The 52122-nt window shown below is 66.8% G+C and carries 45 protein-coding genes (1 of these 45 running past the window's edge); 24 read left to right on the top strand and 21 right to left on the bottom strand.

Annotated elements, in window-relative coordinates:
* Positions 1-117: 117 nt before the first annotated feature.
* Positions 118-1665 carry a methyl-accepting chemotaxis protein gene (locus DSX2_RS03110; RefSeq protein WP_020879581.1) on the bottom strand — a complete coding sequence of 516 codons (1548 nt, stop codon included), beginning with the start codon at positions 1663-1665 and terminating at the stop codon, positions 118-120.
* Positions 1666-1980: 315 nt separating this feature from the next.
* Positions 1981-4020 (bottom strand): ATP-binding protein, encoded by a 2040-nt coding sequence (locus DSX2_RS03105; RefSeq protein WP_020879580.1) that lies wholly within the window; start codon positions 4018-4020, stop codon positions 1981-1983.
* Positions 4021-4148: 128 nt separating this feature from the next.
* On the opposite strand from DSX2_RS03105, the gene DSX2_RS03100 reads away from it, so the two are divergent.
* Positions 4149-4382, top strand: a complete 234-nt coding sequence (locus tag DSX2_RS03100) for an AbrB/MazE/SpoVT family DNA-binding domain-containing protein (protein WP_020879579.1) — start codon at positions 4149-4151, stop codon at positions 4380-4382.
* A 9-nt stretch (positions 4383-4391) separates the two neighbouring features.
* On the opposite strand, the gene DSX2_RS03095 is transcribed toward DSX2_RS03100, so the two are convergent.
* The 3 genes from DSX2_RS03095 to DSX2_RS03085 are packed head-to-tail and all read right to left on the bottom strand — an operon-like array spanning position 4392 to position 6543.
* Positions 4392-4862 (bottom strand): TadE/TadG family type IV pilus assembly protein, encoded by a 471-nt coding sequence (locus DSX2_RS03095; RefSeq protein ID WP_236615067.1) that lies wholly within the window; start codon positions 4860-4862, stop codon positions 4392-4394.
* 18 nt (positions 4863-4880) lie between these two features.
* Positions 4881-6227: a pilus assembly protein TadG-related protein gene (locus tag DSX2_RS03090; protein WP_084486394.1), complete on the bottom strand. Its 1347-nt coding sequence runs from the start codon at positions 6225-6227 to the stop codon at positions 4881-4883.
* Positions 6130-6543, bottom strand: a complete 414-nt coding sequence (locus DSX2_RS03085) for a TadE/TadG family type IV pilus assembly protein (protein ID WP_020879576.1) — start codon at positions 6541-6543, stop codon at positions 6130-6132. The genes DSX2_RS03090 and DSX2_RS03085 overlap by 98 nt, the downstream gene beginning before the upstream one ends.
* Positions 6544-6780: 237 nt before the next feature.
* Between DSX2_RS03085 and DSX2_RS03080 the strand changes: the two genes are divergently transcribed.
* The 12 genes from DSX2_RS03080 (at position 6781) to DSX2_RS03025 (ending at position 20419) form a co-directional block, all read left to right on the top strand.
* Positions 6781-8187 carry a sigma-54 dependent transcriptional regulator gene (locus DSX2_RS03080; protein ID WP_020879575.1) on the top strand — a complete coding sequence of 469 codons (1407 nt, stop codon included), beginning with the start codon at positions 6781-6783 and terminating at the stop codon, positions 8185-8187.
* A gap of 375 nt (positions 8188-8562) precedes the next feature.
* Positions 8563-8739: a Flp family type IVb pilin gene (locus tag DSX2_RS03075; protein ID WP_020879574.1), complete on the top strand. Its 177-nt coding sequence runs from the start codon at positions 8563-8565 to the stop codon at positions 8737-8739.
* 113 nt (positions 8740-8852) lie between these two features.
* Positions 8853-9398: a prepilin peptidase gene (locus DSX2_RS03070; protein ID WP_020879573.1), complete on the top strand. Its 546-nt coding sequence runs from the start codon at positions 8853-8855 to the stop codon at positions 9396-9398.
* A gap of 5 nt (positions 9399-9403) precedes the next feature.
* Positions 9404-10231 carry a Flp pilus assembly protein CpaB gene (cpaB, locus tag DSX2_RS03065; RefSeq protein WP_020879572.1) on the top strand — a complete coding sequence of 276 codons (828 nt, stop codon included), beginning with the start codon at positions 9404-9406 and terminating at the stop codon, positions 10229-10231.
* A gap of 10 nt (positions 10232-10241) precedes the next feature.
* Positions 10242-11654, top strand: a complete 1413-nt coding sequence (locus tag DSX2_RS03060) for a type II and III secretion system protein family protein (RefSeq protein WP_020879571.1) — start codon at positions 10242-10244, stop codon at positions 11652-11654.
* Positions 11655-11673: 19 nt separating this feature from the next.
* Entirely contained in the window at positions 11674-11958 is a 285-nt protein-coding gene (locus DSX2_RS03055) for a hypothetical protein (protein ID WP_020879570.1), read from the top strand.
* Between the two features lie 12 nt (positions 11959-11970).
* Entirely contained in the window at positions 11971-13212 is a 1242-nt protein-coding gene (locus tag DSX2_RS03050) for a P-loop NTPase (RefSeq protein WP_020879569.1), read from the top strand.
* A gap of 11 nt (positions 13213-13223) precedes the next feature.
* Positions 13224-14651 carry a CpaF family protein gene (locus DSX2_RS03045; RefSeq protein WP_020879568.1) on the top strand — a complete coding sequence of 476 codons (1428 nt, stop codon included), beginning with the start codon at positions 13224-13226 and terminating at the stop codon, positions 14649-14651.
* Between the two features lie 9 nt (positions 14652-14660).
* Positions 14661-15611: a type II secretion system F family protein gene (locus tag DSX2_RS03040; RefSeq protein ID WP_020879567.1), complete on the top strand. Its 951-nt coding sequence runs from the start codon at positions 14661-14663 to the stop codon at positions 15609-15611.
* Between the two features lie 10 nt (positions 15612-15621).
* Complete coding sequence (locus DSX2_RS03035) at positions 15622-16587, top strand: type II secretion system F family protein (RefSeq protein ID WP_020879566.1); 966 nt, start codon at positions 15622-15624, stop codon at positions 16585-16587.
* Between the two features lie 9 nt (positions 16588-16596).
* The gene (locus DSX2_RS17400) at positions 16597-18162 is read left to right on the top strand and encodes a tetratricopeptide repeat protein (RefSeq protein WP_020879565.1); all 1566 of its coding nucleotides are present in this window, start codon (positions 16597-16599) and stop codon (positions 18160-18162) included.
* 136 nt (positions 18163-18298) lie between these two features.
* Positions 18299-20419, top strand: a complete 2121-nt coding sequence (locus DSX2_RS03025) for a response regulator (protein WP_020879564.1) — start codon at positions 18299-18301, stop codon at positions 20417-20419.
* 29 nt (positions 20420-20448) lie between these two features.
* Here the strand turns inward: DSX2_RS03025 and DSX2_RS03020 are convergent, their stop codons facing one another.
* Entirely contained in the window at positions 20449-21726 is a 1278-nt protein-coding gene (locus DSX2_RS03020) for an HD-GYP domain-containing protein (RefSeq protein ID WP_020879563.1), read from the bottom strand.
* A gap of 155 nt (positions 21727-21881) precedes the next feature.
* Here DSX2_RS03020 and DSX2_RS03015 point away from each other — a divergent pair, with 155 nt between their 5' ends.
* From DSX2_RS03015 to DSX2_RS03005, 3 genes are all read left to right on the top strand, one after another.
* Positions 21882-22316 carry a PleD family two-component system response regulator gene (locus DSX2_RS03015; RefSeq protein ID WP_020879562.1) on the top strand — a complete coding sequence of 145 codons (435 nt, stop codon included), beginning with the start codon at positions 21882-21884 and terminating at the stop codon, positions 22314-22316.
* Positions 22316-22864, top strand: coding sequence for a chemotaxis protein CheD (locus DSX2_RS03010; RefSeq protein ID WP_020879561.1), 549 nt, complete (start codon positions 22316-22318; stop codon positions 22862-22864). Before DSX2_RS03015 ends, DSX2_RS03010 begins: the two co-directional genes overlap by 1 nt.
* A gap of 114 nt (positions 22865-22978) precedes the next feature.
* Positions 22979-23560 carry a TetR/AcrR family transcriptional regulator gene (locus tag DSX2_RS03005; protein ID WP_052014666.1) on the top strand — a complete coding sequence of 194 codons (582 nt, stop codon included), beginning with the start codon at positions 22979-22981 and terminating at the stop codon, positions 23558-23560.
* A gap of 8 nt (positions 23561-23568) precedes the next feature.
* Here the strand turns inward: DSX2_RS03005 and DSX2_RS03000 are convergent, their stop codons facing one another.
* On the bottom strand, positions 23569-25074 hold the full coding sequence (locus tag DSX2_RS03000) for a hypothetical protein (RefSeq protein ID WP_020879559.1): 1506 nt from the start codon (positions 25072-25074) through the stop codon (positions 23569-23571).
* Positions 25075-25296: 222 nt separating this feature from the next.
* On the opposite strand from DSX2_RS03000, the gene hldE reads away from it, so the two are divergent.
* Together hldE and DSX2_RS02990 are read left to right on the top strand one after the other, a co-directional pair.
* Positions 25297-26760, top strand: a complete 1464-nt coding sequence (gene hldE / locus DSX2_RS02995; protein ID WP_020879558.1) for a bifunctional D-glycero-beta-D-manno-heptose-7-phosphate kinase/D-glycero-beta-D-manno-heptose 1-phosphate adenylyltransferase HldE — start codon at positions 25297-25299, stop codon at positions 26758-26760.
* A gap of 237 nt (positions 26761-26997) precedes the next feature.
* On the top strand, positions 26998-27420 hold the full coding sequence (locus DSX2_RS02990; RefSeq protein WP_020879557.1) for a hypothetical protein: 423 nt from the start codon (positions 26998-27000) through the stop codon (positions 27418-27420).
* Here DSX2_RS02990 and DSX2_RS02985 read toward each other — a convergent pair.
* From DSX2_RS02985 to DSX2_RS02925, 13 genes are all read right to left on the bottom strand, one after another.
* Positions 27405-27809, bottom strand: a complete 405-nt coding sequence (locus tag DSX2_RS02985) for a PqqD family protein (RefSeq protein ID WP_236615066.1) — start codon at positions 27807-27809, stop codon at positions 27405-27407. The genes DSX2_RS02990 and DSX2_RS02985 overlap by 16 nt on opposite strands.
* Positions 27802-28749 (bottom strand): hypothetical protein, encoded by a 948-nt coding sequence (locus DSX2_RS02980; protein WP_020879555.1) that lies wholly within the window; start codon positions 28747-28749, stop codon positions 27802-27804. The genes DSX2_RS02985 and DSX2_RS02980 overlap by 8 nt, the downstream gene beginning before the upstream one ends.
* A 26-nt stretch (positions 28750-28775) precedes the next feature.
* Complete coding sequence (locus tag DSX2_RS02975; protein ID WP_020879554.1) at positions 28776-30737, bottom strand: hypothetical protein; 1962 nt, start codon at positions 30735-30737, stop codon at positions 28776-28778.
* A gap of 27 nt (positions 30738-30764) precedes the next feature.
* Complete coding sequence (locus DSX2_RS02970) at positions 30765-32744, bottom strand: DUF6785 family protein (RefSeq protein WP_020879553.1); 1980 nt, start codon at positions 32742-32744, stop codon at positions 30765-30767.
* Positions 32745-32750: 6 nt separating this feature from the next.
* Complete coding sequence (locus DSX2_RS02965; RefSeq protein ID WP_020879552.1) at positions 32751-37535, bottom strand: FtsX-like permease family protein; 4785 nt, start codon at positions 37533-37535, stop codon at positions 32751-32753.
* The gene (locus tag DSX2_RS02960) at positions 37532-38278 is read right to left on the bottom strand and encodes an ABC transporter ATP-binding protein (RefSeq protein WP_020879551.1); all 747 of its coding nucleotides are present in this window, start codon (positions 38276-38278) and stop codon (positions 37532-37534) included. The genes DSX2_RS02965 and DSX2_RS02960 overlap by 4 nt, the downstream gene beginning before the upstream one ends.
* Before the next feature lie 9 nt (positions 38279-38287).
* The gene (locus tag DSX2_RS02955; RefSeq protein WP_020879550.1) at positions 38288-38989 is read right to left on the bottom strand and encodes an ABC transporter permease; all 702 of its coding nucleotides are present in this window, start codon (positions 38987-38989) and stop codon (positions 38288-38290) included.
* A gap of 109 nt (positions 38990-39098) precedes the next feature.
* Positions 39099-39881: a polysaccharide deacetylase family protein gene (locus DSX2_RS02950; RefSeq protein ID WP_020879549.1), complete on the bottom strand. Its 783-nt coding sequence runs from the start codon at positions 39879-39881 to the stop codon at positions 39099-39101.
* Positions 39878-41077, bottom strand: a complete 1200-nt coding sequence (locus DSX2_RS02945; RefSeq protein WP_020879548.1) for a glycosyltransferase family protein — start codon at positions 41075-41077, stop codon at positions 39878-39880. Before DSX2_RS02945 ends, DSX2_RS02950 begins: the two co-directional genes overlap by 4 nt.
* Positions 41078-41105: 28 nt before the next feature.
* Positions 41106-41723: a histidine phosphatase family protein gene (locus tag DSX2_RS02940; RefSeq protein ID WP_020879547.1), complete on the bottom strand. Its 618-nt coding sequence runs from the start codon at positions 41721-41723 to the stop codon at positions 41106-41108.
* Positions 41720-42865 (bottom strand): glycosyltransferase family 4 protein, encoded by a 1146-nt coding sequence (locus DSX2_RS02935; protein ID WP_020879546.1) that lies wholly within the window; start codon positions 42863-42865, stop codon positions 41720-41722. The genes DSX2_RS02940 and DSX2_RS02935 overlap by 4 nt, the downstream gene beginning before the upstream one ends.
* A gap of 296 nt (positions 42866-43161) precedes the next feature.
* Entirely contained in the window at positions 43162-44403 is a 1242-nt protein-coding gene (locus DSX2_RS02930) for a glycosyltransferase (RefSeq protein ID WP_020879545.1), read from the bottom strand.
* Positions 44400-45590 carry a glycosyltransferase family protein gene (locus DSX2_RS02925; protein ID WP_020879544.1) on the bottom strand — a complete coding sequence of 397 codons (1191 nt, stop codon included), beginning with the start codon at positions 45588-45590 and terminating at the stop codon, positions 44400-44402. The genes DSX2_RS02930 and DSX2_RS02925 overlap by 4 nt, the downstream gene beginning before the upstream one ends.
* A gap of 187 nt (positions 45591-45777) precedes the next feature.
* On the opposite strand from DSX2_RS02925, the gene DSX2_RS02920 reads away from it, so the two are divergent.
* Positions 45778-46980: a hypothetical protein gene (locus tag DSX2_RS02920; protein ID WP_020879543.1), complete on the top strand. Its 1203-nt coding sequence runs from the start codon at positions 45778-45780 to the stop codon at positions 46978-46980.
* Positions 46977-47690 carry a methyltransferase domain-containing protein gene (locus tag DSX2_RS02915; protein WP_020879542.1) on the top strand — a complete coding sequence of 238 codons (714 nt, stop codon included), beginning with the start codon at positions 46977-46979 and terminating at the stop codon, positions 47688-47690. Before DSX2_RS02920 ends, DSX2_RS02915 begins: the two co-directional genes overlap by 4 nt.
* A gap of 34 nt (positions 47691-47724) precedes the next feature.
* On the opposite strand, the gene DSX2_RS02910 is transcribed toward DSX2_RS02915, so the two are convergent.
* Positions 47725-48429 carry a methyltransferase domain-containing protein gene (locus DSX2_RS02910; RefSeq protein ID WP_035040411.1) on the bottom strand — a complete coding sequence of 235 codons (705 nt, stop codon included), beginning with the start codon at positions 48427-48429 and terminating at the stop codon, positions 47725-47727.
* A gap of 214 nt (positions 48430-48643) precedes the next feature.
* Between DSX2_RS02910 and DSX2_RS02905 the strand changes: the two genes are divergently transcribed.
* The 4 genes in view from DSX2_RS02905 to DSX2_RS02890 are tightly spaced (at most 31 nt apart) and all read left to right on the top strand, a layout consistent with a single transcriptional unit that may run on beyond the window.
* Positions 48644-50428: a methyl-accepting chemotaxis protein gene (locus DSX2_RS02905; protein ID WP_020879540.1), complete on the top strand. Its 1785-nt coding sequence runs from the start codon at positions 48644-48646 to the stop codon at positions 50426-50428.
* 21 nt (positions 50429-50449) lie between these two features.
* Complete coding sequence (locus DSX2_RS02900; RefSeq protein ID WP_020879539.1) at positions 50450-50773, top strand: STAS domain-containing protein; 324 nt, start codon at positions 50450-50452, stop codon at positions 50771-50773.
* 18 nt (positions 50774-50791) lie between these two features.
* Positions 50792-51154: a response regulator gene (locus tag DSX2_RS02895; protein WP_020879538.1), complete on the top strand. Its 363-nt coding sequence runs from the start codon at positions 50792-50794 to the stop codon at positions 51152-51154.
* Between the two features lie 31 nt (positions 51155-51185).
* Positions 51186-52122, top strand: the start of a protein-coding gene (locus DSX2_RS02890; RefSeq protein ID WP_020879537.1) for a chemotaxis protein CheA. Its footprint extends 1157 nt past the window's final position; 937 of the gene's 2094 nt are visible here — the first part of the coding sequence; its start codon is at positions 51186-51188; its stop codon lies beyond the right edge, outside the window.

Below are 52122 nucleotides of genomic sequence, written 5' to 3'. Positions count from 1 at the left end.
TTTTTACAAGCAGAAGACGGCATACGAGATTAGCTCCCGGTCTCGGCATTCCTGCTGAACCGCTCTTCCGATCTTGTTTCGGATCGTATCATGTCCCGTGCGCGGCTTTGGCCCGAATCAGGACAGGGTCTCCTGCACCACGCCGCGCAGGGTCTGGGCCAGGCTGTTGATCTCGGTCACGGCCGTGGTGGCGCGGCCCATTTCCTGCGAGGTCTCGTCGCAGGACCGGCGCACGGCCTCGACCGAGACGTTTATCTGCTCGCTCGAGGCGGACTGCTGCTCCGAGGCCGCGGCGATTGCGCGGATGCGGTCCGTGGTCTGCAGGACCAGGGAGACGATCTCCTTGAGCGCGGAGCCCGACTCACCGGCCAGCTGCGAGGAGAGCTCCACGGCCTGGGCGGCCTTGTCCATGCCCTCCACGTTGGCCCTGGTGTCCTGCTGGATGGCGAGGATGGAGTCGCCCACTTCCTTGGTGGCGTTCATGGTCTTTTCCGCCAGCTTCCTGACCTCGTCGGCCACGACCGCGAAGCCCCGGCCCGCATCTCCGGCGCGCGCCGCCTCGATGGCGGCGTTCAGGGCAAGCAGGTTGGTCTGGTCGGCGATGTCCGAGATGACGTCCATGATCCGGCCGATGGCCTCGGCCCGTCTGCCCAGGCCGTCCAGGTTCTGCTTGAGCTCGGCCGAGAGCCTGGAGACCTCGGCGATGGCGTGCACCGCCTTCTCCACCACCTCGGCTCCCTCGTAGGCCTTGGTCTTGGCCATGTCGGCCTCGGACGCGGCGTCGCTCGCGCTGCGCGCGATCTCGAGCACGGCGGAGTTCATTTCGCCCATGGCGCGCGCCGTCTCCATGGCCCGTTCCGCCTGGCGACAGGAGTTCTGGTTGACCTCGTGCACCTGTGCGGTGAGTTCGGAGGCCGTGCCGAAGAGCTTCTGCGAGACCGTGTCGATCTGGCGCACCGCCTCGGCGATCTTCTCGCCCTGGCGGGTCAGCTTGGCCTCGGACATGCGCACGTCGGAGAGGTCGGTGTACACGCACAGGGCCGCGATCATCCTGCCCTCGAGATCGTAGAGCGGCGAGGCGTCGATGTTGATGTGGAGCTTGCGCCCCTTGCGGCCCGTGAAGACCACTTCCTTGCTGATGGAGCGCTTCTCGCGCATGGCCACGCCGAGCACCGTGTCGCGCTTCTCGCCGTAGAAGAAGACGGCCACGTTCTGACCGTAGTAGTCCTCGGGCTTTCCCGTGTGCTGAAGCATCTCGATCAGCCGCTGGTTGCCGAAGATGAAGTTTTCCTCGAGATCCGTGACCACGAACGGCGTGACCATGAAGTCCATGACGCCCTTGGCCAGGCCGAGCCGCTGCTTGAGGTCGTCGAGCATCGTCGCGCTTGCCGTGCGGGCCTCGCCGAGCACGCCGGAACCGGACGGCTCGATCCGCGCCGCGTAGTCACCGGCGTGGATGCGTCTTGCCGTCTCGGCATCGGCGCGCAGGGTGGCGATGAGCCGGGAACTGAAGACGAGGATCACCCCCCCGAGCAGCACGGCGCAAAGGACGGCGGCACCGCCGGCCACGGCGGCGCTCGTGGTCAGGGTCGGCAGGATCGCGAGCAGGGCGGCGAACAGCAGGGTGAGCACGAGGGCGAGTGCGCGGAACGATTCAATGGACATGGCGGCTTTCCTGGTTGCAGGTTGGCAGAGGCTTTTCGTTTCGGATGGAATTGATGCGGGGCACGGCCGGGATTCGGCGTGCGGGGCACGGGCAGGGCGAGCCAGCCGGAAGTCGTCCTGGATGGGGATGAAGCGTCATGCTGAGGAATCGTCGGGCAAAGCCATGCGGGTGCACCTCATCTCCCCGGTGAGTGCTCGTACAGGTAAGCAAATATGTCCTCCAGCGCGCCCAAAACATGCTGCTATCCTTCATACAATTGTAACACAAGTCCTTTTTCCCGGCTGGAACTGCCGGAGCATAGGGAGCGGGCTTCTTCAGGAAGGCCTGGAGAGAGGAGGCGCGGGCTCGTCTGCAGGGCTTCTTGCGGCCTCTCCGTCCTCCGGGAGGGGGAGGGAGGCCAGGACGCGCACGAGGTCCTCGGTCTGGAAGGGTTTCATGAGATAGAGATCCATGCCCGCCTCCAGGAATCGCTCCCTGTCTCCGCGCAGGGCATGCGCGGTCAGGGCCACGATGGGGATACGCGCCTTGGGGCCGAGGTGGGATGCGGCCCGGATGCGCCGCGTGGCCTCGATGCCGTTGACCACCGGCATCTGGATGTCCATGAGCACGGCGTCGAAGGTTCCCTGCTCCAGGGCGGGCAGGACCTCGGCGCCGTTGCCCGCACAGGTCACGTGGTGTCCCATCTTCTCGAGCTGGCGCCGTATGACGAGCTGATTGATGCGCTCGTCCTCGGCCACGAGCAGGCGCAAGGGCCGGACGGCGCGCGGGGTGCCGGGCGCTTCGTCGGATCGGGCCGCCCGGTGTTGCTCGGGATCCGCCGCGGGCAGGAGGAGCGAGAAGGCGACCGTGGTGCCTTCGCCCGGCAGGCTCTCCATGCATACCTCGCCGCCCATGAGTTCCACCATCTGGCGCACGATGGGCAGTCCGAGCCCGGAACCCTGCTGGCGCCGGGCAAGGGAGGCGTCCACCTGGGTGAAGGAGTCGAAGACCTCGGACAGCTTGTCCGCGGCGATGCCGATCCCGGAATCCTCGATGCCGAAATAGACGCGGACGTGCGCCTCGCATCGGCTGGGCAGGGGCATGACCCGCACCCGGACGAAGCCTTCTTCCGTGAACTTGAGCGCGTTGCCCACGAGATTGAACAGGACCTGACGGATACGGGCGTCGTCTCCGAGGAGGGTGGGCGGCAGGTGCGGATCGAGGTCCCACTGCAGGCGGATGTCTTTCTCCTTGGCCGTGGCCGCGAACGAGCTGACCACCATGCCGATGAGCCCGCTGAGCGAGAAGGCTTCGGAGCGCAGCGACATCTTGCCCGCCTGCAGTCGGGTGAGATCGAGAATGTCGTTGAGCACGGCCAGGAGATGGCGGCCGGATTCCCGGGCGATGTCGGCGTAGCCCGTCTGCTCCTCGTCGAGCGTGGTGGAGGAGAGAAGCTGGAGCATGCCGAGCACGCCGTGCAGGGGGGTCCTGATCTCGTGGCTCATGTTGGCCAGGAACTCGGACTTGGCCCTGTTCGCGGCCTCGGCGGACTCCTTGGCCCTGCGCAGCCCGTCCTCGGCCCTGGTCCGTTCCGTGACGTCGCTTACGAGCAGGGCGAATTTGTCCTGCTCGGGGCGGTAGGCGGAGAATTCGAAATGCCTGTCCAGGCGCGGGCTGTAGAGTTCGGCCGTGGAGGGAGCGGGGTCATCGGCCATGCGCTTGTAGTCCTCGATCCAGCCCGGCTCCACCTCCGGAAGTATCTCGCCGGACGTCCGGCCGAGGATGTCGGTGCGCGCCAGTCCGGTCAGCCGCTCGAAGGCCGGATTGACCTCGATGAAGCGGACGTCCTTTGCGCCGTCCGGCCCAGGGATGATCTCGTGCAGGGCGAAGCCGCTGCGCAGGTTCTCGAACAGGGCATGGTAGCGCCTCTCGCTCGTGCGCAGCGCGGCCTCGGCAGCGCGGCGCTCCCCGATGTCGCGCGAAACGCCGAGGAATCCCTCGATATCCCCGTCCGCGCCGAGCAGGGGGCGGAAGACGACTTCCACCCACACCGGGGAGCCGTCGGCATGGAGCAGCTCGAGTTCGAAACGGCTGACATGCCCGTGCTCCCCACGCCCGACGTCGACGAACAGCTTTCTGCTCGCGCGTTGCAGCGTCGCCCACGAGCGCGGCGTCATCGTCGCCGCGAGATCCTCGTCGAGGGCCTGGCGGACGCCGATGCCCCTGAGTGTCTGGATGGAAGGAGAGACGTAGGTCAGGGACAGTTCGGGAGACACGGTCCAGATGACGTCCTCGACCGTCTCCTCGATGAGGCGGCGGACCAGGCTGCTTTTGCGCGGGGGCTTCCCCCGCCTGCCGCGTGTCGTTTTACGCATGGCTTTTTTCCTCACTGTGCACGATACGTGAGGCGAACCAGGCGATAAAGCGTAAAATCGCGCCCGCCTCCCGTCACGCGTTGCCCTGGCCGCGGTGGGGGCGTAGAAAGGATCAGGAGGGAAGGTCCATGCGGGTGAAAGTGGTCGGAGCAGGGCTTGTCCAGCTGCCGAACGACGTGGTGGCCCATTTCGGCCTTTCTGCCGGAGACGAGGTCGAGGTCTTCCTGGACGGTGACCGTGCTGTCCTCTACCCGGTGCGCCGCGGTGGCGACGAGGACGGGAATCGGGACGGCGGCGCCATCCTCGAGGCGGAATCCGTCAGGAAATCCCTCGAACGCCGTCTGCGCGAGGAGTTCGACTAGCCGTCCGTGTCAGGGGCAGACCTTCCACGGTTCGTTGATTCCGCGCTCTGTGGCCTCCATGGTCAGGTCGCTGGGCAGAAGGTCGGCCGCGAACGGGGTCAGGGGCTGGTAGCTGTAGCGCACCTCCACCTGGACCATCTCGCAGGGGCCGCCCGGGTCCGCTCCGGTGCAGGGCAGGCTCATGTCTGGCTTGGTCCGGCTGCACACGTCCACGTCCATGACCGGCGAATTGCCGGGCAGGTCTTCCTGCATGAGCCTGGCCTGGGCCACGATCTGCGAGAGGCGGCTGCCGTCCTCGTCCCCCTGGCCCGTGGTCGCGAATCGCACCGCGGTCTGGGCGGACTTGTGCAGCGTGAGCCAGGCGCGGAACATGTTCCCGCCCTCGATGAGCAGCATGGAGAGCGCGATCATCGCGGGAAAAAACAGCGCGAATTCGACCACGCTCGACCCGCGTTCCCCGTCCCGCCTTCTTCCGAACATGGCGTGCATCACCGCCTCCTATTTGATGAGCCGCAGTCCGAGCTGGCGGCCGATCTGCTTGAAGATGTCGTCGAGGTCGTTGGTCGAAGGGGCGTTGAAGTAGTGGTCGGTCGTTCCCGCGCGGCTCGAGGCCACGGCCTTCATCAGCGTGATGTCGGTGGAGTCCGAGTCGCCGTAGCGGATGGAGAATATCTCGATGCCCGCGTCCTTGGCCTTCTGGGCCTCGTCGAGCATGGCCTGGTTCAGCGCGCCGCCGTTCTCGCAATGGCTGTGGGTGTCGCCCATGCCGTAGTAGGCGTTGGTCCAGTAGTTGTTGGGGTCGTAGGTGGCCGCGTAGTTGCCGCCGCACTTTCCGTCCTCGGTGTCGCCGTCCGTGAGCAGGATCATGATCTTCCTGTACTTGGGGTCCGAGCTGGCCTGGGTGTAGGGCGCCGTCGGCGTGAGCACGTTGCGGCCCCACTTGATGCCTTCTGAGATGACCGTGCCCGAGGCCGGGCCGTCCGCTGTGTGCGTGGCCAACGAGGCGAAGATGTCGCTGCGGTTCGAGGTCAGGGGGAGGATTTCGGGGATGTTGCTGCAGGTGTCCAGGTCGATGGAATTGCGCCTGTAGGAGGGCAGCGCCCAGTACATGGACATGAAGGCGGAGTTGATGCCCGTGTTCACGGAGCCGTCCGCGTTGCGGCAACCGGCGGGCAGACCGTCCACGTTCGAGCCGACGCGCACCTTGCCGCGGAAGCCGACCAGGCCGATCTTGGTGTCGGCGGCGCCCCCGGCGGGCAGGATGAGGTCGATGAGGTTCGCTGTGGCGCTCTTGACCATGGTGATCGGCGTGCCCCTCATGCTGCCCGTGTTGTCGAGCACGAAGACCACCTCGAGATTGTTGTAGCCTGCCGTGGCGCTGGCCGTGACCCACTTGTCGCCGACGCCCAGGACCTGCATGAGGAGCATGGGCACCTTGGCCTTGGTGGTGACCGTGACGCTGCGGTAGATGGTGCCGGGGGTGAGGGATTCCACCACGGCGTCGGGCAGGTTCGTGGTCAGGAGCTGGTTGACCGCCTGGGAGACCTTGCCCTTGCTGAGGTCCGGATCGTCGGGCAGCTTGAGGCTTCCGGCCAGCACTGCGGCGTCCGTGGCCGCCTGCAGGCGTGTCTGGGCCAGGTATAGGTTGCCCAGATCCACGGCCATGCCGACCGCACCCACGAGCACCGGCAGGAGAACGGCGAGGAGGACGGGCGACGCGCCCAGATCCCCCGCGAGCCTGGCGAGCCTACGAAAGAGGCATTGTAGTGCGGGCCTTGAAGACCGGGGCGCTCGCGATGAGCGAGTTGAGCAGTCCGTCGGCTCCGTAGAAAGACTGGTAGGCATACTGTACCTCGACGGTCACGGTATTGGTGGCGGAATCGGTGGTCACGGAGGTTGTCGGCGAATTCCCGCTGAGGTCGGCGGTGAGCGCCTTGACCACGGCCGGAGCCTCCGTGGAGTTGCCGTCGCGAAGGATGGTGCGCGCCGCCTCGCGGCTGGCGTCGACGAGGGTGGCGTACACGCGCACGGCGTTGGCTCCCTCGACCATCAGGCCGAAGAGCAGGACGAGCATCGGCAGGACAAGGGCGAATTCCACGGCCATGACGCCGCGCTCGGATTCCCGGCCCCTGATCAATCTTCTGATGAGTTCGTAGTTCATGGCATACGCTCCGCTGCACACCTTAAAGCAATGGTTATGCCAAGTTCATCATAGCCTTCGTTTTGCAAAAATTATTTATTATTTCAGTGGCTTGTTTTGCAAGTGGCCTAATCCATCATTTGGGGAAAAAAGCTTGACTCAACCAAAATATGTGGTCATCGTTCCATGAAAAATGGATGAAGGCATACCTGCCGCATCCCGGAACAGCACAGCCCGTACGCCAGAGGTCTATATACTATGGATAGGACAGACAGCGCTCCGCGCATCCTCATCGTCGACGACGACATCGCCTTCCAGGGAATGCTGCGCGAGGCGGTCGGCGAGAAGGGATTCGCCGTGGACTGCGCCGCCTCCGCGGAGGAGGGCATCCGCACCGCCGCCTCGGGCGTCTACAATCTCATCCTGCTGGATGTCCGCCTGCCGGGCATGAGCGGCATAGAGGCCATACCCCACTTCCGTGAGGCCAGCCCGAGCACGGAGATCATCATCATGACCGCCTACGCGGAAAAGGACTCGGCCGTGCAGGCCATCCGCCGCGGGGCCTACGACTATTTCACCAAGCCTTTCTCCCTGGCCGAGATGGAGATCGTCATCCGCCGCGCCCTGGAGAAACAGCGCCTGCAGCGGCAGGTGCGCTCGTTGCGCCGCACCCTGGACAAGGAGGGGCCGCTCGGCCGGATCATCGGCCAGGGCGAGGCCATGTGGCGGGTGAAGGATCTGATCGAGCGCGTCGCGCCGCTGGACTCCACGGTCCTGGTCATCGGCGAGACCGGCACGGGCAAGGAGCTCGTGGCCGACACGGTCCACGCGCTGTCCGCCCGGGCGGAGGGCCCCTTCGTCAAGGTCAACTGCGCGGCCATCCCCGAGAACCTGCTGGAGAGCGAGCTCTTCGGCCACGAGAAGGGCGCCTTCACGGGAGCCCTGGCCACGCGGCGCGGGAAGTTCGAGCTGGCCTCGGGCGGAACCATCCTGCTCGACGAGATCGGCGACATGCCTCTGCATCTCCAGCCCAAACTCCTGCGCGCCGTGGAGCTCAAGCAGATCGAGCGCGTGGGCGGCTCGCGCCCCATCGCCTGCGACGTGCGCATCGTGGCCGCCACCAACGTGGATCTGGCCGCGCAGGTCAAGGAGCGCAAGTTCCGCGAGGACCTCTTCTACCGCCTCAACGTGGCGTCCATACACCTACCTCCCCTGCGCGAGCGCAAGGACGACCTGCCCCAGCTCGCGGAGTTCTTCCTCACGCGGCTCGCGGCCAAGCTCAAGACCGGGCTGCCCCGCCTCTCCTCGCAGGCCATGCGCGCCCTGTTCGACTACGACTGGCCCGGCAACGTGCGCCAACTGGCCAACGTGCTCGAGCGCGCGGCCATCTTCCGCCACGGCGAGGAGATCAGCGCCGAAGACATCGATTTCGGATACGGCGGCGCGCGCAGCAGGGACACGGCCCCGGCCGCCGTCCCCATGCAGGTGGATCCCTCCCTGCCCCTGCGCGAGGCCGTGACCCTCTACGAGAAGAACCTCATCCTTTCCGCCCTGCGCCAGGCGGGCGGCGTGCAGACCGAGGCGGCTAAGCTGCTCGGCATCTCCGCCAAGAACCTCTGGAACAAGCTTCAGAAGCACTCCATCGACCCGACTTCAATGGAGTGATGCGCCTCACGACAGCCTTTCTATTTATAATGGATGACTCCCTGTTTCTTGTACTGCCATATTTATCCTGAAATTTCAAAATCTTATATATCTGAACAGCCGTTTAAAAAGCTTCTTTCCTTTCTTTCTTCTCCCTGAATAATGGATCGATTTCCGCTATCGGTAGCGCCCAGAAGAGGGGTGCACGTATTTCTGTGCGTTGCGCTCAGTCATATATCATACCGTAATTAAACAATTTTTAAATATTCTGCGGGATTTTCTTCCGTCTCGGACGGGGTTGGCACGCAGGTTGCCTTTAAGAGGGCATCGGCACGGGGAAATGGCCCCCCCACCTGGAAAATTTCAGAACACCATTCATTCAAGGAGAGGAACACAATGAAGACCATCATGAAGCTGATCCGCAACGACGAAGGCGCCACCGCTCTTGAGTACGGCCTGATCGCCGCCCTGATCGCCGCCGCCATCGTGACCGCCGTCACCACCCTGGGCACCAACGTGTCCAACACCTTCAACCAGATCGCGAGCAAGATGAGCGTCACGCCCGCCAGCTAGGCAGGCCAGGACATTCGCCTCGTCGCGAAAGGGGTGGCGCCCGGGCGATCAACCGCCAGGTGCCACCCCTTTCACATCGCTTCTGAGGCTCACGCGCGAACCTAGGGGGAGACATGGACATCGCGCTCAACGGTTTTCTTTCGATCGTTCTCGCCATCGCCTGCGTCACGGACGTCCGCGAGCAGCGCATTCCCAACTGGCTGACCTATCCCGCCATGGTCGTCGCCCTTGCGGCGCACGGCATCCTCGGCGGCTCCGGTGGATTCCTCTTTTCTCTTTCCGGGCTCGGCGTGGGCTTCGGCCTCATGCTCCTGCCGTTCCTCATGGGCGTCATGGGCGCGGGCGACGTGAAACTCCTCGCCGCGGCCGGGGCGGTCATGGGAACGTGGTGGATCGTCGAGGCCTTCATCCTGACGAGCCTCTTCGGCGGCGTGTACGCGCTGGCCGTGATCTGCTGCCGCCGCACCGCGTTCCGCGCCCGCCTGCTGGCGCTCAAGGACTCGCTCCTTCTGACCGCGGCCACGGGCAGCCTGACCTGGACCGCTCCGACGGACGACACCCGCCTGCCCCGTCTGTGCTACGGCCTGGCCATCGCCGCCGGCTGCTGGGCCCGCATGGCCATGGCCGTCTGGACCCCTGACCTGCTGCACCTGGGATAGCCGTCATGAGCAAGGGGAAGACTTTTCTGCAGATCGGCGTCGCCGCCTTCATGGCCCTCATGGCCGGCGGCATCGCGTTGTACTGGATGGCCTCTGTGAGGACGGCCGAAAAGCCTGCCGTGGCCCCCGAGACCTCGCCTGTGGTCGTGGCGTCGCGCATCCTGTCCCCGGGCACCAAGATCGCCCCGGGGATGCTCAAGACAGTGCCCTATCTGAAGGAGAGCGTCCCGGACCAGTCCTTCTCCGACCTCAAGGAGCTCGACGGCAGGGTCCTGGTCGCTCCCCTCAGCCAGGGCGAGCCCGTGACCCGCGCCAAGCTGGCCGATAACGCCATCGCCATGGGCGGCGTGAGCGCGCTCATCGATCCCGGCCACCGCGCCGTGTCCGTGATGGGCAACAAGGTCATGGGGCTCGCGGGCTTCGTCCGTCCCGGCAACCGCGTGGACGTGCTCGTGACCATGGACAACGACGGCAAGAAGGGCCATGGGGCCGAACATCCCCATCCCTTCAGCAAGATCGTGCTCGAGAACATCCTGGTGCTGGCCACGGGCGAGAAGCTCGATGCCGGCGAAGACGGCAAGGCGGCTCCCGTGGACGTCTACACCCTGGAGGTCACTCCCGAGGAGTCGGAGCGCCTGGCTCTTGCCGCTTCCAAGGGCATGCTCAACTTCGCCCTGCGCAGCACGCTGGACGATAGCAAGGTGCTGACGAGCGGCGCGGACGTGCCCCAGACCCTCTCGGCGCTCTCACCTGCGCGCAAGGTCGTGCACGGCAGGAAGCTGATGCAGGTCGAGATCATCACCGGCAGCGCGCGCAAGAAGCTGTCTTTCTAGGAGACGTGCCATGTCCACCGGACGCATCATCCTCATAGCCCTGATTCTTGTTTTCCTGGCCGGCACCGAGGCCCACGCCGTTCCGGCCGACGCCACCGGCATCACGCCGACACGGGTGGACCTCACCACCGGGCATTCCCTGGTCCTGAACGTGCCCGAGAACGTCTCGCGCGTGGCCCTGGCCTCGCCGGACATCGCCGACGTGATGCTGCTCTCGCCGCGCCAGATCTACCTGAACGCCAAGAAGACCGGCTCCACCAGCCTGACCGTGTGGGTCGCGAGCGGCCGCGTGTCCGCGGTCTACGACCTGATCGTGACCCCGGACGTGACGCCGCTCAAAGAGATGCTGCACAAGATCCTGCCCGAGGAGCGCGGCATCCACGTCATGGTGGCGGGCGACTCCGTGACCCTTTCCGGCACGGCCAGCAGCGCCGCCTCCCTTTCCTCGGCCGTGACCCTGGCCGAGGCCTACGCCCCCAAGAAGGTGGTCAATCTCATGCGGGTGGGCGGCGTGCAGCAGGTCATGCTCGAGGTCCGCGTGGCCGAGATGAGCCGCACCCTGGCCAGGCGCCTGGGCATCAACCTCGCCTACGCCTTCGAGGGACAGCTCCTGCACGGGCAGGTCTTCCACACCTTCCTCAACCAGCTCACTGCCTTCGACAAGGAAGGCAAGTTCATCCTCTCCAACGACGTGGACATGGCCTTCACCTTCAAGCAGGGCGGGGCCTACTGGAGCGCCTTCATCGACGCCTTGAAGGAGAACGGGGTGGTCAAGGTCCTGGCCGAGCCGAACCTCGTCTGCCTGTCCGGCGAGAAGGCCGACTTCCTGGCCGGCGGCGAGATCCCCATCCCCATCCCTCAGGGACTCGGCACCGTGGCCGTGCAGTTCAAGTCCTTCGGCGTGGGCCTCTCCTTCAGGCCCACGGTCCTCGGCGGCAAGCGCATCAGCCTCGAGGTCAACCCCGAGGTCTCCGAACTCGACTTCAGCAACGCCATCTCCATCTCGGGCGTGACCATCCCGGCCATCACCACGCGCCGCGCTTCCACGGTGGTGGAGCTGGACAGCGGACAGAGCTTCGCCATCGCCGGGCTCATCAAGGACTCCATGCGCGAGGACGTGCAGCGCTTCCCCGTGCTCGGCGACGTGCCCATCCTGGGCAGCCTGTTTCGCGATTCGGCCTTTCAGAAGAACGAGAGCGAGCTCGTGATCATCGTCACCCCGCATCTGGTCAAGCCGCTGGACATGGCCGCGCAGACCCTGCCCACGGACGGTTTCAAGGAGCCGAACGACGTGGAGTTCTACCTCTTCGGCGACACCCAGGGCGGCAGATTCGACCTGGGGCTCAACTCGGCCCCGGCCGTCAAGGGCTCCGGACCCGAGTCGGGCTTCGACGGCGAGTTCGGCCACACCCTTCCCCAGTAGGCAGGCAGGAGAAAACGTCATGAGAATCATCTTGCTGATCCCCGTCCTTCTCCTGGCCCTGAGCGCGGCCTCGTGCTCGACCCTGTACCCTCAGGAGCCCGTCCCGGCCCCGATGGGCGGTTCGGTGCGCGCGGCCGTGGCCTCGCAGACGCTTGACCCCAGCCCGGCCGAGCCGACTCCCGTGACCGGGCTGGACGGCCAGAAGGCCGACGCAGTGATGAAGAACTTCCGCATGGTCAACAAGACTCCCCTGGTGCAGTCGAACAATTCGCAGGGGAGTTTCTCCGTCAAGGTGAGCCGATAGCAGGAGGAGCCCGTGAGCAACGCCATTCCCCTTACCCTTGCCGTCCGCACGCCCGGCCTGCGCGAGCGTCTCGCCGAAATCCTGGCCGCGAATGCGAACTATGCGCTGCTGGAGCAGGACGCCCCGGCTGAAGGCTCCCTGCTCGTCTTCGAGCCCGGCGACGAGCCCGGCGAGGATCTCGCCCGCCTCGGACGAGCCCTCGCGCGCGGCGTGGTGCGCGACATCTTCATGGTCACGCTGGAAAAGGATCCCGCGTTCCTGGTCGAGGCCGTGCGCGCCGGTGTGCGCGAGATCCTGCTGCTCCCCCTGCGTGAGGGCGAGTTCGAGCAGGCGCTGCAGCGGTACACCGCCGGCCAGCGCCAGATGGCGGGCACGGTAGGCGACGGCCGCCTCTCCGACGGCCGCGGCCGCGTGGTGGCGGTCATGGGCGTCAAGCACGGCATGGGCGCGACCACCCTGGCCGTGAACCTCGCGGTGGCCATGTCCGGCCACGGCGGCACAGCCCTCCTGGACATGGTCAGGCCCGGCCCGGAGATCCCTTTCTTCCTGGACGTCGAGTACGCCTGGTCCTGGGCCGAGGCGGCACGCGATCCCGCTCGCTGCGACACGGCCTTCTTCCAGGGGCTTTTGGCCGAACATTCCTCCGGCGTTCGCCTGCTGCCCGGACCGAACGAGGCTTCCGAGCAGGACCTGCTGACGGCCGAGACGGCCGAGATGCTCCTGGACCGGGCCTGCGAGGTCGCCGACAGCGTGGTCGTGGACCTGCCGCCCGTGCTCGACGATGCCGCGCTCGCCGTGCTGCGCAAGGCGGACGAGATCGTTCTGGTCATGAACCTGACCCTGCCGTGTCTGGCCGCGGCGCGCAGCATGCTCGAAGGCATCCGCGCCGAGGACGAGGCCCTGGGGGAGCGGGTGAGGCTGGTCGGCAACCGCTGGCTCAAGGACCAGGAGATCGGCCCGGCCGACGTGCAGGGGCTTTTGCAAAAGCCCGTCACCCGCCTCGTGCCGGACGACGCGGCGGCCTGCATGCAGGCCGTGAACCGCGGCAAGCCCCTAGTGGACGTGGCGCCCAAGAGCGGCGTGGCCAAGGCCATGCGGCATCTGGCCGCGGAGCTCGGCCCTGTGCCCGTGGCCGCTCCCAAGTCCGCGCGCAAGGGACTTCTTCCGCGCGTGCTCGGCGTCATCCGCCGGAGTGGCGGGCAGACCGGCGGGCAGACCGTGGACCGTAAGAACAGCGCCCCGCAGCCCGTCTAGAGGAGCACCTCATGGATCTCGCAGCCAGACTGACCCGCGCTTCCGCCCCGGCCCGCACTGCCGCGCAGCAGCCCCGGCGCCCGGCCGCCCCCGCGGCCCCGGCTCCCGCCGCCGCGACGGTTGCCGCGCCCGCTCCGGCCAAGCAGGCCCGCGAGCAGAGCGACGGCTACTACGAGCTCAAGACGCGCATCCACGACCGCCTGCTCGACCTCCTCGACCTCTCCATGCTGGACAAGGTTCCCGAGGTCGAGGTCAGGGCGGAGATCGCGCGCCTCGGCGAGCGCATCCTGCGCGAGGATTTCGCCCAGTCCCCACTCAACTCCTCCGAGCGCCTGGCGCTCATCGCCGAGATCCAGGACGAGGTGCTCGGCCTCGGGCCGCTCGAGCCGTTCCTCAAGGACGACACGGTCAACGACATCCTGGTCAATTCCTACCTGCACATCTACGTGGAACGGCACGGCAAGCTCGAGTGCACGGGCGCGCGCTTCAAGGACGAGGGGCACCTGCGCCGGATCATCGACCGCATCGTCTCGCGCGTGGGCCGTCGCATCGACGAATCCTCCCCCATGGTCGACGCCCGTCTCATGGACGGCAGCCGCGTCAACGCCATCATCCCGCCCCTGGCCATCGACGGCGCCTCGGTTTCCATCCGCAAGTTCTCCCGCGACCCCCTGGAACTCGATGACCTGGTCCGCTTCGGCGCCGTCATCCCGCTGATCGGCGATGTGCTCAAGGGCATCGTGCGCGCCCGCCTGAACATCCTCATCAGCGGCGGCACCGGCTCGGGCAAGACTACGCTGCTGAACGTGCTTTCGCGCTTCATCCCCTCGGACGAGCGCATCGTGACCATCGAGGACGCGGCCGAGCTGCAGCTCAAGCAGGACCACGTGGTGCGCCTGGAGACCAGGCCGCAGAACATCGAGGGCAGGGGAGAGGTGACGCAGCGCGACCTGGTCAAGAACTGCCTGCGCATGCGTCCGGACCGCATCATCATCGGCGAGGTGCGCGGCGCCGAGGCCCTGGACATGCTCCAGGCCATGAACACCGGCCACGACGGCTCCCTGACCACCATCCACGCCAACACCCCGCGCGATGCGCTCATGCGCCTGGAGACCATGGTCTCCATGGCCGGCATGAACCTCCCGGCCACGGCCATGCGGCGTTTCATCAGCTCGGCCATCGACGTGATCATCCAGGGCCAGCGCCTGGCGGACGGCAGCCGCAAGGTCGTCAGTTTCCAGGAGGTCACGGGCATGGAGGGCGAGATGATCACCATGCAGGAGATCTTCCGTTTCGAGCAGACCGGCATCGACGGGAAGGGCAAGGTCGAGGGCTACTTCCGCACCATGGGCGTCCGCCCCCGTTTCGCCGAGCGGCTGGAGGCCATGGGCGTCAAGCTCGCCGAGAACATTTTCGCGCCGTCCGAGTGGCGGCCGTAGGAGGGGACCATGGCCTGGCTGGCGCTGGCTCTTGGGATCGCGGCGGTGTTCCTGATCGTGAACGCTCTCATCGGGCTCCTCTTTCCGACGAACGAGGCCCGCGACGAGGCCAAGGAGCGGCTCGACCGCCTGGCGGCCCAGGGGCTCGGTCCCGTCTCCGCCGGCATCCTGCGCCAGAGTTCGCGCGGCAACGACAAGAGCCTGTTCGAGCGCCTGGCCCAGGCCGCGGACATCTCGGAGATGGTCCGCCGCGCCGGACTCAAGACGTCGGGCGGCACCATCGTCCTCGCGGCCGCGGTCGCGGGACTCCTTTTCTACATCCTGGGACTGCTGCTCCTGAACGGCCTGGTCGCCTTTCTCCTGGCCCCCGTGGGAGCGCTGCTGCCGTATTTCTGGCTCAAGCGCCGGGTCACCGCCCGCATGAAGAAGTTCGAGCGCCAGCTGCCGGATGCCTTGGACCTCGTGGGGCGCGCGCTCATGGCCGGACACGCCTTCACCGGCTCGTTGCGCATGATCGCGGACGAGTGCGACGATCCCATCGGCCCGGAATTCGCCAAGACGCTCGACGAGATCAACTTCGGCCTGTCCGTGGACGAGGCCATGAACAACCTCCTGCGCCGCATCGACTCCCTCGACCTCAAGCTCTTCGTGGTCTCCGTGCACATCCAGCGCGAGTCCGGCGGCAACCTGACCGAGCTCGTGACCTGCATCGCCACGCTGATCCGCGAACGCTTCAAGCTCGCAGGCAAGATCCGCACCCTCTCGGCCGAGGGCAAGCTTTCGGCCATCATCCTCGTCTGCCTGCCCTTCGCCGTGGGACTCATCATCTACGTTCTGAACCCGGGCTACATAAGCGTCCTGTGGACCAAGGAGCTCGGCAAGATCATGCTCCTGGGCGCGGGCATAAGCATGGCCAAGGGCATCTTCTGGATCCGCCGCATGGTCAACATCCAGGTCTAGGGAGGACGTCATGACGACCACCGTTCTGCCTTTCGTCGCGCTCCTCTTCCTCGTGCTTTCCGTCTTCATGGCCATGCTCGTCCTGGCCAGGTTCCTGCCGGGCAACCGGGAGACCGTTCGTGTGCGCGAGCGCCTGGAGCGCGCCGCCGGGCGCATGGTCCTGGTCACCGAGGAATCCGCTCCCAGGGTGCGGCTGCGTCTGAAGAGCTGGTTCGTGGAGCAGGTGGGCAGGATCGGCGAGAAGATCGCCCCCAAGGATCGGGAAACCCTGACCGCGCAGCGCGTCCGTTTCCTGCAGGCGGGACTGCGCAGCGCGCACGCGCCCCTGGTCTTCTGGGGCTCGCGCTTCGTGCTGGTCCTCGTCTTCGTCGGCCTGGCCTTCGTCATGCGCTTCGCCGTGCCGCTGCCCGCCGTCAAGAAGCTCTTCGCCCTGCTGGCCGCGGGCGGCGGGTGCCTCGGCTACTATCTGCCCGAGCTGTGGCTGCGTTCGCGCACCAACAACCGCAAGCGGACCCTGCTGAACGAGCTGCCCGACGCCCTGGATCTCCTCGTGGTCTGCGTGGAAGCGGGCATGGGGCTCGACCAGGCCATCGAGCGGGTGTCGCACGAGGTCAGCGTGAGCGCCCCGGAGATCTGCCGCGAACTCCAGCATCTGACCCTCGAGCTGCGCGCGGGCAAGAAGCGGCACGACGCCCTGCGCAACCTTTCCATGCGCGTGGGCCTCGACGACGTGGACTCCCTGGTGACGCTCCTCATCCAGGCCGACTCCTTCGGCACGTCCGTGGCCACCACGCTGCGCGTCTATTCCGAAACCCTGCGCAACAAGCGCTTCCAGAGGGCCGAGGAGACCGCGGCCAAGCTGCCGGTCAAGCTTCTCTTCCCCCTGGTCCTGTTCATCCTGCCCGCGCTGTTCGTGGTCATCATCGGCCCGGCCGCGCTGCAGCTCATGGACGTTTTCGCCCGCATCAACCACTAGGAGGTCGTCATGCGCGTCCGTTCCCTTCTCCTGCCAACCCTTTCCGTCCTCGGACTCCTCCTGGTCCTGTCGGGATGCGCCGCCCAGAGCGATCCGCACGGCAACGAGCAGCTGCGCGACTGGATGTCCCGCCTGGACAACGCGGGCCAGGATCTGACCTATGAGCAGCACATGGCCATGGGCCGGGCCCTGGTGGAGAACGGCCAGGCCGAGCAGGCCGTGTGGCACGCGGCCAAGGCGCTGAGGCTCCGTCCGGACGATATCCAGGCGCTGCTGCTCGAGGCAGACGCCCTGCGCAGGAGCAACGAGCCGCAGAAGGCCATGGAGGCCATCAAGGCCGTGCTGGCCAAGGCGCCGGAGAATCCGGCCGCCAACCTCGAGGCCGGGCGCATCTATTTCGCGGCCGGTCTCCCGGACAAGGCCGAAGGTTTCCTGGAGAAGGCGGCCGCCATTCCCGGCCCGCAGGAATTCGAGGCGCATCTGCTGCTGGGCGCGGTCCTGGACAGCAGGGAGGACTACCAGAACGCGGTGGCGCAGTATGAAAAGGCCCTTTCCCTGCGCCCGGGAGACCTGGACGCGCTGAACAACCTGGGCGTGGCCCGGATGATGCTCGGCCAGTACGCGCAGGCCGTGGACATCTTCGGCAGGGCCGTGCGGAGCGGCGGCACCAAGCCCAGGACCTGCAACAACCTGGGCCTGGCCCTGGCCCGCCTCGGACGCAACGACGACGCCCTGCAGGCCTTCCGTTGCGCGGGAAGCGAGGCCCAGGCGCACAACAACCTCGGCTACGTGCTCTTCCTCGAGGGGGACTACGCGGGGGCCATGTACCATCTGCAGAAGGCCCTGGAGATCTCGCCCGTCTTCTACCCCCAGGCCAGCGAGAACCTGAAGCGCGTGCGCCTGGCCGCGGCCCACGCCACGCAGCCTGCCGCCGCTCCTGCTGTTCCGTCCGTGCCCGCCGCCGCTCCCGAGGTGCCGCTGGCCGTGAGCCCGGCCGCGGCCCAGCCTGCCGTGAATCCAGCCGTGCGCCAGGCCGTACATCCGGCCGCACGCCCGGCTGCGCACCCGGCGATCCAGCCGACCGCGGCGCCTGTTGCCGTTCCCGCCACCGAGCCTGCTGCGAAGCCTGACGGTGCCCAGGGAACGGGACCTGTCTCCTCGGCGGCGCCTGTCGCGCCGCAGAAGACCGTTGCCGCCAAGACCACGCATGCGGCGCAGATCGCCCAGGCGGCATCCGTGCAAAACAGGCAGGCCGCCGCCCCGAAGGTCGTTCTGGCCGCGCAGGGCGAGGCGCGCGGCTGGGGACTTCTGGTCAGCTCCTGGAAGAGCGAGGAGCACGCCCTGGCCCACGTGAGCAAGCTCGAATCGAAGGGGATCCCGGCCGCGATCGAGACGGCCGACCTGGGCGATCGCGGCACCTGGTACCGCGTGGTCTGGGGCAACTTCGCGAGCGTTCGCGAAGCCCTGGCCGCCAAGTCGTCGCCGCCGCAGGGACTCGACCTTTCCGATTCCTGCGCCGTGCCGCTGCACTCCGACGTGAATTCTGCGACCTCCCGGATGGCTGCCTCGCTCTGACATGGCCGTTCCCGTGCCGGAAGTCCGGCGATATGCGCCGCGAAGACGCCGTTCGCTGGCCGATGAGGCCGGCCGTCTTTTCTTTTTGCGCGGCACACAGTACACATCAGGGACGGCGAGCGAGGCGCCGCGTCCCATGCCGCAAGCCATTCCCCACACCTACCGCATCCTGGCGGTCGACGACGAGGAAGCGATTCTCGGGCTCTATCGCGACATCCTCTGCCTGGAAACCGAGGGTGCCCGCCTGCTCGAAGCGCTGGGGGGCGGGGAAGGGGGGGGCGGCCAGGACCAGGCCGCCCATGTTTTCGACCTGAGCCTGTGCACCGGCGCCGAGGAGGCAGTGGACACGGTGCGCCGGGCGCTCGACGAGTCCGATCCCTTTTCCGTCGCGCTCATCGACGTGCGCCTGCGCGGCACCCAGGACGGCATCGAGGCCGCGGCCCGCATCCGGGCCCTGGACCCGGGAATCGAGATCGTCATGGTCACGGGCTTCGCGGACGTCTCCTTGGCCGAGCTCAACCGCCGTGTCGCCCCGCCGGAGAAGCTCCTCTACCTGCAGAAGCCCTTCAAGCCGCAGGAGCTGCGCCAGCTCGCCCTCTCGCTGTGCACCAAGTGGCATGCGGAGCGGCAGTACCAGGACCTGAACACCATTCTCTGGGAGACGGTCGAGGAGCGCACGGCCGAACTCGGCCGGGCCAACGAGCAGCTCAAGCAGGAGCTGGCCGAGCGCGTGCAGGTGCTGGAGCGCCTCAAGCGCAGCGAGGAGCGCTACCGCCTGCTCTTCGACGAAGACATCACCGGCAACTTCGTGACCGGTGCAGACGGCCGGGTGGTGGCCTGCAACGAGGCCTTCGCCATCATTTTCGGCTACAAGACGCCGGATGAGGCCCTGGGGTTCGCCGTGCAGGACGTGCAGTTCGACGTCCTTGACGGAGTTTCCCTGTTCGATGCCCTGGCCCAGGGACGGACCCTGCGCAACATCGAGACCGCCTATCGCAGGGAGGACGGCGAGCGCATCTGGCTCATCGCCAGCTTCAACGGCGTGGAGGACGAGGACGGCGTCATCGTCGAGATCCGCGGCTACTTCTACGACATCACCGAGCGCAAGAAGCTGGAAGAGCAGCTGCGTCTGGCCCAGAAGATGGAGGCGCTCGGCACCCTGGCCGGGGGCATCGCCCACGACTTCAACAACATCCTGGGCGTGATTCTCGGCTACGCCGAGATCGTGCTCGAGGATGCGCAGCAGGGAACCTCCCTCGAACGGAGGCTTCACGCCATCGTCACCGCCGGGCAGCGCGCCCGTGATCTCGTGCAGCAGATCCTGAACTTCAGCCGCCAGGGCGGGCAGGAGAAGAAGCCGCTGCACGTGGTTCCGCTGGTCAAGGAGGCGCTGAAGCTCCTGCGCTCGAGCCTGTCCGCGAACATCGAGATCCGGCAGCGCATCGAGACCGAGGACGATCTCGTGGCCGCGGACCCGACCCAGCTGCACCAGATCCTTCTGAACCTGTGCACCAACGCGGCCCACGCCATGCGCGAGGGCGGCGGGCTCCTGGAAGTGACCGTGGCCGACGAGAGCGTGGACGCGGACATGGCCCGCACCATGCCGGGCGTGCGGCCCGGGGCCTATCTGCGCCTGTCCGTGCGCGACTCGGGCCACGGCATCGCCCCCGACCTCGTGGACAGGATCTTCGACCCCTTCTTCACCACCAAGCGTCCGGGCGAGGGCACCGGCATGGGGCTGGCCGTGGTGCACGGCATCGTGCGCAGCCACGAGGGCACGGTGAAGGTCGAGAGCGAGCCCGGCGAGGGCACGGTCTTCCACGTCCTGCTCCCCAAGACCGACCGCGCGGCCGAGGCCGAGGCGGAACTGCCGCCCGTCTCGCCCCAGGCAGGGGGCAGGGTGCTCTTCGTGGACGACGAGCCCGCACTCGTGGAGATCGGCAGGGAGATGCTGGAATCCCTCGGCTACGAGGTCGAGGGGCACGTCGACGCGCCCGAGGCGCTGAGGAGCCTCACTGCCGACCCCGGCCGCTTCGACCTGCTGGTCACGGACCAGAACATGCCGCGCCTGACCGGGCTCGAACTGGCCGAGCGGGCCACGAAGCTCAGGCCCGGTCTGCCCGTCATCCTCTGCACGGGATTCAGCGACGCCGTCTCGCCCGAGTCCATGCGCGCGGCGGGTGTGCGCGATCTCCTGATGAAACCCCTGCTCAAGCGCAGGCTCGCCGAGAGCCTGAACAAGCTCGCCGAGGGTTGATCCCGTCGCTGCGCCGAGCGCTCCGGGACTCAGCCGTCGGCGAGTTCCACCGTGTAGGTGATGCGGCTTCTGAGGCTCAGGTAGTCGAGTATTTCCGAGGGCAGGTGGTTGATGCGGATGCTCTTCTCTATGGCCAGCTCCGATTCCTCTCCGAGGTCGATGATCAGGGCCGATTTCCTCGGGATGTCCGGATCGTAGACGAGCACGCTCGGGTTGAGCTGGTTGTCCGGGTTGACCGAGACGACCATGCCGAGCGATCCATTGGTCAGCTGCACCACGGTGCCGGGGGGGTAGACCCCGAGGCAGCGGATGAACAGGGCCAGCATCTCGGGATCGAAGAGCCCCTTCTGCTGGGTGAACATGTAGGACAGGGCCTGGTAGGGCGTATAGGAGGCCAGCGGGTCCGGGTGGTTGCAGTGGTTGTCGTAGACGTCGCAGATCGCAAGGATGCGGCCCTGCACGCCTATTTCGGCCCCGGTGAGCCTCCTCGGGTAGCCGGAGCCGTCGAACCGTTCGTGGTGCTGGGTCACGCCTTCCAGGGCGTTCTTGGGAAAGTCCGGAGATTTGGAGAGGATATCCGCGCCCATCAGCGGGTGGCGCTCGACCACCGCCCGTTCGGCGGTGCTGAGCTGGCCCCGCTTGCGCAGGAGCTTCTTCTCGATGCGCGCCTTGCCCACGTCGTGGAACAGGGCCGCCATGCCGAGCGCGTTCATGGAATCCGCGTCCAACCCGGCCTTCTGTCCGAGCATCAGCGAGAGCACTGCCACGTTCAGGGAATGGTAGTAGATGCGCTCGACCTGTCCCATGACGTTGATCAGGTGCAGGGTGGATTCCGCGTCCGAGAGAAAGAACTCGGTCATCTCGGCCACGAAGCGCGCGGCCTCGGCGATGGCCCCGGTGCGGCCCGCCACGATTCCCTGCAGCATTTCCGTGACCTGCTTGATGGAGCTCGCATAGCGCTCCTCGCAGCGGGCGATGCGTTCACGCTTTTTCTGCAGTCGCTCCGCCCGGGCCTTTTTCTCCTCCCACAGGGCGGTCATGGCCTCGCGGTCCTTCTCGGGCGCGGGCGCCGGGGCGGCGGATTCGGGCTTGTGGCGCCCGGGCAGGCGGTCGCTCCTCTCCGGAACGCAGATGACCTCGCTGACGCCTATCTGGCGCAGGATCGAGATCTGCTCCTGGTTCTTGATCTTGAAGCTGTTGAAGAGGAAAGGATGTTCGAACCAGCGGACGTTTTCGAGGCGGATGAAGACACCGGGCTCGAGCTGGTCCACGGAGACGCGGTATTCGGGGAGATCGAATTCAGCCATGTTCCTTGCCTGTTCCGCTGCGTACCGAACCGGCCGCGACCTGTCGAAACGATTGTGCCTCAGCTATCTATCACGGAAGAAAGGAAACCGTCGAGGGTTCTTGCGCAATCCCAAGAATCCGATATGTTATGGACTACATAAAAAAAGGGGGGGCGATGCCTCGTTTTCTGGTGGTCGACGACAGCAGTTCCGCCCGCAGATTCCTGCAGGGCATTCTGACTCCCCTGGGCGAGTGCGACATGGCGGCCAGCGGGATGGAAGCCGTGCTCAGCGTCGCCCGGGCCATGGAGGACGGCTGGCGCTACGATGCGATCTTCATGGACATCATGATGCCCGAGGTGGACGGCCTGACCGCCTGCCGCAAGATCAGGGAGATGGAAGCGGCGGCCGGTCTGGATTTCTGCGACATCTCCCGCATCGTGGTCATCTCCTGCCTCTCGGACAGCGGGCACGTGCTCGACGCACAGTTCGAGTCCGGCGCGGACGTCTACCTGACGAAGCCCGTCGAGGTCGGGGCCGTACAGGAGGTGTTGCGCAATCTCGGACTGAGCGGCGAGCAGTTGATCGGGATGGACGGGGAGGAGTTTTAGTGGACCGGGACCTGCAGTCCGAACTGGCCTCTCTGCCGTCGGTCTTCCTGAGCGTGGGGGAGGGGGGGCTCTACGACACGCCGTGCTTCGTGCGCACGGTGCTCGGTTCGTGCGTCTCCGTGACCTTCCACGCCCGCAGCCGTCAGATCGGGGGCATCTTCCACGCCCTCCTGCCCGAGGCCAGGGACCACTGCAAGCCCGGAGAACCCCTGAACCATTATCGCTTCGTGGACACGGCCATCGCCGCCGTGCTGGAGCAGCTGGCCTCCTGCGGCTGCCACAGGAGGCACCTCGAGGCCAAGGTCTTCGGCGGGGCCGGGATCATGCCCGGCAAGGGGTTCGACGTGGGACGGCGCAACGTGTCGACGGCCCTGGCCGTGCTCGAGCATCACGGCCTGCGCGTCGCGGCCTCCAGCGTGGGCGGCCGCTTCGGCCGCAAGCTGCTCTTCCGCAGCGACACGGGCGAGGTCTTCGTCAAGCAGATCGTGAGTTCATCCGGGTTGCAGGCCGCGGGCGTCGTCGACGTCTGCGCGAAAAAGGGGAGATGACGGCCGAGGACGCCTGCTTTCCGCGGTGTTCGCGGCTTGACGTTCCGGACGGCGGTACGCCATAGACATCGGTACATCCAGATCGCTGACCGAAAAAGGAGCCGTGCCGTGACGATGAGCAGCAAGGACAAGATTCTGGCAGCGGCTCGAACGCTTTTCGGAGAACTCGGTTATTCCGACACCACCTTCAAGCGTATCGCCGAGAAGTCGGGCGTGGCGCTCGGCCTCATCACCCACTATTTCGGGAGCAAGGAAAAGCTCTTCGTGGCCTCCACCCTGTCCGTGCTGAACGAGATCGAGGCCGCAGCCGTGGCCGGTGCCGGCCGGGGAGATACGGGACTCGCGAAGGTGGTGGGGTTCGTCTCGGCCTATTTCGCCCACACGCTGGCTGCAGGGCCGGACTTCATGGTCCTCGTGCGCTGTTCGCCCTACAGCGACCTCAAGGGGGACGTGAACAAGGACGAGATCGTCAGCCGTTTCGAAGGCATGGTGCGCGTTCTCGCGGACTATCTCGCCCAGGGAATGGAGGACGGCAGTGTGGTCAGGGCCGAGCCCTTCAAGCTCGCCACCGCGGTCTTCGCAGGCATCGTCGGCTCCGTGCGCACGCGCCTGCTGAACCCCTTCAGCCCGGAAAACTTCTACGACGAGGCCGTGCAGTTCATCCGGCGGGCCCTTGCCGCGCCCAAGGACGGGTAGCAGGCGGCTCAGCCGCCGCGGATTCCGAATTTTCCGAGGATGCCGGCCAGTCTGGCCTTGAGGTTGGTGCTGGTCTTGGCCACGACCTCGAGATTGATCATGACCATGATTTCGATCGTGACCGCGGCTTCCTCCCACACGGACAGGAGGGCCTGGGCGAAGGCCGGATCCGTCTGGAGCAGGTGCAGCACGTGCTGCAGTTCCCGGGTGTTGCGGGGAATGAACACGGCCTGCTGCGGGTTGTTCCTGTCCTGCTCGAAGAGCTTGTGGCGCCGGATCTTGGTCAGTCCCAGGGGGGCCAGGGCCTCGAGGCGGTCCATCGCCACCCGGCGGGCGCGCTGCGTCTTGATCAGGACCTTGTTGCCCTCGTCCGCCTTGCGCTCGCGCAGCAGGGAGAGGAATTGCCCCTCGATGCACGCAAGCAGCGCCGCGTCCAGGCTGTGCAGCTCGAAATTGCCGATCACCCCGCGCAGCTGCTTGGGGTCGGCCATGCCCAGCGAGCCGATGGGAATCAGAAAATCTTCGCGCACCACTCCCAGGGTGAGGAGGGCACCCACGGCCATGGACAGGACCTGTTCCTGGACGAAGGCCAGCTGCTGCTTCTCGATCTCCCGTCGTTCCGGGGGCACGTCGTCGCCCTGCTGGCGGAGTTTCTCCACCAGCTGTTCCGCCACCACGTCCATGCAGGCCACCGTGGCTGCATAGAGCTTCTCCTCGCGCGAGACGACCGAGGCGGGCAGCAGCTCCTCGCCGAGCAGCATCTCGAAGACGAGCTTGCGCTTGATGGTCGCGTCCTTGTCCCGCTTGCACTGCTCGTACAGGGCTTGGACTCGGGTCTTCTCGATGGTCCTGTCCGTGCGCTTGAGCCTCGCCAGCACGTCGTCCAGGCTGAACTGCAGGACAAGGAAGCTCTGCTCCTTGCGCAGGAGGTACTTCTCGCCCTGCATGAGGGCGTCGTAGGCCTCGCTCACGTGCGTGGTGACGAAGGTCTCGAGGATCTCGCGCCAGAAGCGCTCGTTCATCTCCTGCCGTTCCGTGATGCCGTCTATGGTGGAGATGGACTCCTCGCCGAAGTGCGCGATGATCACTTCCTCGAAGTTGTCGTGCGCCAGGGAGGCGGCATAGACGGCGCCCTGCAGGAACTTGATGAGGATCGTCTCGGCGTTGACGATGGAACGTCGCAGTGTCTCGATCTCCTGCGCGTTGCGCGTCAGGCTGGCCTTCTCGTACTGGGTCAGGAGATGGAGGAAGCCCGCCAGGCTGCGCTTGAGGAGTTCCTGAGCGGGATGCGAGCCGGAGCGGATGCAGAGGATGTTGATGAGGCCGTTCTGCTGCACGGGCAGCAGGGGAAATTCGTTGATCCGGCTGTGGTTGGCCTGGATGAACTCAAGGAGCATCTCGCGTTCGGCGTTGTCCCTGAGGGCGCCTCGTTCCTTGAGCAGCGTCAGCTTGCGTTGATAGACGTCGAGTCGCTGCTCGACATCGTTCGGGGCGGTGGATTCCTGCTCGCTCAAGGTGATGCTCGCGTGTTGTCGGCCCTGTCGACGGTGTGCCGTGAAGGCAGTATTCCCCATCGCATGCCGAAGATCAATTATGGACGCTGCTTTTACACCAGAAGAGAGACGTTGAGAAGGCAAAAGTCTTGGGACAGTCTTGAAGGCGCGCCTCCCGGCCGCCTTGAATCTCGAACGGAAAAGACGTAATGGGAGCTGGCCCTTTATGGCCCGGATGGATGAATGAACGCAGTTTCCACGACCGCCCAGCTTTCAGCTGTTCCCGATTTTTCCGAGATCACCGTCGTCGTCCTCGGTGACGTCATGCTCGACCAGTACGTCTGGGGCGACGTCTCGCGCATCTCGCCGGAGGCCCCGGTGCAAGTGGTCCGTGTGGACCGCAAGAGCTACACCCTCGGCGGCGCGGGCAACGTGGCCGCCAACCTGGCCGGACTTGGCTGCCGCACCGTCTGTCTGGGCACCCGAGGCGACGACGAGGCGGGACGCATCCTTGTCGAAACCATGGGCGAGCTGCCCGTGAACGCGATCCTGACCGGCGTCCCCGGCCGCCCGACCACCATCAAGACCCGGGTCATGAGCCGCGGGCAGCAGTTGCTGCGCCTGGACGAGGAACAGGTCGGGGTGCTGTCCGAGGAGGTCTACGACAGCCTGCGCGCCGCGCTGGCCGACGCCCTGGCCGAGGCCGGAGCCCTCATCCTTTCTGACTACGGCAAAGGCGTGTTCAACGCCTTCCTGGCCCAAGAGGCCGTGGACATGTGCCGCGCAAGGGGTATCCCCGTGCTGGTCGACCCCAAGGGGGCCGATTGGACCCGCTACCAGGGCGCCACGTGCATCACTCCGAACACCGCCGAATTTCTTCAGGTGGCCCAGTTCAACCCCGACGACGAGGCCGACCTCGCCGCCCGGGCGGCCACCGCGATCAACGCCTTCAGCCTTACCCACCTGATGGTCACGCGCGGGGCACGGGGGCTCTCCCTGTTCACCCGCGGCGGCGCTCCGCTGCACATTCCGGCCGAGGCGCGCGAGGTCTTCGACGTCTCCGGCGCGGGCGACACTGTCATCGCCACCCTGGCCGCGGGGCTGGCCGCGGGCCTGTCCGCCCAGGAGGCCGCGGGCCTTGCCAACGCCGCGGCCGGTGTCGTCGTGGGCAAGCTCGGCACCCAGCCCATCCACCGCGCGGAACTCGAGGAATCGCTCCTGCGCCGCGAGGTGGGCTGCGGCCACAAGATCAGGAGCCGCGAGCGCGCCGCGCAGGCCGCCTCCGCCTGGCGCAAGGCGGGCGAGCGCGTGGTCTTCACCAACGGCTGCTTCGACATCCTGCACGTGGGGCACATTTCGCTGCTGCACCAGGCCGCGGCGCTCGGCGACCGTCTGGTCGTCGGCCTGAACACCGACGCCTCGGTGCGGCGCCTGAAGGGCGAGAGCCGCCCGGTGCTGCCTGAGGACGAGCGTGCCGCGCTTCTGGCCGCCCTCGAGTGCGTGGACATGGTCGTGCACTTCGACGAGGACACGCCGCTCGAACTCATCACCGCCATCGAGCCCGACGTCCTGGTCAAGGGCGGGGACTACACCGTGGAGACCGTGGTGGGGCACGAACTGGTGCTCGAGCGCGGGGGGCGCGTGGAGATCGTGCCCCTGCTGAACGGCAAGAGCACCTCGGGCATCATCGCCAAGCTCAAGGGCTAGTTTCTCCGGACGGGCGGGCTTTCGTGTCCGCCGTCCTCTTTTGCCTTCCCTCCTTTTCGTCCATCCTCTCGCCGCAATGTGTCTGCCGGGCCGCTTTTCCGCCCCGGGCAGCCGTTCTCTCCTCTCAGCAAAAACCTAGACTTCTTCTTGAGCTTTTTTAATTCTCAGTGTCTAAAGGCCGTTGAGGGATCCGGACGTGCAGCCGCGCGCAGCAGGCGCGCATGGGGGGAGAAGGCCATGCCACAGGTCGCGGCACGAATCAGCGAAGATATGGAGGCGCGCCTCAAGGCGAGCTTCAGGACCAAGAACGCGGGCGCGGAGTTTCTCCTGCCCTGGGCAATGGACATGTTTCTGCGCAACCTCGCGCAGCTGAAGGCCGAGCTCTCGGCAGCGGAACTGAAGACGGTCGTGGAGGCCTATCGCTCGATCAGCCGTCTCCTGCCCGAGCAGTGCCGCCTCTCCTATCTGCAGCTGCGCCTGCGCGAGGCCTGTGCAGAGGAGCACGTGCACACCCGCCACGGGGCGAGCTGGCCTTCCCTGGAGCGCAAGCTCGAGCGGCTCTCGGACGTGCAGGCCGCGGCGCTCATGGTCTGGGCCGCTGCCTACTGGGTGAGCCCCTTGTGGAAGGACGAGACGCTGGACGCTTACGTGCGGCCCTGATTCTCGGGAGGATCCTCCGGCATCGGCTCACCCGGGCGGAAGGCCAGGATTCCCCGCTTGCCCAGTTCGCGCAGGAACGCGGTCATGGAGGCCTCGGCCTCGCGGCCGGTCACGCCGTAGTGCGCCGCGAGCCGCCTGGAGAGTTCGCGCACGTCGGCGCTGCCGTCGATCCAGGCCCACACCGTGGTCCCCATGCTGTCGAGCTGCAGCTTCCTGGACAGGGGCTTGCCGTCCCACAGGCCGAACTTTCTGGCCATGCGGCCGAACCACGGATTCACCGCGGCCGGGTAGCTGAGGATCGTGCCGTCCGGTGAGGACTGCTCGCGCACCTCGCGGTTGCGAACGGGCACGGCGGCCATGGCCTCCGAGCGGCCGTTCGGTTCAGCCACCGCGGGCGTCGTCTCCGTTCCTGCCGCCGTCGTCGGGCGCGTCGCGCGTCTGAAGAGTCGCATAGAAGCGGCATAGCGCATCGAAGAGGTCCGCATCAAGCGGGCGTCGGTCGGAAAGCCCCACTGCCAGCAGGCGGTTGGCCCCTTCCTCGCGCCATACGGCCAGTCGGGAAAAGCCCCGCGTGCGCGCGAGCCTCGCCAGCAGGCGTCCGGCCTGGCCGACCGGCGCCGTGTCCCAGCAAAATCCCGGGCCGTTCGGGTGGTCGAACCGCTGGGCGAGGGCCTTGCGGGTCATCTCGGGCCAGCGGGCGGAGGCCAGCGTGGTGAGGTCCGTGCGTTCGAGCAGGACTGCGGCAGGGCCGAGGCGTTCGAGCACGAGCTCTGCGCGGCGCGCCGCGAAGCGCAGGGTGAAGTGGCCGGGCTTGAAGGAGAAGGATTGCAAGGCGAAGGCCGGGGGGACACGGGCCGAGATGTCGAAGACCGTGAATTCGCGCGCCTCGTTGGGAGCGGGCAGACGTAACGAGGCCAGCCACTGCCCGGCCTTTGCGGCGTCCCTGGTCCTCGCCTGGAAGAGCGCGGCCAGTCCGGAGGCTTGATCGTGCACCACCGCGCCGAGCCCTTTTTCCCCGCCGCTGCTCCATGCATAGGGCAGCACGGTTTCGAACCGGGTGCGGATCGCGTCGCCCTGGCCGCGCAGCCAGTCCTCCTCCGTGGCTTCCCCGCCGCGAGCAAAGGCCGCGATCACGCGTTTCAGGTGCTTCTGCGGCGAGAGTCGTCCGGCGATGGGCTTCCATTTCAGGGAGATCTCGGCGTCGCCCGGCGGACCGAGGCGCAGTTCGCCCCGGCCCATGGCCAGGGCGTCCCATTCCTGCGGCACGTCGAGGCTCGCGCCGTTCCAGGCGATGCGCCGCGTCCTGCCGAGAGTCTTGTCGCGCGTCATGCTGCGGATTCCGGCCCCCGGACGGCTCAGTAGGCGAGCTTGCCGAGCGACTTGAGGATCAGGGTGCAGCCCATGGCGAACATGCCCATGAGTCCCATGCCGCAGGAGAATCCCGCTAGGAGCACGGGGGCGTACTGCCGCCACTGCGCGCCGTAGCGCTTGAGGAAGTAGAAGCGGCCGAGCAGGGCTCCGAAGAGCTCCAGGAAATGCCCGTGCGGCGCGGTCTGTCCCAGGCCCCGGACCAGGCCGTAGATGAGCAGGATGGGCAGGCCGAAGACGGAGAGCACGCCGTAGAGCAGCAGGCCCGCGGCCATGGCCCCGCCGGTGACCAGGGGCGAGAGGGCCTGGTAGAAGGCGGAGTTGCCCTCCAGGGTCGAGGTCTGCATCAGGAGCTGGTTCAGGGCCTGCAGGTGCCAGATCTCCTGGGCGTAGGGGAACTGCACCGAGGGAATGGGCGCGAGCCGCCAGAGGAACTGCGAGAAGAGCAGCGAGGCGATGAAGACCACGGGCCAGGAGACGATCTCTGCCTTGATGATGCCGCGCAGGCTCGTGCCGGTCAGCTCGATCTGGCGGAACTGCACCGTGGCCTCGCCGTAGTTGTGAATGGGGATGGGGGCGTACCAGATCTCGATGCCCGAGTAGCCGAAATACTTGGCCCCGGCGATGAAGCTCGCCTCGCGCACCAGCGGCAGGTTGACCACCTGTCCGGCCAAGCCCTCCATGCGCGCGGTCACGTAGGAGATGAAGGGGGTGTAGAGGAAGCCGTAGAAGATGAAGAAGAGCCATGGGAAGCCCGGCACCAGGAAGGCGCAGAGCAGTGTGTAGCTGATGGTCGAGAAGAAGTAGATGCCGATGGAGAGCCAGAAGTTGATGTCCCCACGCTCGGGGCGGCCGTGGATCATCTCCCGCCACGTGGCGCGCGAGAGCGCGGTCTTTTTGCGAAGCGACTTGAGCACCTGCCAGATGCCGATGACGCCGATGGAGAGCCCGAGGCCGATGGAGACGCTCATGTAGAAGTCGAAGCTGTTGGCGAAGAGCGTTTCCACCGTGCGCATGCCCGGGTGCCAGCGGTGGAGGATTCCCGCGTGGTAGAGGAAGGGGTTGACGACCATGGTGAAGACCACGCCGATGAAGCTGCCCATGACCGCCCAGAAGGGCAGGACCATGCCCAGGAAGAGGAGTCCGAGGTCCAGCTGGATGCCCGTGGCGACCGCGGGCAGGACGTGTTCGGTGTATGGCGTGAGCTCGACCCATGGGATGGGGATGAGGCGTACCGGTTCCGTGAAGATGAGTCCGGAGACCGCGGGCAGGAGCACGTAGATGGCGCCGAAGGCCAGGCCGATGACCCCGCCGATGGAGAAGACCCGCCATTTCCAGCCCTTGTCCGCGTCGTCCGTGGACTCGGCCAGGGCCATGGTGCCCAGCGCCCCCACCGGGGCCATGGGGAAGGGCAGCTTCTCGATGTCCGAGGTGATGCGGTACATGGCGTAGCCCAGGCCGAACTGGTCGATGCGCTGGATGAGCTGCGCGCCGAAGAGGAGCAGGACCGGAATCAGCCAGTCGCGACTGAAGAAGGTGCGGTGCGCGAGCGATTCCGAGCCCGGCGGCGGGGCCACCCATGACGGGATGAGGTCGGTCAGGCCCAGCATGCGGGCCGCGTCCGACTGCACGAGGTACTGGTTCCAGAGCAGGCCGTGGAAGGGCGAGGCCATGGCCGCTCCGGCCATGTAGTAGAGCAGGAAGATCTCCTGCTGCTTCAAGTTCGTGTAGGAGCGCTTGGCGATCTCGGCGAAGAGGATGATCGTCACCCAGCGCGCGGCAGGGCCGATGCCCTGGCCGATGACCAGCTGCAGATACATGGACCCCGGCATCATCAGGAAGCCGATGAATACCGCGCCGACGATGGTCTTCCAGTCGAAGCCCTCCTCGAACCGCTCGGGCGGCTTCAGGAGGTCGCGGTATTCGTTGAGTTCCTTGTCGTCGTACATGCCGTGTCCGTCGTCTCCGTCCGGGGCCTAGTCGGGCAGGACCTGGTAGGTCATGCCCGTGTGCAGCCCGATCATGGCCCACATGCCGCCCATGAGGAAATCGCCGAGTATCAGTCCGAAGAAGAAATAGCGTACTTTGCGGAACAGCGTCACCCCGCCGTAGCGCAGGCAGACCTGGTTGACCAGCCAGCCCACGAAAAAGCTGAACCACAGGATGTGCATGGACGAGCTGTAGGTGGCCAGATAGCCGATGGGGTGCAGCGGCCACCAGTGGAAGCGGTGGTAGCAGAGCACCAGGGCGAGCATGATCGCCGCGCCGACCAGGGAATAGGTCACCACGTGCCCCTGCATGGAGAGCGGCGTGTCGATCAGCCGCTTGACGTTGTCGTAGACCGAGACCGAGGTGCGCGTGGCCCACTCGAGCTCGAGTTCGCGCAGCCCGTAGGTGTGGCACAGCGCCATCATGGCCGCGATGCTGACCGCCACGCCGAGGATGAGCACGACCACGATGCCGGTGAGGTAGAGGCGCTTGTTGCGTACACCTTCGCCGACCTTTGCGGCGTGGAAGAGCGAGGGCAGCAGCGATTCCCGCAGGTCCACGAAGAGGACCTTCTGCGCCGCCGCCGCCACCAGGAGCCCCGCGGTGCCGAGAAAGCCCGAGCCGAACAGGGCTATCAGGCCGTCGAGCGGGGCCGCGGTGAGGGTGAAGTAGGCGATGCCGCCCTGGCAGATGATGCGCGCCGCCACGAAGGAGACCACGAAGAACATCACCAGCACCGAGGCCGCGGCCAGCGGGGTCATGCCGAAATGCACGCACCATGCGCCGAGCAGGACCATGCCCCCGATCCCGCCCCAGAACGCGGCGCGCAGCGAGAACCACTCGCTCTCGCCCCGTTTCGCTTGGCCGATGCCCACGGCGTGGCGCGCGATCATGGCCAGATGACTTCGTGCGAGCCAGAGCAGGAAGAGGAAGAAGACGCCGTAGGCGCCGATCATCTGCGTCTCCTCCACCGCGGCCAGGGTCGGGCCGAAGGTCACGCCGAGCGCTCCCGCGGGCACGGAAAGCCCGGTGACGTCGAGGACGCCGAAGGCCAGCGCGCCGAGCAGGTAGAAGAACCAGAGGCTCAGGGAGATCTGGCGCGAGGTCAGGAAGGCGAAGCCGATGAAGGCGGGATAGATGTAGATCTTCAGCTTGTGGAAGCCGGAGAAGATTCCGTACTTCGAGAAGTACTTGCCGACCACGAAGAGCGTGGGGATCTGGGGGATTTCCGGATAGAAGGAGGACAGGCCGTTCATGGTGTGCAGGAAGACGGTAAGCGCCAGCCCGATGAGCAGGTAGCGGTCCGTGAGGAAGCCGAGGAAGCGCCCCTCGTCGACCGCCTCCTCCATGACCTGGGGCAGGCGCAGCAGGGGGAAGTTCACGCGCTCGTTCTCCACCCACTGCCCGGAGAAGAGGTTCACGAGGCAGATCATGACCAGGAAGGCGAGGAAGACGAAGGCGCCCCACCAGAGCAGCGGACCTGCCCAGGCGGACCAGTCGATGCGCGAGAGCACGGTCAGTGAGTTCTGCCCGAGGGCTCCGTCCAGGCCGTCGTAGATGTCGGTCAGGGCCTTCGGGTCCTTGGGGAACAGGGAGGCGGGCAGAAGGGGGCCGAGCGTCTCGGCCCAGTGGTTGTTCGGCGTGGCGAAGGTCTGCGGGGTGGTGATGTTGACGAAGAAGGTGCGCACGAGGCCGGTGTAGGGCAGCCCCGAGACGAGGACCATGAGGATCCAGGTGACGAAGAGTTCGCGTCCGGCGAGCAGGCTCCTTCGGGTGAGCTTTCCGGCCGCCGTGGTGATGACCGTGAGCCAGAAGAGGATGACGAAGGGGGCGAGCGGGAAGTGGCCGCCGCCGAGCAGCGTGGCCCTGAGCAGCATGTTGTTGTAGGGCGTGACGGCGCACACGCCGAGCCCCAGAAGGACGCCGAGGACCACTGCCCTTGGCCGTATGTTTTTCTGTCCCGCCATGTCAGCCTAGCCCGTTTGTCCTTCGCTGCGCGCCATGTACTGCCTGAGCAGGCTTTCGTAGCCCGCGCGGCCTTCCTCGTCCAGGGAACGCCAGACCAGAAGCTGCTTGCGCAGATCGTTCAGAAAATTCTTGTTCAGTCGCTTCCAGATGCCCACCTCGCCCGCCTGGCGCGCGACGCGGATGCGTATCTCCATGAATTCCGGCTGGTCCTCAGAGGGACAGAAGAATATTTCGGTCTCCTGGCGCACGCCGAAATCGAACGGCGCGAGCCAGATGGATGCGCGCAGGTTGAGACACTGGTCGGGCGCTTCGGGGCTGCGCTTCTCCGTGAAGCTCTGCAGCGGACAGGCGAAGGCGCAGGCCACGTCGTCGGAGCAGAACAGCCCGTGGGTCACGTCCTGGTGCGCCTGGTAGTAGTCGAGCAGGAAGCCGCCCACGCATTCCTGCTCCGGCTCCTTGAGCAGGAAGGGGAGCGTCAGGGTGATCTCGTTTCCGGCGCTGTCGGGCATGACCCAGGAGCGGGTCACGTCCGGGATGGCGATCTGGGCCGCGACCCGGGCAGGGTAGATGACCGAGAGCAGGGTCACGCCGATGACCAGGAGCATGGCCGCCACGCCCGCCAGCGAGGAGTAGTTGGCGGTCATGCCCGACCACACGGCCGTGCCCGAGAGCGTCTCCGCCGCCACCTGCGCCAGGAGGTAGCCGAGCACCGAGCTTATGACCGCGAAGGCCACGGCCTCGGCGATGAACAGATAGGAGACGTGCGTCGGGGCCATGCCGATGGAGGTGTACACGCCGATCTCGCGGCGGCGCTCGTAGACGCTGGCGATCATGGTGTTGAGCACGATGCACACGGCGATGACGAGAGGGATGACGATGTTCGGCAGGCCGGAGTAGTTGATGGTGTCCGAGGCGCTGTACAGATACGTGCCCGAGGACTGGCCCACGAACAGCGGCAGGCCGAAGCGGTCCACCAGCCCCTTGGCCAGGTCGGCCGTGGAGAGCCCACCCAGCGGGTGCAGGGCCATGGACTTGATCTCGCCGCCCAGGGAGAGGGCCGTGCCCGCCGGGACGATGACCACCTGGTCGGCCGAGACGTGCTGGTAGCGGCTCTGGAAATTCTGCATCTCCTCGCCCGTGTCGATCTCGTCGGCCTGGGCCTCGGCCAGGGAGACGGCCATCTCCGACGGGAAGGTCACGGGCGTGGGCGGTTCCTCGTCCAGGTCCGAGAAATCGTCCAGTGCCGCGGCATCGAAGCAGCCGACCACGGAGAAGGGCATGCCCCAGAGTTCGATCTTCGCGCCGTTCGGTGCGGCCGGATCGATGCCGAAGCGCTTGGCCGTGGACGCGGGCAGGAGCACGGCATCTTGCTCGCCGGGCTTGAACCAGCGGCCGCCCGTGAGCACGCGGTCGAGACCGCTCACCTCCGGCTCGTGCGGGGAAAGGCCGATGAGCCCCCGCGCCTCCTCGTTCGTGCTGCCGCGCCGCAGGGGCACGTAGACGGCCGTGGTCCTGTCCTTGTTGTCCAGCCAGACGCGGGGCACGGCCAGGGCCTGGCCGCGGAACGCGTTGCTCACGATGGCGGCCGTCTCCCGCGGCAGGCTCGCCCAGCCGAGGCTCTTCATGAGGATGCCCCGGTAGCTGGACGTGTCCGTGAAGGGCGTGGACGTGCTCTCGCGCACCGACTTGACCGAGGTGAAGCTCATGATGGTGAAGGTCAGGATGACCAGGGTGACCACGGTCAGCGAGGTGCGCACCTTGCGTCGCCGCAGATTGGAGACGCCGATGACGAAGGCCGCGGCGAAGGCCTTGAGCTTGCTGACTTCCGAGGCCTTCGTGTGGTGCGCCCGGCGCTGCAGCTTCTCCATCTCCTTCTCGAAGCGCAGGAAGATGATCGCGGCCACCAGGGCGGAGAGCCCGGCGATGAAGAAGGCCAGGATGACCACCAGCGGAGAGTAGGTGAGCTGGAAAGCCGGGTGCACCGCATAGATGACCGCGATGACCACGCAGAGAATGGCCAGGAAAGCCACGATGCGTTTGTGGATGTCCGCGAAGGCGAAAAGCACCCGCTCGGCGCAATAGGCGAAGGGCACGAACAGGGCGATGTAGAAGAGAACGCCGAGGAGCACGTCGCGTTGTGTCTTCTCCACGTCCAGGTAGACGCGCGTGGCCAGGGCCCACGAGGCGCGGGCGTGCTCCAGGAAGTCGCTCCAGCGCATGTCCTTGAAGGCCGCGTCCGCCGCCTTGAGCTCGGACTGTCCCTGGGCCTGCATCGTCCGGATGCGTTCGTTGTCGATGCCGTGGGTCTCGAGGTTCCTGATGCGCGGCCCGAGCAGGGCCCACATGTCCGTGGCCACATGGAACTCCGTGGCGTTGATCTCGGGCCACTCGGAGGGCAGGTAGCCCACGCCCTCGGGATTGCCGGGCACCGCGTGGGTCAGGATGAGCTTTCTGGTGAGCACGGTGTCGGACAGGGTCACCTTGAGGGGCGTCCCTTGTTCCAGGAAGAACGAGGCCAGGGTGGAGTCCCGGGTGTCGATGCGGCTGAACCAGTATTTGACCGGTGTGGCGTCGCGCCGTCCGTCGTAGAGGTCGATCTTGGTCAGGTAGGCGAAGGTCCGCGGCTCGAGCAGCCCGAAGATGGAGATGCGCTTGGCCGCGAACATGACCAGGTCGGTCTCCATGCGCTGGCGCACCATCTTCACGCGGTACGAGTCCTTGCCGGTCTGCTTCTTGTCCACGGCCCACATGATGCGGCCGCTGTCGGGATCGAAGCGGTAGGCCTCGAGGATCACCTTGTGGAAGGTGTTCTTGTGGTCCGCGAGGCCGGTGAAGCGGAAGGTGCCCGCGGTGTCGACCATGGAGTAGACGATGGCCGGTCCCTGGTAGGCCTGGATGATGGTTCCCGGGGCGGGCTGGTCGGGAAAGACCTCGCCCTGGCGGATGAACCGGGCCTTGCCTTCGAGTTCGGACAGGCCCTGGCGCGGCACTTCGTCGTACAGGGGGGCGGGCGTCGTGACGAGCACGTCTACCAGCCCCCTGAGCAGGGCGATCTGGCGGTCGAGGGAGGCGAAGTCCACCTTGTCGGGCGTGTCGTAGGGGGTGCCCCAGGTCGAGCGGGCATCCTCCACCGTGGCCATGGTCAGGCCGAGCACGCCGCCCAATGCCGCCACCTCGCCGCCGAGCCCGGGGCGGTCCTCGAACCAGGACTCCCAGGGCCGGATGCGCGAGGGACGGAGCGTGTCGCGCAGTGGGGCCACGCTGCCGTCCTTGGGCATCTCCTCGGCCGCGGCCTGGAGGATGCGGTCTATGCGGCCGTAGTCCGGGTTGCGGTTGCGGTCGGGCCGTATCTCGTACTGGAAGCCGTAGTCGAAGGCGCCCACGCCGTTGCCGTGGGTGGAAAGATGCAGCGAGATCCAGGCCGCGACCTCGAGAGGTGCAACCTCGGCCCGCGCCTGACGCGAACTCTTGGCCGCCAGGAGTTGTTCCCCGGCGTCCGTCGCCACTTCCATCTGTTCCGAGACGGCCGCGGGCACGAAGCTCTGCAGGAGCGCGAGGCTCGCCTCGTCCGCGCGGGAGAAGTCCGTGACGTCCACGAGGTTCCTGAGCAGCATGCGGCGTCGGGCGAGCTGCCTGATCTCCTCCTCGTGGGCGGGATCGCCCTGGAGGCGAAGCTGCATGAGCTTCGTGGAGATCGCGTCCACGTGGTTCTTGATCTGGAAACGCAGCGCCTGGGAAACCTCCCGCCCTTCCTCGGGAGTGAGGTCGCGCAGGCTGCGGCCGGATTCCAGGATGTGCAGGGCGGCCTTGGCGGCCAGACCGCGGCTGCGCTCGGTGCGTTCGAGCTCCATCAGGCGCGTGGCCTTGGTGCGAACGGACCATACGAAGTCGCGGATGCCGGCCAGCCCCTGGGCATGCCCCTCGGTGGCCAGCAGAAGCACGGAGCGCTTGGGGGGGTGCGCCTTCAGTTCGGCCGCGAGCTCGAGCAGGGCGGCTATGGAGCTGGCTTCCTCGGCTCCTGGCGAACGTCCGACGACCAGCCCCTCGGAGTCGTAGAAGGCCTCGATCACCACGAGCTGATCGGCCAGCTGCGGGTCGCTTCCCGGGATGAGGCAGTAGACGTTCTCCCCCATGATCCGCTTCCATCTCGCATGGCAGTGCAGGCTGGCCGTGGGCGCGGCGGAGGAGGCGAGGGCATGTTCGAAATCGGGGACGGCGGCGGAGAGCTCCCGCTCCGTGACCACGAAGGTGGGGAGGTCGATGGGGGTGAGTTCGTGCTTGTCCGTGTAGTAGCCGCGCGCGTGCGTGCCGCGATCCACGAAGATCACGGCCTGGGCGCCGAGGTTCGCCGCGTTCTCCCAGTTCTTGCCCGAATCGAGGTCCATGCACACGAGGGCGCCGGACACCGGCTTGCCCTCCATCTCGGACAGGCTGCCGCGACCCGCCCAGAGGAGAGGGCCGGTCGCGCCCGCCTCGGGCGTGCTCTGCGGAAAGACGGCATTGGTCGTCAACGGATGCAGGGTGAGGCTCCGGCCGCTTCCGGCCAGGGTCAGGTCGGCCGGCTCGTAGCGGCGCAGCGGCAGGAGGAAGAGCTGGTGGTCGGTCTTGAATCCCAGGGACTCGAAGGTGTCCGCGATGGTCTCGGCCGCTTGCCGCGCACCGGGACTGCCCGTGGTGCGGTCGCCGAAGGAGGCGAAGTGTTCCACGGTGCGCCTGGCGTCGGCCCAGACGGGCGCGGCCCAGGCCAGAAGCAGCAGGGCCGCCAGAAGGAGCGCGCCCTTTCGCTTCACGCCGGGGCCTCGTCGCGGCGGATGCCGCCCACCTGGATGTTGAGGTCGGCGCGGTTCTCGATGCGGTCGATGCGCCCGTCCACGATCCAGACCACGCGGTCTGAGACGTTCAGCATCTTGTAGTCGTGGGTTGCGGTGATCACGGTCACTTGGCGTTCGACGGAGAGGGTGCGCAGAAGCTCGATGATCTCCGCGCCGGTGTTGAGGTCGAGGTTGCCCGTGGGTTCGTCCGCCAGGATGATGGCCGGGGAGTTGGCCAGGGAGCGGGCCACGGCCACGCGCTGCTGCTGGCCGCCGGAAAGCTCCTGGGGCTTGTGGTTGTAGCGCCCCTCGAGCCCGACGAGCTTCAGGAGCTCGATGCCCTTCTCCACGGCGTCGTCCTGGTTCATGCCGCCGAAGGTCATGGGCAGGGTCACGTTCTCAAGGGCGGTCATGACCTGGATCAGGTTGAAGGTCTGGAAGATGTAGCCGATCTTGCGGTTGCGCAGCCAGGCGAGCTCGAAGGCGTCGAGCTGGGCGATGTCCACCTCGTCGATGAAGACCTTGCCCTCGCTCGGCTTGTCCAGTCCGCCGATCATGTTGAACAGCGTGGACTTGCCCGAGCCGGAGGGGCCCATGATGGAGATGTACTCGCCCGCGGAGATTTCCAGGTCCACGCCCTTCAGGGCCTCGACCCGGTGCTTGCCCATGCGGAATATCTTCTTCACTCCGCTGACGCGGACGATGGTGTGCGTTGCGGCCACGATCCCTCCCTACTCCTCGGCCCGCATGGCCTCTACGGGTTGCATGCGCGCCGCCACCACGGCCGGATAGAGCACGCCCAGCATGGACAGAAGCAGGCCCACCCCGGCCGCCGCGAGCAGCGAGAGCAGCGCGTCCATCGGCGAGGTGTGGGCCACGGCCGAAGGGCCGAAGCGCACGAGGCCGACGAGCAGGGCCGTCAGCGTGCCGAGCAGGCCGCCGAGGAGCGCCCCGGCCAGCCCCTGCAGGGCGGCCTCGATCAGGAACAGACGCAGGATGAAGCTGTCCAGCGCGCCCAGGCATTTCATGGTGCCTATCTCGCGGAAGCGCTCGGTCACGGACATGAGTTGCGCGTTGACGATGCCCACGGCGCAGACCAGCAGGGAGAGGATGATGATCCAGCGGTCCTTGGCCGTGGCCCCGACGTTCATGGCCCCAGCGGCCAGATCGAAGCCCGCCCGGACGAGCATCTGGCGGCTTCCGGGGACGTTGGAGCGCAGGATGCCCGTGGCGATGTCGGCGGAGACGAGGGTGAAGCCCAGGAACGCGACCGCGAGGATCAGGGTCGTGACCGTGACGCAGTTGCGCAGGAAGCGCACCTGCAGGCTCTCGAAGCTGATCTGCAGGGCCTTGCGGAAGGGCAGAACGACCTGCCCTCGGATATCTCCCCCGGATTCCGGGGGCTTGCGGTCAAGAATATCGGTCCTGACCATGGAACACCTTCCTGGGGGAAAAAACGGGCGGGAAATTCTGCGATCCCATGAAATTCAAAATACCCGAAACGCCGCGAAATGCAACGATCCTGAGGCATGGAACCGAATCTTACCGGCTGGCCGCGAGAGCTGTCCGCGCGTCCACGAAGCGCACGTTCCCGGAGGCGGCGAGCCGACCCAGCAAAAGGTTCAGGAATTCCAGCGAGGCGCCTGTCTGGCGCTGGTGGTGGAGCATGAGCCCCAGGTAGCCGAGCGACAAGGCGCCGCGCATTTCGGCGAGCAGACCGCAGAGCTGCGCCTCGGGGTCGGCCTCCTTCCTGATGTGCAGGTCCACGTTCACCGGCAGTTCGCGCAGGCCGGACGGAACTGCGGGCAGGGCCCCCTGCCAGCGCGAGGTGCCCGCGAAGCCGAGCTCACGGAGTATCTCCATGGTCGTCTGGTCGCAGCGGTTCCACGGCGGCGTGAACAGGGGCACGAAACGGCCGCCGAAGGCGCGGCGCAGCATGTCGCGGCCAGCCGCGAGCAGACGGCGCTTGGCGTCGCCCGGCATGTCCGGCCCGAATTCCATCTTCTTGCCCGAGCGCGCCGTGCTGGCGTGGCGATACCCATGCTGGTGGAGGCTCCACAGGGGATCGGCGAAGTCCATGTCGCGGCCGAGGCGGGAGAGGCCGAGCGGCAGCCAGGAGGGCACCACGGCCAGGGCCAGAGGCACCTTGTGGCGGGCGAAGCATGTGATCATCTCGCAGAAGGCGGTGCCGCCCATGCCGACGTCGTCCGCACGGCAGTAGACGCGCAGGGGGCCTCGTCCGAGGCCTGCCGCAAGCAGGGCCGAAAGCCGGGCTCCGAAGTCCGGAGGGGGCGTCCGCCAGAGGGCGCTCGGGGCGTAGTTCACCGGCGGGCCTTCCCCGGCTTCTGCGCGCTGTCCTTGCCGACCAGGCGGCGCAAAAGGATGGCCGAGTTGGCGGCTCCGTCCAGGTTGACCTGACGGGAGGGAGCGAAGGGGTGCTTGGTCAGCACCTCGCAGATGCGCGCGACGAGGCCCTGGGGGAAGAGTTCGTGGCCTCCGATCACCGCCAGGGCGCCGAGCTTCTCGAGCTTGGCCGCCCGCCTCGCCTGCTCCGTGTTGGCGTCGAAGGGCAGGACCAGGGCCGGGACCTTGGCCGCGAGCACGTTCATGCTGGTGTTGTACCCGGCCTGGCTGATGGACAGGTCGGCCGCGGCCAGGAGGTCGAGGAAGCGTTCCTCGAAGCGTTGCACCTGGACGTTCGGAAGATCGCTCGCCCGCGCCTTCAGCCGGGCGAATTCTATCTCCGGCATGAAGGGGCCGGTGAGCACGCGCAGGCGGTAGTCCGGCCGGTCGGCGAGAAGGCCGAAGGCCTCCACTGCCGCGTTCAGCAGGGGAAAGCCGACCTGCCCCCCGCCCGCGCTCGCCACCACCAGCTTTTCCGCGGGGCCGAGTCCTGCCGCCGCGCGTCCGCGTTCGCGTGCGCCGGGCGCCGGGCGTTCGGCCACGAAGCCGGTGTAGGCCACCGGCACCGGGATCTCGGAAGTGCGGGGAAAGGTCTCGTCCAGGCACTGCACGTCCTGGTCGGCGTGCACCAGGACCAGGTCGAACCATTTCTCCAGGGTCGCGAGGACGCGATGCTCGTACTTCTGCATGTCCTCGCGCTCGACCAGGATGTCGCGCAGGGAGCAGACCACGGCCGGTCCGTTCGGACCGGCCGCGCGGCAGGCTTCGAGCGCAGGCTCGAGCTCGAAGCGGAACTTCTTGCGGCCGAAGGGGAAGAGCTCGATGAGGAAGACGTCCGGACGCTCGCGTTCGAGCACGCCGAGCAGCATGTCGCGGCGAGCCGCCTTGATCACTTCCACGTCGGCCCCGTCCTCGGTGTGCAGTCCCCTGAAGGCCGCGTCCATGGACAGGGAGGGGAGGTGCACCTCGCGCACGTTCTGCGGCAGCTTCAGCTCCGGCGCCTGCCTGCCTCCGCTGACCAGGACGACCTCGTCCGGGGCGAGCCCCGCGGCCAGGGTCAGGGAGCGGAAGAAGTGCCCGACGCCGAGGACGTGCTGGCTGTAGAAGACGACTTTCATCTCGCATCCCTCCGGCTGCGGCCTGGGCCTACAGCTCTTCGTTCAGGCTCTCGACGGCGAAATCCTTGCCGTTCCAGGCGATTCGGTGCAGGGCGCGGCGTGCGAGCAGCTTCGGCTTGGAGTCCGAGGCCTGGAAATCCCGGCCGAGCAGGTGGTAGGTCAGGCACTTGATCGCTCCCAGGTGGCTCACCACCAGGATGCGCTGGCCGGGAAACGTTCCGGCGGCATCCTCGAGCGCGGCCAGCATCCTGGCGAGCACCTCCCGGCGCGATTCCCCGCCCGGCGGCCTGAAGTCCCATCCCTTGGCGGCCAACGCCGCGAGTTCGCCCCCCTTGTCCCGCTCGAGCGTGTCCAGCGTCAAGCCGGACCATTGTCCCCAGTCTTGTTCGCGCAGCCTGAAGTCCGTGGCCAATGGAACCTTCAAGCGTTGGTTGAGGATCTCGGCGGTGGCCACGGCCCGCCCCAGATCGCTCGCCAGGATGCGGGAGGCGCCTTCGTCCGCCAGGCGCACGCCCCAGCGTCTGGCCTGGGCCTCGCCCTCGGGCGCAAGCGGCGTCTCGAGCTGGCCCTGGATGCGGTGCTCCTGGTTCCAGAGCGTCTCCCCGTGCCGCAGGAGAAGAAAACGGGTAGGAGGCATCGCGCTCATCGGGCGCTCCCGGCGCGGCAGTCGTCACGCCGGGCCGCGAGTCCGGCCAGGATGGTCTCGATGCGCCCGTAGTTGCGCTCCTGGTCGAAGGTCTCGCGCACCCTGGCCGCGCCGGCGGCGCCGAGGCGGTTGCGGAGCTCGGCGTCGTCCAGCAGGCGCGCGATGGCCCTTGCGAAGGCTCCCTGCTCCGCGGGCGGCACGAGCAGCCCGGTTTCGTTGTCGGCCACCGCCTCGGTCACGCCCCATCCCTTGAGGGCGACCACGGGCAGTCCGCATGACTGGGCCTCGAGGAATGCCATGCCCAGGGCCTCGTTGATGCCTGGGAAGGCGAAGATGTCAGCGGCGGAGTAGACCGAGGCCATCTCCTTGCGCGGCACGAGGCCGAGCAGGCGCACCCTTCCCTCGGGCAGGGCGCGGACGGCGGCCTCGACGCGGGCTCGCTCCGGGCCGTCGCCCGCGATGACGAGGAGGAAGTCGCGTCCTTCCTCCGCCAGCCTGGCACAGGCCGCGATGGTCGAGAGCAGGCCACGTGTCTTCACGTCGGAGCGGAACATGGCCGCGCAGAGCACCACGGGGCGCTCCCCGGCCGCTCCCCATTCCGCGCGCAGGCGGGTGCGCTCCGCCTCGTCGCGGGTGAATTCCGCGGGGCGGATGCCCACCGGGACGTAGGAAAGGCGGGCGGGCTCCACGAGCCTGCCTACGTTCACGAAGTCGCGCCGCTTGTTGGCCACCACGGCGTCGGCCGCGAGCAGGGAATCGCGGCTGAGCGAGAAGCCTGGCCGGGTGAGCAGCCGCTTGCGGTACTTGGTGGCGTAGGAGGCCTGGACCACGGCGTAGGGGATGCCGAGCGCGCGGGAGCAGGACGGGCCGAGCACGTCCGGGGCCTTCCAGTAGGCATGGTAGGTCAGCCACAGCTCGGCCCCGAACTCCCGGCAGAGCGTCTTTGTACGCTGACGCTCCATGGCCGCCGAGGCCCATTTCCAGGGTTTCCAGAAGATGTAGCGGGTGCGCAGGCGGCTGACGAGCCTCACGTCGTGGCCTTTGGCGAGCAGAAAGTCGTGGATTCCCCGGCCGATGACGAGATCTCCCGAGGGATTCGGGGCATCCAGTGACTTGAAGGGCATGTAGAAGGCTATGCGCATGGCGTGTGCCGCATGGTCCCGCTGCCGCCGACCTTCGTGCGCGGCGTGTCGGCCGGTGTCGAACCCGGACGCCGCGCGCCGAGGAGGAAAGGCTGCAGGACGCGCTCCTCTCAAAGGTTGCGTGTTCCTATCGTGCGGCGGGCGGCATCTTCGACGCCGCTGTGCGCCCTGGGGCGCGGTCGTGCCGCGTAAGTCCGTGCCCTCTCTAGCACATTGCGCGGGCATCGGTCGATGCCCGCGGCCTTTTTTCAGGAAGCGCAAAGCCGTCTGCTGGCGGGTGCGCCAAAAGCCTCGGCTCAGGCCAGGTGTTTGGTCCAGATGTCGGCGAGCTCCACGATGCACTCCCGCGCGTCGAAATGCTGCCTGACCGTCTCCCGTGCCGCCTGCGTAGAACGGGCGCGGAAATCGGCGTCCGTGAGGCTCTTCAGGATGGCGGCGGCCATGGCCTCGTCGTCTCCGGGCTCCACGAGCAGGCCGGAGACGCCGTCTTCGACCAGCTCCGGGATGCCGGAGACGGTGGTGGCGACCACGGGCACGTTCATGGCCATGCTTTCCACGAGCACGTTCGGGATGCCGTCCCGGTCGCCGTTGTCCGCCACCTCGCAGCCCAGGGCGAAGCAGTCGGCGCGCTCGAACTGGCGCAGGACCTCCTCGTGGGTCTGCGTGCCGAGCCACTGCGTGCGCTCGGTCAGCCCGAGTTCGTCGAGCTGGCCGAGGATCGCGGCGCGGTCGTCGCCGTCACCGATCAGGCAGTAGTCGAAGGCCAGCCCCTGGTCGGCCAGGCGGCGCAGGGCGCGCAGGACCGTGGGCAATCCCTTCTTGGCGGTGAAGCGGGCGATGGAAAGGATGCGGTAGGGCGGCTCGGGCGTGCCACGCTCCTCGCCGGGTGTGAAAAGTCCCAGGTCGATGCCGTGATAGACGCGGTACAGCGGGCGCCTGAGCTCGTTCAGGGAGTCGAGGTATTCGTGGTTGTGACCGGTGCAGGTGACCACGAACGAGGCCTCGGCTATCTTTTCCTGCAGGCTCTCCGGATTCTGCGTCCAGATGTCCTTGGCGTGGCCGGTGAAGCTGAAGGGCAGGCCGCCGATGCAGGCCGCGAGCGAGGCCACGGAGGCCGGGGAATGGGCGAAATGGGCGTGCAGGTGCCCGATGCCTGCGTGCGGCAGGATCTCGCCCGCGATCACTCCGGCCTGGAGCAGGTGCTTGATGCTGGCCATGCGGCGCGAGCGCATGAAGCGGCGCACGGTATGGCCCACGGCCTTGCGGTAGCCTTTCGGGTAAAGGCGCGCGGCCCGCCAGTTGGCGCGAAGGATGCGGCCCCAGTTGCCCGAAAGCTCCGAAGGCAGGTAGTCCACCTCCGCCCGGATCTCCTTGACGGACTCGTGGCAGAAGGCCTCGCGGGGCTTGCGCATGGAGATGATGCGGATGGTGAAGCCGCGCCCCTCGAGGAGCCTGATCTCGTTGGCGATGAATGTTTCCGATATCCTGGGATAGCCCTTCAGGACCATGCCCAGAACCGGAGCGTTTTCTGGGGTCATTGCTGTTCGGCTTGGAATTTCGCCAGGCGCTCGCGCATGACCTCGAGGCCGCTCAGGGCGAAGTCGTTGACTGCGGAGCGGCAGGGCTCGATGTTGTTCAGGAGTTCCTCGAGCTTGTCGCGCATGCGTTCGGGAGAGAGATCGTTCCAGGGGATGAAGTCCATGAGGGAGTGTTTCTTCATGACTTCGGCGCGGATGCGCTGCTCGCGTCTGGGCGTCTCGCGTGGGATGATCAGCGAAACCTTGTGCTGGGAGAGGATTTCGCAGACCGTGTTGTAGCCGCCCATGCTCACCACAAGGTCGGCCGCGGCGATGAAGTTCTCCATCTGGCGGCTGAAGTGGTAGAACTTCACGCCCAGCTTTTTGGCGCGGCAGGCCACGGCGACCCGTTCGGACTTGGCCATGAAGGGCCCGGAGACCATGACCGTGCGCATGGGCATCGTCGGCGGCGTCTCCTCGAGCATGCGCAGGTACGTGTCGAGCACGGCGTAGCCGTCGCCGCCGCCGCCCGTGGTCACGACCACCAGGCGCTCCTTGCAGTTGACGTGCTGCTCCTTGCGCATGTCCGTGCCGTGCTTGGCCAGGCGGGGGATATAGCCGGTGAAGACGATTTTTTTGCTGATGTGCTCGGGGATCTGGTACTCGATTATGGGGTCGTAAAGCTTCTGGTCGCCGTAGACCCATATCTCGGAGTAGTACTTGTCGAGCACGGAATAGATGTCCTTGCTCTTCCAGTCCTCCACCGTGCTCGCCGCGTCGTCCATGATGTCGCGCAGACCGAGCACGGTGCGGCAGTAGGGGGCTTCCCGTCTGAGCATCCTGAGCGTGGGCATGATCTCGGAGTTCAGGCCGCGCGGCGCCTTGTCCACGATGAAGAGCTGGGGCTTGAAGGCCTTGGCGGTGGCCCTGATGATGCTCTGGCGGATCTGCAGCGCGTGTTCGGGATCGATCTTGATGGTGTACGGGATGTACTGGTCGTTCGCCTGCTTTATCATCCCCGGAACCCGCACGAAATCGATCTGCTCCGGGATGTCGAAGCGGCCGACGATGGGCGAGCCCGTAAGGATGAGGATGTTCACGTTCGGGCGGCGGAGTTGGGCCGCGATGGCCATGGTCCGCCGGATGTGTCCCAGCCCGTACGTGTCGTGGGAATACATCAGGATGTTGAAGGTGCTGGGGTCGATCATCGGCGCGAAGCGGTATCCTTCATGGAGCGTGAGTTCGATTTCTGAAGCGCCGTGGCCCCGGGCAAACGACGGCAAGCTGCCTCATACGCTTAATCGGGTATCGATGCAATGACCGCCCCGCATCTTGCCCGAGATTGTTGAAAATCGAAAAACGTGCCATTGACCACGGCGAACGACGACACCCCATATGGAACGGCTCGACATTCTCCTCTACGCCCACGACGGCCGCGGCATAGGCCACGTCAGCCGCACTGCGGCCGTGGGACTGGCCCTGCGCCGCCGCCACCCGGACCTGCGCGTGGCCTTGCTGAGCGGAGAGCGCCGCGTGGAGGGGCTCGTGCGCGGCGCTCCGCTGGACTGGATCAAGCTGCCGTCCTACGCCACGCGCGTAGTCGAGGGCCGTTCCCAGGGGGCCCCCGGGGACTGCGGGCTGTCCGACGCGGCACTGGGCGAGGCGCGCGCGGAACTGATCCGGGCCGCGGCCGCGACGCTTCGGCCGCGCGTGGCGCTGGCCGACCACACCCCCCAGGGCAAGCACCGCGAACTCGTGCCCGCGCTCGAGGCCACGTCCGGCGGGACGGCCTGGGTGCTCGGCGTGCGCGCCGTGGTCGGCGGGGTGGGCAAGGTCTGGTCCGATCTCGCGGCCGGACTTTTCAGGAAACATTTCCGAACGCTCTTCTGGTACGGCGACAGGAACGTCTCCCCCACGGAGGCCGAACGGTTGGAAAGCCATTTCGGCCGCGCTCCCGATGTCTGCGGCTACGTCTCCCGGCTGCGCGAACTGGACGCGGCCGGACTCCTCGCCCCCGCAGGCATGCGCCGGGGCGTGGTCATGGGGCTTTCCTGGGCGGACGCGGCCTCGCCGGGACTCCTGCGCGCCGTGTCCGAGGCCGCGGCACGGACCTGCAAGACGCTCGGTCCCTGGCGCATTTTTCTCGACTACGGGCGAGGCGAGGGCGCGGGGACGGTGCGGGAGGAGGCGGCCCGCCTCTTCTCCGGCGTGCCGGGAGCGACGCTGTGCGATTTCGGCGAGGCGTACGCGGACGCCATGGCCGGAGCGCGCCTGGCCGTGGTCTACGGAGGCTACAACAGCCTGACCGACGTGCTGGCAGCGGACATAGGCGGCGTGGTCCTGCTGCGCGGCATGAAGGACAACGAGCAGGAGCTTCACGTGGCCGGGCTGGCCGCGCGGCGGCCGGACCTCGTGCCTCTCGACGCCGCGAGGCTCGACGCAACCGGGCTCGTGCAGGGTCTCGAGAAGGCCCTTGCCGCGGCTCCCGTGCGTTCGTGCCGGGCCGAGGCCGTGTCCATCGACGGCGCGGCAAGGGCGGCGGACCTGCTCGCCGCGCTCGTCCGCGAATCCCGGAGCAAAGAAGGGGAAGGTGCATGAGCGGATCGGGCAATGGATGGCGCAGGCGGCTGGACGGCTGGACCAAGGCCCTGTCGCGCGACGAGACGGCTCGCCTGCGCCGGATGCTTGCGCCGTTTCCCCGCTCCTGCCGGGTGGTGGAGGTCGGCTCCGGCCTCGGCCGCAAGCTCCTGCTGCTGCGGGACATGGGCTTCACCGACCTCTGCGGCATCGAACGCAATCCCGACGTGGCGCAACGGGCGAGGGACAAGGGGCTTCACGTCCTTTCCCCGGAGGGGGCCGAACCGGAGCTCCTGCAGCGACCGGCCGATCTTCTGCTGCTCTCGCACGTGGTGGAGCACTTCGCCTGGGACGGGCTGAGCGAATTCATGAACCACTACTTGAACTTTTTGCGCGTCGGCGGGCACTGCTGCATCGTCTCGCCGCTCGCGCACGACCGCTTCTGGATCGACTTCGACCACGTGAAGCCCTATCCGCCGCAGGCCATCAAGCTCTTCTTCGGCGAGAACGACGAGCAGGTGCAGGCCTATTCCCCCCATACCCTGAAGCTGCGCGACGTGGATTTCCGCAGGAGCCCCTGGCGCATCACCTACAGCCGCGCCCTGCTGCTGAAAAAAGGCGATCTGGCGCCGAGGCTGGCCAACCTGGCCCTTGCCGCGGCCTTCCGCGTAAGCGGCAAACTGCTCGGCCGGACCACGGGCTGGCTCGGACTCTTCGAAAAGACGCGCTGAGCAACGTGTGAGCCCGCTCAGCCCCTCGGATTTCTCAGATTCTGGTGAAGCGCACGAGATACTTGTAGCGTTGCGTGAGGTCCGCTTCCCGGGTCAGGAGTTCGGCGGACCATTTTACCGCGAAGCGGTCCAGGGCGAAGGCGAGCAGGTCGAAGCGCTCCTCGCGCAGGAAGCGCTCGGGATAGAAGCGAGCGAGATCCGCGCCGCTCACGCCGAGTTCCTTGAACGAATAGATGGGGCGCATGGTGTGGATCATCTCGTGCGAGGCGAGGCGGGCGGCGGCGTCCAGGAAGCTGCCGGCGAGGCCCTTGCGCACGCTGCCGCGGCCGATGATGTCGATCATCATGGAGGTGTCGAAGGTGCGGCCGTCCGGAGCGGGGGCCGAGGCGCCGAGGACGTCGGCGGCCAGGAAGGAGACGTTGTCCGCGCCGCGGAGGCGGGCCAGGACCCGGGCGCAGGCCACCACCTCCTCGTCCATGTCGATGCCGAGCACGCTCGCGGCGCCGTGTTCCGCGGCCAGGAACGAGAAGTGGCCGAGGTTGCAGCCGATGTCCACGACGTTCTTGCCCGTGAAGTCGAGCCCGGCCAGATCGGGCGGCAATCCGTCGTCGTCCGCTCCGGTGCCCTCTGCCAGCTGCCTGCCGTCCGGGGCGAAGACGGGGCGCCAGATGCGCTCCTGGCCCAGGGACGCGAGGCGCTGTTCGGCCTCCTTCAGGAGCTCCTGACGCGAGTGCTGCATGGTTTCGGCGTTCATAGGGGCCGGAGTTTGCCCGTCTCGCGCGGGCTTGTCCAGAGAATGCCGAGGCCGCGCGCCGTTCTGCCCCATCCACGGGGCGTTGCCGGTCTTCCTCGTCGAGGCAATAGCGGCGGATTTATCATGGCAGACCGGCGCGAGCTGGGATAGATTCCCCCGTGGCGCACGGGATCGACCTACGAAGCAGGCACGGAGTTTTATGGAAGAACGCAGCACCGCTCTCTCGCTTTCCCCTCATCTGCGGGAAGAGACGGAATCCCTGATCAGCAGCGTCGGTGCCATCGTGCCGTCCACGGAGGCGGAATTTCTCGAGCTCGGCAGGCACCTCCAGGATTTCTGGGAGCGGTCCGCGAGCCTCTCCCGCCTGGCAGCAGAATGCGCTTCCCTGACCTCGGGCGAGGACATGGAGCGCTCAGTGTCCGCCCTTGGTCGTGAACTCGGCCGCCTGGGCGACATGTGCCGCATCGATTCCGGCAACGACAGTCTGCAGCAGTTCGAGCGCATCACCAAGGTCGTCGCAGACCTCGGATCGGTGCTCGGCGATTTCGGCCGCATCGTGCGCAAGCTGCAGATGCTCGGCATCTCCACGCGCATCGAATCCGCCCGTCTGGGGAACACCGGACGCGGCTTCAACACCCTGGCCGACGACGTGGAGAAACTCGGCCTGACCATCGTCGAGCATTCCGCCAAGATCACCGACAAATCGAACATCCTGAGTCGGCATCTCGCTTCGGCGCGGGAACGCACGGCCACCATCCTGGCCAGCCAGAGCGACTGCGCCGAGAGCCTGGTGACCACCGTCCGGACGAACATGGACAGCCTGATGAGGCTGGCGGAGAACTCCCGCCAGGTCGCGGCCAGGCTGCCGGAGCGCACGGCCGGGATCGAGTCCGCAATCGCCGAGATAGTGCGCAGCCTCCAGTTCCACGACATCGTCCGCCAGCAGGTGGAGCACGTGGAGCACGCCATGCGCGACGCCCTGGAGGAAATGGGACGCCTTACGTCCCGGTCTTCGGAGGAGGAAGCCCTCGGGGCCGTTTCCTTCTGCGCGGACGTCTCCGAGGTGCAGCTGCAGCAGATGGTCTCTGCCCGCGACGCCTTCGTCGAGGCCGTGGACAGCGTCATCGCCAACCTCGGCGAGGTCGCCGGGTCCGTGCACGACATCGTGAGCGACATCGCCGGGTCCGCGGGAGACCAGGGCGCAGACGACATTCTGCGGCGCACGGGCACGAGCATCGAAGAAGTCATGGGCGGCATCCGTGAGTTCGCGCAGCAGGGGCACAGCATGGCCGAGACCATGCGCGAGGTCGCGGACACGGTGGGCGAGATGGCCGATTTCGTCTCGGACATCGAGGAGGTGGGGGAGGAGATCGAGCTCATCGCCCTGAACGCCTCCATCAAGGCCGCCCATACCGGCAGCGAGGGCGCCGCGCTCGGTGTCCTGGCCATGGCCATCCAGGCGCTGTCCGTGGAGGCGCGCGACAAGACGAGCCGCGTCTCGGACATCCTGACAACCATTTCCGAGGTTTCGGACAGGCTGCAGAGCAACGCCTCCACCTCGATCAAGACGCAGGAGGTGGACGGGATCCTGGGCAAGTTCCGCGAGATGACGGCCGACATCGGCAGCACCAACCAGAAGGTGGGCAGTTGCCTTGACGGGCTGTCGGAACAGGGCAACTCCCTGGCCGAGGACCTCGTGCGACGCGCCAACGAGGTGGAGTTCCACCACCGGGTGGGCGACGGCCTGCATGCCGCCGAGGTGCGGACCCAGGCCATGCTCGAGCGCATCCGCACGGAGCTGCCGACAATGGAGCGGGGCCGCCAGCCGGAACGCTTGCGCGCGATGCTCGACCGCTACACCATGGAGGCCGAGCGCGATGTCTACCGCAAGGCCCTGGGAGGCGGTGAGGCGGGTGCGAGCTGCCTGAACGAGGACGAGGACGCCTGCACGGGCGAGTTCGGGAACAACGTGGAGCTTTTCTGATCAGGACCCGGGGAGGTGCGCATGGCGGAGATCAGGATGACCGACGGGGCGGGAAACTGCCTGCTCGCGCTCGGCGGTGATGTCACCGTGCAGGATGTGAGCGAGATCCGCGAAACCCTGCACGGAGCCCTTTTGGAGAATTCTTCCATAGGCCTGGACATTTCAGGCGTCAGGGCCGTTGACATTACCTTCTTTCAGTTGTTTGAATCACTGTTCAAGACGGCGGCTTCTCTCGGCAAGGATGTGACCTTGACCGGGAGCGTCCCCCCGGGAGTTCGCGAAGCCGCCCTGGAATGCGGGATCCCCGGAGCCGGCGGAAATCTGGAACGCTGGCTGCTCGTGTGACATCATTCGGAGGAAACGATGCCCAAGACGATCATGACCGTGGATGACTCCGCAAGCGTGCGGCAGATGATATCCATGACCTTGAAGAACGCCGGATATTCCGTCATCGAGGCCTCGGACGGCAAGGATGCCCTGGGGAAGCTCATGGGACCCATCGACATGGTCATCACCGATCTCAACATGCCGAACATGGACGGCATCTCGCTCATCAAGGCCGTGCGCGCCAAGCCGCAGTGCAAGTTCATTCCCATCATCATGCTGACCACCGAGTCCCAGGCCGAGAAGAAGCAGGAAGGAAAGAGCGCAGGCGCCACGGGCTGGATCGTCAAGCCGTTCAAGCCGGATCAGCTGCTGGCCGTGGTGCAGAAGGTCCTCAAGTAGATCGGCCGCGCTGCGGCAGAGGGGGCGGAACATGCAGGACGACAGCAACCGGCAGGCATACCTGGAGGAGGCCCAGGATCTGCTGACGGAGCTCGAGAGCGCGCTGCTCGAGCTCGAAAGCGCGCCCGCGGACAGCGATCTCATCGACCGCGTCTTTCGGGCCATGCATACCATCAAGGGCTCAGGGGCCATGTTCGGCTTCGACGACGTGGCCCACTTCACGCACGACGTGGAGACGGTCTTCGACCACGTGCGCAAGGGCGTCATCCCTGTCACCAAGGAACTTCTCGACCTGACCCTGGCCAGCCGGGACCGCATCCAGGACATCCTCTTCGGCGAAGGCGGTGGAACAGACACCGACCCCGCATGCAGCACGGGCATCCTCGAGCGCCTGCGGGCTTTCCTGCCGGCCCGTGAGGAGGACGAGGCCCCATCGGCCGCCGCGACGGCTCACGCACAGGACGGGGATGCCCCGAACCGTGCCTTCCGCATCCGTTTCAAGCCGCCCCAGGACATCTTTCTTACGGGCAGCAATCCCGCCGCCCTGCTCGACGAGCTGCGCGAGCTCGGCACTGCCCGGGTGCAGGCCCATCTCGACACCGTTCCGGTGCTCTCCGAGATCGACGCCGAATCCTGCTATGTCTGGTGGGACATCCTGCTCGTGACCGCGGCAGGGGAACAGGCCGTGCGCGACGTGTTCATCTTCGTGGAGGACGACAGCGAGCTCGCGATCACCCCCATTGCCCTGGAAGGGGACGGGGAAGGGTACAAGAAGCTCGGCGAAATTCTTCTGGAGCGCGGCGACATCGATCCCACGACCCTGGAGAAGGCCCTCGGGGACCAGCGCAAGCTCGGCGAGATACTGGCCGAGCACGGACTGGTCAGCAAGGACAGGCTGGCCTCGGCCCTGGCCGAGCAGCGCGAGGTCAGGGGGCTGCGCGCGGCCCGGACCAAGGGCGGCGCGGAGA

Origin of the sequence: Desulfovibrio sp. X2 (genome assembly GCF_000422205.1) — a bacterium.
Lineage (GTDB): Bacteria > Desulfobacterota > Desulfovibrionia > Desulfovibrionales > Desulfovibrionaceae > Alkalidesulfovibrio.
Note: the sequence above shows the minus strand (reverse complement) of the source record. Positions and strands in the feature narration are given on the sequence as shown.

Bases quoted from the DNA above. Each gene is read 5' to 3' on its own strand.
- DSX2_RS03110 (WP_020879581.1), bottom strand. From the start codon at position 1,665: ATGTCCATTGAATCGTTCCGCGCACTCGCCCTCGTGCTCACCCTGCTG.
- DSX2_RS03105 (WP_020879580.1), bottom strand. From the start codon at position 4,020: ATGCGTAAAACGACACGCGGCAGGCGGGGGAAGCCCCCGCGCAAAAGC.
- DSX2_RS03100 (WP_020879579.1), top strand. From the start codon at position 4,149: ATGCGGGTGAAAGTGGTCGGAGCAGGGCTTGTCCAGCTGCCGAACGAC.
- DSX2_RS03095 (WP_236615067.1), bottom strand. From the start codon at position 4,862: ATGTTCGGAAGAAGGCGGGACGGGGAACGCGGGTCGAGCGTGGTCGAA.
- DSX2_RS03090 (WP_084486394.1), bottom strand. From the start codon at position 6,227: ATGCCTACCAGTCTTTCTACGGAGCCGACGGACTGCTCAACTCGCTCA.
- DSX2_RS03085 (WP_020879576.1), bottom strand. From the start codon at position 6,543: ATGAACTACGAACTCATCAGAAGATTGATCAGGGGCCGGGAATCCGAG.
- DSX2_RS03080 (WP_020879575.1), top strand. From the start codon at position 6,781: ATGGATAGGACAGACAGCGCTCCGCGCATCCTCATCGTCGACGACGAC.
- DSX2_RS03075 (WP_020879574.1), top strand. From the start codon at position 8,563: ATGAAGACCATCATGAAGCTGATCCGCAACGACGAAGGCGCCACCGCT.
- DSX2_RS03070 (WP_020879573.1), top strand. From the start codon at position 8,853: ATGGACATCGCGCTCAACGGTTTTCTTTCGATCGTTCTCGCCATCGCC.
- cpaB (WP_020879572.1), top strand. From the start codon at position 9,404: ATGAGCAAGGGGAAGACTTTTCTGCAGATCGGCGTCGCCGCCTTCATG.
- DSX2_RS03060 (WP_020879571.1), top strand. From the start codon at position 10,242: ATGTCCACCGGACGCATCATCCTCATAGCCCTGATTCTTGTTTTCCTG.
- DSX2_RS03055 (WP_020879570.1), top strand. From the start codon at position 11,674: ATGAGAATCATCTTGCTGATCCCCGTCCTTCTCCTGGCCCTGAGCGCG.
- DSX2_RS03045 (WP_020879568.1), top strand. From the start codon at position 13,224: ATGGATCTCGCAGCCAGACTGACCCGCGCTTCCGCCCCGGCCCGCACT.
- DSX2_RS03040 (WP_020879567.1), top strand. From the start codon at position 14,661: ATGGCCTGGCTGGCGCTGGCTCTTGGGATCGCGGCGGTGTTCCTGATC.
- DSX2_RS03035 (WP_020879566.1), top strand. From the start codon at position 15,622: ATGACGACCACCGTTCTGCCTTTCGTCGCGCTCCTCTTCCTCGTGCTT.
- DSX2_RS17400 (WP_020879565.1), top strand. From the start codon at position 16,597: ATGCGCGTCCGTTCCCTTCTCCTGCCAACCCTTTCCGTCCTCGGACTC.
- DSX2_RS03025 (WP_020879564.1), top strand. From the start codon at position 18,299: ATGCCGCAAGCCATTCCCCACACCTACCGCATCCTGGCGGTCGACGAC.
- DSX2_RS03020 (WP_020879563.1), bottom strand. From the start codon at position 21,726: ATGGCTGAATTCGATCTCCCCGAATACCGCGTCTCCGTGGACCAGCTC.
- DSX2_RS03015 (WP_020879562.1), top strand. From the start codon at position 21,882: ATGCCTCGTTTTCTGGTGGTCGACGACAGCAGTTCCGCCCGCAGATTC.
- DSX2_RS03005 (WP_052014666.1), top strand. From the start codon at position 22,979: ATGAGCAGCAAGGACAAGATTCTGGCAGCGGCTCGAACGCTTTTCGGA.
- hldE (WP_020879558.1), top strand. From the start codon at position 25,297: ATGAACGCAGTTTCCACGACCGCCCAGCTTTCAGCTGTTCCCGATTTT.
- DSX2_RS02990 (WP_020879557.1), top strand. From the start codon at position 26,998: ATGCCACAGGTCGCGGCACGAATCAGCGAAGATATGGAGGCGCGCCTC.
- DSX2_RS02980 (WP_020879555.1), bottom strand. From the start codon at position 28,749: ATGACGCGCGACAAGACTCTCGGCAGGACGCGGCGCATCGCCTGGAAC.
- DSX2_RS02975 (WP_020879554.1), bottom strand. From the start codon at position 30,737: ATGTACGACGACAAGGAACTCAACGAATACCGCGACCTCCTGAAGCCG.
- DSX2_RS02970 (WP_020879553.1), bottom strand. From the start codon at position 32,744: ATGGCGGGACAGAAAAACATACGGCCAAGGGCAGTGGTCCTCGGCGTC.
- DSX2_RS02955 (WP_020879550.1), bottom strand. From the start codon at position 38,989: ATGGTCAGGACCGATATTCTTGACCGCAAGCCCCCGGAATCCGGGGGA.
- DSX2_RS02945 (WP_020879548.1), bottom strand. From the start codon at position 41,077: ATGAAAGTCGTCTTCTACAGCCAGCACGTCCTCGGCGTCGGGCACTTC.
- DSX2_RS02940 (WP_020879547.1), bottom strand. From the start codon at position 41,723: ATGAGCGCGATGCCTCCTACCCGTTTTCTTCTCCTGCGGCACGGGGAG.
- DSX2_RS02935 (WP_020879546.1), bottom strand. From the start codon at position 42,865: ATGCGCATAGCCTTCTACATGCCCTTCAAGTCACTGGATGCCCCGAAT.
- DSX2_RS02930 (WP_020879545.1), bottom strand. From the start codon at position 44,403: ATGACCCCAGAAAACGCTCCGGTTCTGGGCATGGTCCTGAAGGGCTAT.
- DSX2_RS02925 (WP_020879544.1), bottom strand. From the start codon at position 45,590: ATGATCGACCCCAGCACCTTCAACATCCTGATGTATTCCCACGACACG.
- DSX2_RS02920 (WP_020879543.1), top strand. From the start codon at position 45,778: ATGGAACGGCTCGACATTCTCCTCTACGCCCACGACGGCCGCGGCATA.
- DSX2_RS02915 (WP_020879542.1), top strand. From the start codon at position 46,977: ATGAGCGGATCGGGCAATGGATGGCGCAGGCGGCTGGACGGCTGGACC.
- DSX2_RS02910 (WP_035040411.1), bottom strand. From the start codon at position 48,429: ATGCAGCACTCGCGTCAGGAGCTCCTGAAGGAGGCCGAACAGCGCCTC.
- DSX2_RS02905 (WP_020879540.1), top strand. From the start codon at position 48,644: ATGGAAGAACGCAGCACCGCTCTCTCGCTTTCCCCTCATCTGCGGGAA.
- DSX2_RS02900 (WP_020879539.1), top strand. From the start codon at position 50,450: ATGGCGGAGATCAGGATGACCGACGGGGCGGGAAACTGCCTGCTCGCG.
- DSX2_RS02895 (WP_020879538.1), top strand. From the start codon at position 50,792: ATGCCCAAGACGATCATGACCGTGGATGACTCCGCAAGCGTGCGGCAG.